Source organism: Alteromonas sp. 4NH20-0104, from assembly GCF_057547795.1.
In genome coordinates this window covers 57,672-115,342 of the sequence record NZ_BAAJLP010000002.1, presented here as the reverse complement: position 1 = coordinate 115,342, position 57,671 = coordinate 57,672, and the positions used below count along the sequence as shown (strand labels likewise).

The 57,671-nt window shown below is 49.1% G+C and carries 55 protein-coding genes (2 of these 55 cut by a window edge); 25 read left to right on the top strand and 30 right to left on the bottom strand.

Translation table 11 applies throughout. From position 1 onward, the window contains the following. From AC27IB_RS02095 to trmJ, 9 genes are all read right to left on the bottom strand, one after another. Positions 1 to 284, bottom strand: the 5' portion of a protein-coding gene (locus AC27IB_RS02095) for a HesB/IscA family protein (RefSeq protein ID WP_296046218.1). Its footprint begins 73 nt before the window's first position; the window shows 284 of its 357 coding nt (coding positions 1–284); the start codon lies at positions 282 to 284; its stop codon lies beyond the left edge, outside the window. An 11-nt stretch (positions 285 to 295) separates the two neighbouring features. Beyond that, the gene (locus AC27IB_RS02090) at positions 296 to 1,513 is read right to left on the bottom strand and encodes an aminotransferase class V-fold PLP-dependent enzyme (RefSeq protein WP_487118588.1); all 1,218 of its coding nucleotides are present in this window, start codon (positions 1,511 to 1,513) and stop codon (positions 296 to 298) included. Continuing rightward, the gene (gene sufD, locus AC27IB_RS02085; protein ID WP_296046215.1) at positions 1,510 to 2,772 is read right to left on the bottom strand and encodes a Fe-S cluster assembly protein SufD; all 1,263 of its coding nucleotides are present in this window, start codon (positions 2,770 to 2,772) and stop codon (positions 1,510 to 1,512) included. The genes AC27IB_RS02090 and sufD overlap by 4 nt, the downstream gene beginning before the upstream one ends. Then, on the bottom strand, positions 2,769 to 3,530 hold the full coding sequence (gene sufC / locus AC27IB_RS02080) for a Fe-S cluster assembly ATPase SufC (protein WP_296046212.1): 762 nt from the start codon (positions 3,528 to 3,530) through the stop codon (positions 2,769 to 2,771). Before sufC ends, sufD begins: the two co-directional genes overlap by 4 nt. A gap of 8 nt (positions 3,531 to 3,538) precedes the next feature. Further along, the gene (gene sufB, locus AC27IB_RS02075; RefSeq protein WP_296046209.1) at positions 3,539 to 4,975 is read right to left on the bottom strand and encodes a Fe-S cluster assembly protein SufB; all 1,437 of its coding nucleotides are present in this window, start codon (positions 4,973 to 4,975) and stop codon (positions 3,539 to 3,541) included. 299 nt (positions 4,976 to 5,274) lie between these two features. Beyond that, positions 5,275 to 6,441 (bottom strand): IscS subfamily cysteine desulfurase, encoded by a 1,167-nt coding sequence (locus tag AC27IB_RS02070; RefSeq protein WP_296046206.1) that lies wholly within the window; start codon positions 6,439 to 6,441, stop codon positions 5,275 to 5,277. A gap of 9 nt (positions 6,442 to 6,450) precedes the next feature. After that, the gene (gene iscR, locus AC27IB_RS02065; RefSeq protein WP_296046202.1) at positions 6,451 to 6,930 is read right to left on the bottom strand and encodes a Fe-S cluster assembly transcriptional regulator IscR; all 480 of its coding nucleotides are present in this window, start codon (positions 6,928 to 6,930) and stop codon (positions 6,451 to 6,453) included. A gap of 132 nt (positions 6,931 to 7,062) precedes the next feature. Then, a complete protein-coding gene (gene cysE / locus AC27IB_RS02060) occupies positions 7,063 to 7,881 on the bottom strand; it encodes a serine O-acetyltransferase (RefSeq protein WP_296046199.1) in 819 nt (272 codons plus the stop codon). Between the two features lie 2 nt (positions 7,882 to 7,883). Next, positions 7,884 to 8,600, bottom strand: coding sequence for a tRNA (cytosine(32)/uridine(32)-2'-O)-methyltransferase TrmJ (gene trmJ / locus AC27IB_RS02055; RefSeq protein ID WP_296046193.1), 717 nt, complete (start codon positions 8,598 to 8,600; stop codon positions 7,884 to 7,886). A gap of 164 nt (positions 8,601 to 8,764) precedes the next feature. Here trmJ and suhB point away from each other — a divergent pair, with 164 nt between their 5' ends. Continuing rightward, positions 8,765 to 9,541, top strand: a complete 777-nt coding sequence (gene suhB, locus AC27IB_RS02050) for an inositol-1-monophosphatase (RefSeq protein WP_296046189.1) — start codon at positions 8,765 to 8,767, stop codon at positions 9,539 to 9,541. Between the two features lie 71 nt (positions 9,542 to 9,612). On the opposite strand, the gene galU is transcribed toward suhB, so the two are convergent. The 5 genes from galU to wecA form a co-directional block, all read right to left on the bottom strand. Beyond that, positions 9,613 to 10,506 (bottom strand): UTP--glucose-1-phosphate uridylyltransferase GalU, encoded by an 894-nt coding sequence (gene galU, locus AC27IB_RS02045; protein WP_296046186.1) that lies wholly within the window; start codon positions 10,504 to 10,506, stop codon positions 9,613 to 9,615. After that, positions 10,503 to 11,849 carry a UDP-glucose dehydrogenase family protein gene (locus AC27IB_RS02040; RefSeq protein ID WP_296046181.1) on the bottom strand — a complete coding sequence of 449 codons (1,347 nt, stop codon included), beginning with the start codon at positions 11,847 to 11,849 and terminating at the stop codon, positions 10,503 to 10,505. The genes galU and AC27IB_RS02040 overlap by 4 nt, the downstream gene beginning before the upstream one ends. 105 nt (positions 11,850 to 11,954) lie before the next feature. Next, entirely contained in the window at positions 11,955 to 12,821 is an 867-nt protein-coding gene (locus tag AC27IB_RS02035) for a glycosyltransferase family 2 protein (RefSeq protein WP_487118583.1), read from the bottom strand. Further along, positions 12,818 to 13,705, bottom strand: a complete 888-nt coding sequence (locus AC27IB_RS02030; protein ID WP_487118581.1) for a glycosyltransferase — start codon at positions 13,703 to 13,705, stop codon at positions 12,818 to 12,820. The genes AC27IB_RS02035 and AC27IB_RS02030 overlap by 4 nt, the downstream gene beginning before the upstream one ends. 74 nt (positions 13,706 to 13,779) lie before the next feature. After that, on the bottom strand, positions 13,780 to 14,856 hold the full coding sequence (gene wecA, locus AC27IB_RS02025) for a UDP-N-acetylglucosamine--undecaprenyl-phosphate N-acetylglucosaminephosphotransferase (RefSeq protein WP_487118579.1): 1,077 nt from the start codon (positions 14,854 to 14,856) through the stop codon (positions 13,780 to 13,782). A gap of 348 nt (positions 14,857 to 15,204) precedes the next feature. Here wecA and AC27IB_RS02020 point away from each other — a divergent pair, with 348 nt between their 5' ends. From AC27IB_RS02020 to galE, 8 genes are all read left to right on the top strand, one after another. Continuing rightward, entirely contained in the window at positions 15,205 to 15,582 is a 378-nt protein-coding gene (locus AC27IB_RS02020; RefSeq protein WP_487118577.1) for a hypothetical protein, read from the top strand. Between the two features lie 14 nt (positions 15,583 to 15,596). Then, positions 15,597 to 17,402, top strand: coding sequence for a polysaccharide biosynthesis/export family protein (locus tag AC27IB_RS02015; protein ID WP_487118575.1), 1,806 nt, complete (start codon positions 15,597 to 15,599; stop codon positions 17,400 to 17,402). Further along, positions 17,402 to 18,196 carry an ABC transporter permease gene (locus AC27IB_RS02010; RefSeq protein WP_487118573.1) on the top strand — a complete coding sequence of 265 codons (795 nt, stop codon included), beginning with the start codon at positions 17,402 to 17,404 and terminating at the stop codon, positions 18,194 to 18,196. The genes AC27IB_RS02015 and AC27IB_RS02010 overlap by 1 nt, the downstream gene beginning before the upstream one ends. After that, positions 18,193 to 18,843: an ABC transporter ATP-binding protein gene (locus AC27IB_RS02005; protein ID WP_487118571.1), complete on the top strand. Its 651-nt coding sequence runs from the start codon at positions 18,193 to 18,195 to the stop codon at positions 18,841 to 18,843. The genes AC27IB_RS02010 and AC27IB_RS02005 overlap by 4 nt, the downstream gene beginning before the upstream one ends. 12 nt (positions 18,844 to 18,855) lie before the next feature. After that, a complete protein-coding gene (locus AC27IB_RS02000; protein ID WP_487118569.1) occupies positions 18,856 to 19,971 on the top strand; it encodes a KpsE/RkpR family capsule polysaccharide export protein in 1,116 nt (371 codons plus the stop codon). A 182-nt stretch (positions 19,972 to 20,153) separates the two neighbouring features. Then, entirely contained in the window at positions 20,154 to 21,683 is a 1,530-nt protein-coding gene (locus AC27IB_RS01995) for a peptide MFS transporter (RefSeq protein WP_487118567.1), read from the top strand. Between the two features lie 87 nt (positions 21,684 to 21,770). Next, positions 21,771 to 22,073, top strand: a complete 303-nt coding sequence (locus tag AC27IB_RS01990; RefSeq protein WP_296046150.1) for a DUF6170 family protein — start codon at positions 21,771 to 21,773, stop codon at positions 22,071 to 22,073. Further along, positions 22,070 to 23,083: a UDP-glucose 4-epimerase GalE gene (gene galE / locus AC27IB_RS01985; protein ID WP_487118565.1), complete on the top strand. Its 1,014-nt coding sequence runs from the start codon at positions 22,070 to 22,072 to the stop codon at positions 23,081 to 23,083. The genes AC27IB_RS01990 and galE overlap by 4 nt, the downstream gene beginning before the upstream one ends. Positions 23,084 to 23,127: 44 nt before the next feature. Here the strand turns inward: galE and AC27IB_RS01980 are convergent, their stop codons facing one another. From AC27IB_RS01980 to ccmA, 10 genes are read right to left on the bottom strand one after another with little or no spacing between them, the layout of a single operon-like run. Then, on the bottom strand, positions 23,128 to 23,985 hold the full coding sequence (locus tag AC27IB_RS01980) for an MlaA family lipoprotein (protein WP_296046146.1): 858 nt from the start codon (positions 23,983 to 23,985) through the stop codon (positions 23,128 to 23,130). Continuing rightward, on the bottom strand, positions 23,982 to 25,208 hold the full coding sequence (gene ccmI, locus AC27IB_RS01975; RefSeq protein ID WP_487118562.1) for a c-type cytochrome biogenesis protein CcmI: 1,227 nt from the start codon (positions 25,206 to 25,208) through the stop codon (positions 23,982 to 23,984). Before ccmI ends, AC27IB_RS01980 begins: the two co-directional genes overlap by 4 nt. Beyond that, a complete protein-coding gene (locus tag AC27IB_RS01970; RefSeq protein WP_487118560.1) occupies positions 25,208 to 25,651 on the bottom strand; it encodes a cytochrome c-type biogenesis protein in 444 nt (147 codons plus the stop codon). The genes ccmI and AC27IB_RS01970 overlap by 1 nt, the downstream gene beginning before the upstream one ends. Continuing rightward, on the bottom strand, positions 25,648 to 26,247 hold the full coding sequence (locus tag AC27IB_RS01965; RefSeq protein WP_487118558.1) for a redoxin family protein: 600 nt from the start codon (positions 26,245 to 26,247) through the stop codon (positions 25,648 to 25,650). The genes AC27IB_RS01970 and AC27IB_RS01965 overlap by 4 nt, the downstream gene beginning before the upstream one ends. After that, positions 26,244 to 28,241 (bottom strand): heme lyase CcmF/NrfE family subunit, encoded by a 1,998-nt coding sequence (locus AC27IB_RS01960; protein WP_487118556.1) that lies wholly within the window; start codon positions 28,239 to 28,241, stop codon positions 26,244 to 26,246. The genes AC27IB_RS01965 and AC27IB_RS01960 overlap by 4 nt, the downstream gene beginning before the upstream one ends. Further along, on the bottom strand, positions 28,238 to 28,708 hold the full coding sequence (gene ccmE / locus AC27IB_RS01955; RefSeq protein WP_296046132.1) for a cytochrome c maturation protein CcmE: 471 nt from the start codon (positions 28,706 to 28,708) through the stop codon (positions 28,238 to 28,240). The genes AC27IB_RS01960 and ccmE overlap by 4 nt, the downstream gene beginning before the upstream one ends. A 5-nt stretch (positions 28,709 to 28,713) precedes the next feature. Further along, positions 28,714 to 28,944 carry a heme exporter protein CcmD gene (gene ccmD / locus AC27IB_RS01950; RefSeq protein ID WP_296046129.1) on the bottom strand — a complete coding sequence of 77 codons (231 nt, stop codon included), beginning with the start codon at positions 28,942 to 28,944 and terminating at the stop codon, positions 28,714 to 28,716. Beyond that, positions 28,934 to 29,692, bottom strand: a complete 759-nt coding sequence (locus AC27IB_RS01945) for a heme ABC transporter permease (RefSeq protein ID WP_296046126.1) — start codon at positions 29,690 to 29,692, stop codon at positions 28,934 to 28,936. Before AC27IB_RS01945 ends, ccmD begins: the two co-directional genes overlap by 11 nt. Beyond that, positions 29,692 to 30,360: a heme exporter protein CcmB gene (gene ccmB / locus AC27IB_RS01940; protein ID WP_296046123.1), complete on the bottom strand. Its 669-nt coding sequence runs from the start codon at positions 30,358 to 30,360 to the stop codon at positions 29,692 to 29,694. Before ccmB ends, AC27IB_RS01945 begins: the two co-directional genes overlap by 1 nt. Then, positions 30,357 to 31,031: a cytochrome c biogenesis heme-transporting ATPase CcmA gene (gene ccmA / locus AC27IB_RS01935; RefSeq protein ID WP_487118553.1), complete on the bottom strand. Its 675-nt coding sequence runs from the start codon at positions 31,029 to 31,031 to the stop codon at positions 30,357 to 30,359. The genes ccmB and ccmA overlap by 4 nt, the downstream gene beginning before the upstream one ends. Before the next feature lie 117 nt (positions 31,032 to 31,148). Here ccmA and AC27IB_RS01930 point away from each other — a divergent pair, with 117 nt between their 5' ends. Both AC27IB_RS01930 and AC27IB_RS01925 read left to right on the top strand, forming a co-directional pair. Continuing rightward, positions 31,149 to 33,515 carry a hypothetical protein gene (locus AC27IB_RS01930; protein ID WP_487118551.1) on the top strand — a complete coding sequence of 789 codons (2,367 nt, stop codon included), beginning with the start codon at positions 31,149 to 31,151 and terminating at the stop codon, positions 33,513 to 33,515. Continuing rightward, positions 33,512 to 33,823, top strand: a complete 312-nt coding sequence (locus tag AC27IB_RS01925) for an EscU/YscU/HrcU family type III secretion system export apparatus switch protein (protein ID WP_296046116.1) — start codon at positions 33,512 to 33,514, stop codon at positions 33,821 to 33,823. Before AC27IB_RS01930 ends, AC27IB_RS01925 begins: the two co-directional genes overlap by 4 nt. On the opposite strand, the gene AC27IB_RS01920 is transcribed toward AC27IB_RS01925, so the two are convergent. The 3 genes from AC27IB_RS01920 to AC27IB_RS01910 form a co-directional block, all read right to left on the bottom strand. Next, positions 33,820 to 34,338 carry a type II secretion system protein gene (locus AC27IB_RS01920; RefSeq protein ID WP_296046114.1) on the bottom strand — a complete coding sequence of 173 codons (519 nt, stop codon included), beginning with the start codon at positions 34,336 to 34,338 and terminating at the stop codon, positions 33,820 to 33,822. The genes AC27IB_RS01925 and AC27IB_RS01920 overlap by 4 nt on opposite strands. Positions 34,339 to 34,528: 190 nt before the next feature. Then, positions 34,529 to 35,560 carry a recombinase RecA gene (recA, locus tag AC27IB_RS01915; RefSeq protein ID WP_296046111.1) on the bottom strand — a complete coding sequence of 344 codons (1,032 nt, stop codon included), beginning with the start codon at positions 35,558 to 35,560 and terminating at the stop codon, positions 34,529 to 34,531. A gap of 161 nt (positions 35,561 to 35,721) precedes the next feature. Then, positions 35,722 to 36,249, bottom strand: coding sequence for a CinA family protein (locus AC27IB_RS01910; RefSeq protein WP_487118548.1), 528 nt, complete (start codon positions 36,247 to 36,249; stop codon positions 35,722 to 35,724). Between the two features lie 98 nt (positions 36,250 to 36,347). On the opposite strand from AC27IB_RS01910, the gene mutS reads away from it, so the two are divergent. The 4 genes from mutS (at position 36,348) to AC27IB_RS01890 (ending at position 43,128) form a co-directional block, all read left to right on the top strand. Further along, a complete protein-coding gene (mutS, locus tag AC27IB_RS01905; RefSeq protein ID WP_487118727.1) occupies positions 36,348 to 38,900 on the top strand; it encodes a DNA mismatch repair protein MutS in 2,553 nt (850 codons plus the stop codon). A gap of 490 nt (positions 38,901 to 39,390) precedes the next feature. Beyond that, positions 39,391 to 41,022, top strand: coding sequence for a CTP synthase (gene pyrG, locus AC27IB_RS01900; RefSeq protein ID WP_296046106.1), 1,632 nt, complete (start codon positions 39,391 to 39,393; stop codon positions 41,020 to 41,022). Between the two features lie 59 nt (positions 41,023 to 41,081). Beyond that, complete coding sequence (gene eno / locus AC27IB_RS01895) at positions 41,082 to 42,374, top strand: phosphopyruvate hydratase (RefSeq protein ID WP_487118546.1); 1,293 nt, start codon at positions 41,082 to 41,084, stop codon at positions 42,372 to 42,374. Positions 42,375 to 42,435: 61 nt separating this feature from the next. After that, complete coding sequence (locus tag AC27IB_RS01890) at positions 42,436 to 43,128, top strand: hypothetical protein (protein WP_487118544.1); 693 nt, start codon at positions 42,436 to 42,438, stop codon at positions 43,126 to 43,128. Between the two features lie 9 nt (positions 43,129 to 43,137). Here the strand turns inward: AC27IB_RS01890 and AC27IB_RS01885 are convergent, their stop codons facing one another. Beyond that, complete coding sequence (locus AC27IB_RS01885; protein ID WP_487118542.1) at positions 43,138 to 44,274, bottom strand: DUF748 domain-containing protein; 1,137 nt, start codon at positions 44,272 to 44,274, stop codon at positions 43,138 to 43,140. Between the two features lie 585 nt (positions 44,275 to 44,859). Between AC27IB_RS01885 and leuA the strand changes: the two genes are divergently transcribed. From leuA to AC27IB_RS01860, 5 genes are all read left to right on the top strand, one after another. After that, complete coding sequence (gene leuA / locus AC27IB_RS01880; RefSeq protein WP_487118540.1) at positions 44,860 to 46,419, top strand: 2-isopropylmalate synthase; 1,560 nt, start codon at positions 44,860 to 44,862, stop codon at positions 46,417 to 46,419. Continuing rightward, positions 46,420 to 47,517 carry a 3-isopropylmalate dehydrogenase gene (leuB, locus tag AC27IB_RS01875; protein WP_296046572.1) on the top strand — a complete coding sequence of 366 codons (1,098 nt, stop codon included), beginning with the start codon at positions 46,420 to 46,422 and terminating at the stop codon, positions 47,515 to 47,517. It begins immediately after the preceding gene. Positions 47,518 to 47,523: 6 nt separating this feature from the next. Continuing rightward, positions 47,524 to 48,924 (top strand): 3-isopropylmalate dehydratase large subunit, encoded by a 1,401-nt coding sequence (leuC, locus tag AC27IB_RS01870; RefSeq protein ID WP_296046570.1) that lies wholly within the window; start codon positions 47,524 to 47,526, stop codon positions 48,922 to 48,924. Positions 48,925 to 48,927: 3 nt separating this feature from the next. Continuing rightward, complete coding sequence (gene leuD, locus AC27IB_RS01865; RefSeq protein WP_296046568.1) at positions 48,928 to 49,539, top strand: 3-isopropylmalate dehydratase small subunit; 612 nt, start codon at positions 48,928 to 48,930, stop codon at positions 49,537 to 49,539. 127 nt (positions 49,540 to 49,666) lie between these two features. Further along, positions 49,667 to 50,887, top strand: coding sequence for a cyclic di-GMP phosphodiesterase (locus AC27IB_RS01860; RefSeq protein WP_487118537.1), 1,221 nt, complete (start codon positions 49,667 to 49,669; stop codon positions 50,885 to 50,887). Positions 50,888 to 50,907: 20 nt separating this feature from the next. Here AC27IB_RS01860 and AC27IB_RS01855 read toward each other — a convergent pair whose 3' ends face one another. Together AC27IB_RS01855 and AC27IB_RS01850 are read right to left on the bottom strand one after the other, a co-directional pair. Then, the gene (locus AC27IB_RS01855) at positions 50,908 to 51,990 is read right to left on the bottom strand and encodes a general secretion pathway protein GspB (protein WP_487118535.1); all 1,083 of its coding nucleotides are present in this window, start codon (positions 51,988 to 51,990) and stop codon (positions 50,908 to 50,910) included. Continuing rightward, the gene (locus AC27IB_RS01850; protein WP_487118533.1) at positions 51,987 to 52,892 is read right to left on the bottom strand and encodes an ExeA family protein; all 906 of its coding nucleotides are present in this window, start codon (positions 52,890 to 52,892) and stop codon (positions 51,987 to 51,989) included. The genes AC27IB_RS01855 and AC27IB_RS01850 overlap by 4 nt, the downstream gene beginning before the upstream one ends. A 126-nt stretch (positions 52,893 to 53,018) precedes the next feature. On the opposite strand from AC27IB_RS01850, the gene AC27IB_RS01845 reads away from it, so the two are divergent. The 5 genes from AC27IB_RS01845 to AC27IB_RS01825 all read left to right on the top strand — a co-directional run. Then, positions 53,019 to 54,140: a tRNA nucleotidyltransferase/poly(A) polymerase-related protein gene (locus AC27IB_RS01845; RefSeq protein WP_487118531.1), complete on the top strand. Its 1,122-nt coding sequence runs from the start codon at positions 53,019 to 53,021 to the stop codon at positions 54,138 to 54,140. Positions 54,141 to 54,178: 38 nt separating this feature from the next. Beyond that, positions 54,179 to 55,387: an ATP-dependent RNA helicase SrmB gene (gene srmB, locus AC27IB_RS01840; RefSeq protein WP_487118529.1), complete on the top strand. Its 1,209-nt coding sequence runs from the start codon at positions 54,179 to 54,181 to the stop codon at positions 55,385 to 55,387. A 5-nt stretch (positions 55,388 to 55,392) separates the two neighbouring features. Continuing rightward, entirely contained in the window at positions 55,393 to 55,992 is a 600-nt protein-coding gene (locus AC27IB_RS01835; RefSeq protein ID WP_487118527.1) for an XTP/dITP diphosphatase, read from the top strand. Beyond that, positions 55,992 to 57,131: a radical SAM family heme chaperone HemW gene (gene hemW / locus AC27IB_RS01830; protein ID WP_487118525.1), complete on the top strand. Its 1,140-nt coding sequence runs from the start codon at positions 55,992 to 55,994 to the stop codon at positions 57,129 to 57,131. The genes AC27IB_RS01835 and hemW overlap by 1 nt, the downstream gene beginning before the upstream one ends. 153 nt (positions 57,132 to 57,284) lie before the next feature. Next, positions 57,285 to 57,671: the beginning of a methyl-accepting chemotaxis protein gene (locus tag AC27IB_RS01825; protein ID WP_487118523.1), read on the top strand. 1,536 nt of this gene lie beyond the right edge of the window; the window shows 387 of its 1,923 coding nt (coding positions 1–387); its start codon is at positions 57,285 to 57,287; its stop codon lies beyond the right edge, outside the window.

Sequence of the window (57,671 nt, the reverse complement as noted above, 5' to 3'; positions counted from 1 at the left end):
TTAACACCTTCCATTACATAGTCAATTTCGGTGTTCTGCAGTAGCGAAACCGCCTCTTTGGCGATAGCGACAGTCAGCTTATCGGACACACTGAGTACTTCGTCACCGTCTACCGATGCATCGGCAAAATCCAGCACATAAGCGTACCCTGTACAGCCACTTACCTTGGTTGATAAGCGAATGATTTTACCTGGCTGGCTTTTCAGTTTACCTTCAAAGTGCTTAATAGCACCGGGGGTGAATGTGACAACGTCTTTACTGGGTACAAAAGTTTCTACTGACATGGTTTTCTCTCCTAGCCCAACATAGTTTGAGCTTTACGTAAGCCCGCAAAGAATGCCGAGACTTCTTCCAGGGTGTTATACAACGAGAAAGAAGCACGGGCAGTACCATTAATACCAAGGCGATGCATCAGTGGTTGTGCACAGTTATCACCGGTACGTATAGCGATGCCCTGGCGATCCAGAATAAAGCCAATATCGGCCGGGTGCGCATTGTCCATCACGAAGCTTAAAATACCAATCTTATTTGGCGCCGTGCCGATTAAGCGCATGCCCTGAATATCCGCGGCCTGCGCCATTGCAGCATCGATTAATGCTTTTTCATGGGCCTGAACGGCGGCAATATCAAGATTGCTAAACCAGTCCAGCGCTGTGCCTAAGCCAATGGCGCCGGCAATGTTGGGGGTTCCGGCTTCAAGCCGGTTGGGTAACGCTCCCCAGGTGGCACTCTGATAAGTCACATCGGCAATCATTTCACCACCGGTTAACCACACCGGCCAGTCTTCCAGTACCGATTGTTTGCCCCACAGCACGCCAATGCCGGTTGGACCAAACACCTTATGCCCTGAGAATGCATAAAAATCGCAGCCCAGCGCTTGCACGTCCACGTCGCCATGAGCGATACCCTGAGCGCCGTCTACCAGCACCAAAGCGCCATAGGCCTTGGCCATAGCAGTCAGTTCTTTTACCGGATTAACAGTACCTAACGCATTGGATACGTGAGGAAAAGCCACCATGCGGGTGTTCGGCCCAAGTGAAGCTTTAAAGGTGTCGAGATCGAGTTCACCATTATCAAAAATCGGGGCGACACGCAGCGTAGCGCCACTCTGTAAACAGGCTTGTTGCCAGGTAACCAGGTTAGCGTGGTGTTCCATTTCGGTCACCACTACCTCGTCACCCGCTTCCAGTTGCTGGGCCAGGCCTTTCGCCACCAGGTTAATACCTTCGGTGGTGCCGCTGGTCCAAATCACTTCGTTGCGATGAGCCGCATTGATAAAGGTAGCCACCTGATCGCGGGCTTTTTCGTAACGGCGCGTCGCTTCGTCTGACAACTGGTGGGCGCCGCGGTGTACATTGGCATTACACTGGGTATAAAAATTGACCAGAGAATCAATCACCACCTGAGGCTTTTGCGTGGTGGCACCATTATCCAGATACACTAACGGCTTGCCATCTACCGTTTGCGATAGAATAGGAAACTCTTTGCGGATTGCCGCTACGTCAAAACTCATTTAACCTCCATGCCCACAAAACGGTCATGTAACTGGTTAAGTAACCAGCCGGCTATGTCTTCGTTCGGGATCTGATTGATGAGTTCCTGAATAAAACCAAAGTTAAGCATGATCAACGCCTGACTGCGACTAATGCCGCGGGTTAGCAGATAATACAACGCGGTATCATCTATTTCTGCCACGGTAGCACCATGTGCGCACTTGACGTCGTCGGCGTAGATTTCAAGCTCAGGCTTGGTATTTATCACCGCCCGACGGGACAGTAACAAATTGCGGTTGTTTAATTCCGCCAGCGTTTTCTGAGCGTCGCGATGTATATGAATACGGCCGTTAAATACCGCTTTGGCGCGATCACCCACGATACCCCGGGCATTTTCCTCGGTGGTACAGTTAGGAACAGCGTGCTCAATAGTTGTATGCAGATCAAACAGCTCGCCTTCGGCCAGTAAATAGATGGCATTGATATTCGCGTTGGCAAATTCGCCGGTATAGATCACATCTACATCGAGGCGTGATAACTGGCTTCCATAGCCGATCAGCGTGCTGTTTAACTGCGCCTTCTCGGCGACCTTAAAATGGCAACCGCCAACATGCATCGCTTGCTGAGTGAACATGGCAAACCGGTAATGCTCAAGATGCGCTTCGCTCTCCAGTACATATTCACTGAATGCGGTATTAACACTGCTGGCATCACCGTAACCGTCTTCAAGCACAGTAGCTCGCGCGCCGGCTTCGACCTGCATCAATACACGCAGGTGCTGATCGCCTTCATTACTGGCAAGCTGGGAAATACGAATGGGTGTATCAATGGTTTTACCCGCTGCAACACGGATATATAAACCATCCGCCAGCAAGGCGTCGTTAACCTGTCCAAACAGGTGCTTAGCAGGTTTTACGTCTGATAACAGGCTTTCAATAGCGGTTTGCTGTTGCGCAGTAGCGGTGGAGAAACGCACTATCTCCAACCCTTCAGGCAGCGCCAGCGCACTGACATCGGTGAGTAGCTCATTGCCACTGAAGACTAATTCGATAGCGCTTAACTCGCCAATTTTGGGCGCGCTGAATGTGCTATTTTCAGGCTTAGCCAATAACACACTGCGCTTTTCTACCGGGATAAGCGGCGTAAAACGCCAGTCTTCCACTTTGCGTAACGGCCAGCGAACTTTTTCCAGTTCCGCCAGAGCCGCCTGACGATGAGGTGCCAGCCAGTCCTGATGTGTTTGCGCCGTGGCGATTACTTCAGACAGCCATTGGCTCATGCATCAGCCTCCTCATAGGCTTTGCCTAAAAAGGCATAACCAGATTTTTCAACTTCCAGCGCCAGTGACGCATCACCGCTTTTGACAATCTTGCCGTCTGCCAGAATATGCACAAAGTCTGGTTTGATGTAGTCGAGCAGGCGTTGATAGTGAGTCACCACAATAAAACTGCGCTGACCGTCACGCTGACTGTTTACGCCATCTGCAACCACTTGCAGGGCGTCTACGTCGAGGCCTGAGTCTGATTCGTCCAGGATACACAGTGATGGTTCTAGCAGAATCATTTGCATGATTTCGTTACGCTTTTTCTCACCACCTGAGAAGCCTTCGTTAACTCCACGCTTTAAGAAATCCAGCGGCAGGTTTACCTGCTTACAGGCGGCTTTGGCTTTCTTTAAAAACTCAGCAGCAGTAAGCGGCTCTTCACCACGGTGTTCGCGCAGCGCATTTACGGATTCTTTTAAGAATTCCATATTGCTGACGCCGGGAATTTCTACCGGATACTGGAACGCCAGAAACAGGCCTTCACGGGCGCGCTCTTCAACTTCCAACTCAAGCAGGTCTTTACCGTTCAGCTTGACGGCACCTTCATTCACTTCATAGCCTTCCCGGCCTGACAGGACATAGCCAAGCGTACTTTTTCCGGCGCCGTTGGGCCCCATGATGGCATGAACTTCACCAGGCTTAACTTCCAGATTCAGCCCTTTGATAATGGTTTTATCTTCAACACTGGCGTGTAAATTATCGATAGATAACATTAAATTCTTTACCCCACAGAACCTTCTAAACTAATTTCGAGTAACTTGCCGGCTTCTACCGCAAATTCCATTGGTAATTCTTTGAAGACTTCTTTACAGAAGCCATTAACGATCATGGACACCGCTTTCTCAGCGTCCAGGCCACGTTGTTGAGCCAGGAATAATTGTTCGTCACTCACCTTGGAGGTAGTGGCTTCATGTTCAACAATGGCTGACGGATTGCGACTTTCGATATATGGGAAAGTATGCGCACCACACTGATCGCCAATTAGCAGCGAATCACACTGCGTAAAATTACGGGCGCCATCTGACTTTGGCCCCATCTGTACCAGACCGCGGTAGGCATTATTACTCTTACCTGCCGAGATCCCTTTTGAAATAATGGTCGAGCGGGTATTTTTACCCAAATGAATCATTTTGGTGCCGGTGTCGGCCTGCTGACGGCCCCGGGTAAGCGCTACAGAGTAAAACTCACCAACACTGTTATCCCCTTTCAGCACACAGCTTGGATATTTCCAGGTGACTGCCGAGCCAGTCTCTACCTGAGTCCAGCTGATTTTGGCATCATTGTGGCAAATACCGCGCTTGGTCACAAAGTTGTAAATGCCGCCTTTGCCGTTCTCGTCACCGGGGTACCAGTTCTGAACGGTAGAGTACTTGATATTGGCTTTGTCCATGGCAACCAGTTCAACCACTGCTGCATGCAACTGATTTTCATCACGTTGTGGGGCAGTACAGCCCTCCAGATAACTGACGTGACTGCCTTCATCGGCAATAATCAGGGTACGTTCAAACTGACCGGTGTTTTGCTCGTTAATCCGGAAGTAGGTCGACAGTTCCATCGGGCATCGCACGCCCTTCGGAATGTACACAAAAGAGCCATCCGTAAAGACGGCACTGTTTAATGCCGCAAAGTAGTTATCAGAACGGGGCACCACGGAACCAATGTATTTCTTTACCAGCTCCGGGTATTTTTGAATGGCTTCAGAAATAGGGCAGAAAATAACCCCCGCTTCATGCAGTTTTTCGCGGAAAGTGGTCACCACCGAGACAGAGTCAAATACCGCATCGACTGCAACACCGGCGAGCATTTCCTGCTCGTGCAGCGGAATGCCCAGCTTGTTGTAGACATCGAGTAGTTCCGGATCAACTTCATCCAGTGACTTAGGCTTGTCCTTCATACTCTTGGGTGACGAATAATAAGAAATGGCCTGATAATCAACCTTTGGATAATCCACGTGAGCCCAGTCCGGCTCTTCCATCTCCAGCCAAGAATGATAGGCTTTTAACCGCCATTCGAGCATCCATTTCGGCTCATTTTTCATGGCAGATATACGGCGGATAATGGATTCGTCCAGACCATTTTCGAAGGTATCAGACTCGATTTCTGAATAGAAACCCGCCTCGTATTGTTTCGATAGCGCCTGTTCGATTTGCTCGCTCATTGACTCATCTCACTGTTATTAAACATTTCGTCGCGATGTCGGCAGGTAATTACTGCCACTAACTCTGGTTAGTACTTTCGCTTTATCACGACATGGGTGCCACATTATATAATACCCGAGTATTTCACTCAACTATTCAGCCGGGACGTTACAACCTTGTGCCAGCCTCCGGCACAGCTAACGTGGCGCTTTGTGTGCACTGAAATCTGGGGGCCGCAATCTTGCCTGAATATTGGCTTAACTGCAATCTTAGCGGCTCCGACTTAGGTCTGAATTACACGCTTTGACAGGCGGTAGTGCTAACCAGCCTGTCTGACCTGACGCAATGTTTCTACGGTTTGTATTACCCGTTTTGCGGCAAAACGGATGTCTTCTTCAGTAGTAAAACGTCCGACCGAGAAACGCAGACCCGCATGCGCCAGTTCTGCACTTCGACCAAGCGCCGTTAAGACGTAAGAAGGCTCCATGCTGGCCGAGGTACAGGCTGAACCGGTAGAGATTGCAATATCATGCAGTCCCATCACCAGACTTTCGCCATCAACACCACCAAAACTGATGTTGATAATGCCAGGCACGCGATGGGTGAGGTGACCGTTAAGGTGCACATCATCGAGGCGACTGACCTCTTCCCATAATAATTCAGTATACCCGCGTAATCTGGCAGCTTCTTCATTCAGGGATTGGCCGGCAAGCTCACAGGCCTCACCAAAACCCACTATCTGATGGGTTGGCAGCGTTCCCGAGCGCATACCCCGCTCATGACCTCCGCCGTGTATTTGCGCGGCGATATGCACTTTGGGACGGCGCCGAACATATAGCGCGCCGATGCCCTTTGGTCCGTAACACTTGTGCGCAGAGAAAGACATTAAATCCACGGCCAGTTCGGCCAGGTTGATTGGTAACTTGCCAAGACTCTGTGCCGCATCAACATGAAAATACACCTGATGCTCGCGACATAACTCACCGATAGCGGCGATATCCTGGATAACGCCCGTTTCATTATTCACATGCATTACAGATACCAACACAGTGTGGTCGGTGATCGCTTCAGCCACCTGCTCAACTGAGACTAACCCAGCAGTATCCGGCTGAAGCAGCGTAACGCTAACCCCCTGCTGTGCCAAAAACGCTACGGTATCGAGTACGGCTTTGTGCTCGGTCGCCACTGTAATGACATGTTTATGCTGTTTGTCTGAGGCCTCTACCACGCCTTTAATGGCAAGGTTGTCAGACTCGGTGGCACCCGACGTAAAGACAATTTCACGGGGATCGCTATTAACCAGCTCGGCAATTTGATTGCGCGCCACATCAACGGCTTCTTCTGCCACCCAGCCAAAACGGTGTGAGCGTGAGGCCGGATTACCAAAATTCCCCTCCAGTGTCAGACAGGCAGCCATTTGCTTTGCCACGTGCGGATCCACCGGTGTAGTTGAGGCATAATCTAAATAAACGGGAGTACGGTTCATGGTATATCTTTAAAGCTGTATGCTGACCTGGATTTTACCGTCGACCGGCATTTTATGCTTATCCTGACGGCCAGCCACTGCCTGCACGTCGCCCTTCGCCATCAGTTCTCCGAGGCTGATCCCATCGAGAAAATGACTAATGCGATCGCTAAGGTCCTGCCACAGACTGTGAGTGAGGCATCTTTCACCGGCCTGACAATCGCCCTGTCCCTGACAGCGCGTAGCATCTACCGATTCATCCACAGCGCGGATCACTTCACCTATGGCAATAAGTTCAGCTTCACGGCCCAACTGATAGCCACCACCTGGCCCGCGAACACTGAGCACCAGGCTTTCTCTGCGTAATCGAGAAAAAAGCTGCTCTAAATAAGACAGGGATATTTCTTGTCTGGCAGAAATATCGGCCAGTGATACCGGCCCCTGCTTGGAATGGAGTGCTACATCTAACATTGCCGTTACTGCGTAGCGGCCTTTTGAAGTCAGTTTCATAACCAGATACGGATGGTGAACAATGGTAAAATTGTTCCATACCTGAGTAAATTGGTCAAGTATAAAACCCTACTCATTACTCAGGTATTCTCTTGTTCCTGCTAGGCGGATAATCTTCAGCAACAACGTCGTTTAGATTTGCGGGTCAAATTCTTCATGATTCGTCTGTTTCGGGTTCGGCACAACCGGCGAGATACCAGTACTGGCAAAGTCCTCTGCGGTCATCGCGCTCAGACGCTCTTTTGATACCTCTCCTCCCATACCCTGAATGACCTGGCACAGCTCTTCGATCCGCCCATCCATAGCATGAATATGCTCTACCATAATCCCCATGGCGTTCGCCACCGGGTCAGGATTATCTGAAGCCACTGCATAAGCGTCGAAACCATATTTCTTTGCAATAGCGTTACGCTTTTCTTTACCGGTGTCGGTGTCTTTAGCCGGCTGCAATATGTGACCGGGAATACCAAGTACCGTGGTACCCGGCGGGGCGTCTTTCACGACCACAGAATTGCTCCCGATCTTTGCCCCTTCGCCGATAATAATTGGCCCCAAAACCTTAGCGCCAGCGCCAACAACCACGTTATTTTCCAGCGTCGGATGACGTTTGCCTGAATTCCAGGTGGTACCACCCAGAGTAACGCCATGGTAAAGGGTGACATCATCTCCAATCTCTGCCGTTTCGCCAATCACCACGCCCATACCGTGATCGATAAAAAAGCGTCGGCCAATGGTGGCTCCAGGATGGATTTCTATACCCGTCAGCCAGCGGCTGAACGTAGACAACGAACGTGCCAGCCATTTAAATTCAAGCCGCCAGAGTTTATTGCTGACCCGATGAAGCCACACCGCGTGTAAACCCGGATAGTTTGTCAGCACTTCAAAGGCGTTACGCGCCGCCGGGTCACGATGGAAAACCGCTCTGACATCTTCTTTAATTCGGCTGAACATGGCTATTTCTCGGCTGATTTATCCACTGAAGCCAGAATACCGCGCAGGATATTCAGTTCCTGAGACTCAGGACGGGCTCGATTAAACAGGCGGCGCAGGCGGGTCATTACAATACCTGGGTGATTTTCATTGATAAAACTGACATTTTTTAACGTCGATTCCAGGTGCACGTAAAAACGCTCAAGGTCATCGTTTAACGGGTACTCGGTTTGTTCTGTCGGGATCGCGTCTTTATTCAGGTACGCCATGCGAATTTCATAACACAGCGTTTGTACTGCAGCAGCCAGATTTAACGAACTGTAATCAGGATTTGCAGGTATGCATACATGAAAATGGCATTGCTGTAACTCTTCGTTAGTAAGGCCATTATTTTCACGACCGAAGACCAGTGCAACCGGGTAATTTTCCACTTCTTTTATCAGCTTTTCGCCGCAACTGCGAGGTTCCAGCATGGGCCAGCTTAATGTTCTTGAACGAGCCGAGGTTCCGACGACCAGACCGCACCCCGCCACCGCTTCTTCGAGTTTACTCACCGTTTTGGCATTGGCTAATACATCGCCGGCACCCGCAGCCAGCGCGCTGGATTTACCATCGGGCGGGCTGATGGGATCTACAAGGTACAGGTTACTTAAACCCATGGTTTTCATCGCCCGGGCCGCAGAGCCTATGTTACCGGTATGTGAGGTATTAACTAATACGATTCTGATTTTATCTAGCATGTTTTGAATGAGTACGGCTGTAAATGGCGCTGAGTGTAGCATACCGCTTACACATTCTCACCGCTTAGCTGCGTATTTCGTCGGGCGTGGCATTGCATTGTGAAGCGGAACTGGTACACTGCGCCGCGTTTATTTTTTGATCTTTTACAATTGGTGGTTTTGTTATGCATCCGATGCTGAACATTGCGGTGCGCGCTGCGCGCGTGGCTGGCTCTATTATTGTCCGTGGTTTCGAGAATCGTGACGACCTGGTTAAGCAGGTTAAGGGCGCGAATGATTATGTTACTCAAATCGACAAAGAAGCCGAGATGGCAATTATTCACAAAATTAAGCAGTCGTATCCCGAACATAGCTTTTTAGGTGAAGAGAGTGGCGAAACCGCAGGCGAAAGCACTGAATTTCAGTGGATTATTGATCCGCTTGATGGCACCACCAATTTTATTAAAGGCATTCCTCATTTTGCCGTGTCTATTGCCTTACTTCATAAAGGCCGTATCGACCAGGGCGTTGTTTTTGATCCCATCCGGGGTGAATTATTTACCGCTTCCCGTGGTCAGGGGGCTCAGTTAAACGGCTACCGAATCCGAGCCAGTAAAGCCCGTGATTTGTCGGAAACCGTTCTGGCAACCGGTTTGCCTTTCAAAAACAAAGCCCAATATGCCGACTACGCCATCCGCTTAAACAAAATTTTTCACGATTGCGGCGACATTCGTCGTGCAGGCAGTGCTGCGCTGGACTTAGCCTATGTGGCCGCCGGCCGGCATGATGGTTACTGGGAGCGTGGTATCAAACCCTGGGATATTGCTGCGGGCGAGCTGTTAGTGCGAGAGTCCGGAGGACTGGTTACAGACTTCAGCGGGAATAACGATCCCTTGTATAAAGGTGAAATTGTTGCAGGTAGCGTGAAAGTGGTACAAGGGCTGGTTAAGCACCTTAAATAAAGCCGCGAAGATCGTTTACAAATAACAAAAAGGCCACTTCAATGAAGTGGCCTTTTTGTTAAAGAAACCGTTTAGCCGTTTAGTGAAGCCAGGTATTCTTTGAATTCCTCGCCCAGGCCTGGATGGCGCAGAGCATATTCCACGTTCGCTTTCATGTAACCCAGCTTACTGCCACAATCGTGGCTCTTGCCTTTCATGTAGTAAGCATCGACCTGCTCTACTTTCATTAATGAAGTAATCGCATCGGTTAACTGGATCTCACCACCGGCGCCCGGTGGAGTGTACTCCAGTAACGGCCAGATTTCATGTGACAACACATAACGACCTACCACAGCCAGATCGGACGGCGCTTCTTCAAGCGGCGGCTTCTCAACCATGTCATGAATCTTCGCAGACTCACCCGGCTTAATACTCGCGCCTTCCAAATCAACGATACCAAACTTAGAGATGTTCTCTTGCGGTACCTGCTCTACCATCACCTGACTTACGCGACTGGTGTTAAAACGTGCCACCATATCCGCCAGATTGTCCTTTTTGAGGTTACTGGCGTAGTCGTCAATAATAACGTCTGGCAAAACCACGGCAAACGGTGCATCACCGACCATGGGATGAGCACACATAATGGCATGTCCAAGACCTTTAGCAGCACCCTGACGAACATGCATAATCGTTACGTCTTTAGGGCAGATAGCCTGTACTTCTTCCAGTAACTGACGTTTAACCCGCTGTTCCAGCGTCGTCTCCAGTTCGAAAGAGGTATCAAAATGGTTCTCGATACTGTTTTTACTGGCGTGAGTCACCAGAATTATTTCTTTCAGACCCGCCTGAACACACTCGTTAACCACGTACTGTATTAGGGGTTTATCGACAACCGGCAGCATTTCCTTGGGAATTGCCTTGGTTGCTGGCAGCATACGCGTACCTAGGCCGGCTACAGGAATAACCGCTTTTTTTACCTGACTCATAGTTTATGTCCTTTTATAGATAGTCCTCGACCAATGGCATAGTAATGCAATCCGTATTCCGACATGGTTTTCGGGTCATACAGATTTCGGCCATCAAAAATTAATGGAATGCTGAGTTTTTCTTTGATGAGGTCAAAATCCGGCGCGCGGAATGACTGCCACTCCGTACAAATAACCAGGAAATCAGCATTATCCAGGGCCGCTTCTTTGGTTCCGGTTAATTTTAGATCGGAACGACTGCCAAAAATACGCTGCGTTTCTTCCATTGCTTCAGGGTCGTAAGCCTGAACAGTTACGCCCTGCTCCCACAACAGTTGCATTAATACGCGACTGGAGGCTTCACGCATATCATCGGTGTTGGGTTTGAAGGATAACCCCCACAATGCAATGGTTTTACCTTTCAGGTCACCGTTGAAGTGGCCGGAAATGTATTCAAATAACTTTTCTTTTTGGGTGTAGTTAACCGCTTCCACGGATTCAAGTACTTTAGCCTGATAACCTACCTGATTTGCACTACGAATGAGCGCTTGCACATCTTTGGGGAAACATGAACCACCGTAGCCACATCCCGGATAGATAAACTGGTAACCAATGCGTGGGTCTGAACCAATTCCTCGACGAACATTCTCGATATCCGCACCAAAACGCTCTGCCAGATTTGCCATTTCATTCATAAAGCTGATCTTCGTCGCCAGCATACAGTTTGCAGCGTATTTGGTCAGTTCAGCAGAGCGAATATCCATCACGATTACTTTGTCGTGATTACGATTAAAGGGCGCGTAAAGCTCACGCAGTTTCTTCTCGGCTTTCTCGCTTTGCGTGCCGATAATAATGCGATCAGGACGCATGCAATCGTTAACCGCGGCCCCTTCTTTTAAAAATTCCGGGTTTGACACCACATCAAATGTGACTGATTTGCCCAACGATGCCAGGGTTTCGTTAACTTTGGCGGAAACTCTGTCCGCTGTACCGACTGGCACAGTTGACTTATTGATGATGATTTTATGATTTTGCATATGCGTGGCAACCGTCTCTGCCACTGCCAGTACATATTTCAGATCGGCGGAGCCATCTTCATCCGGCGGTGTGCCCACGGCAATAAAAATCAGCTCTCCATGCTCGATACCCAACTGAGCATCCGTAGTAAAGTCAACCCGACCGCCTTCGTAATTACTTGTCACTAACGGGGTTAAGCCCGGTTCATAGATGGGGATCATGCCTTTTTTGAGGTTTTCAACCTTGGCCTGATCCACATCCACACAAACAACGTCGTGGCCCACTTCAGCTAAAACAGCAGCCTGTACCAGACCCACATAGCCAATTCCAAAGACTGTTACCTTCACTTGTTTCCTTCCTTCTTAAACTCAGCGTTGCCCGTGTTGACAGGCATTTCTAATAATAAAGCTAAAACATTAAAGCATCATGACGTTACCGGCTCAACAGAAAACTTATTGGTCAGCCTTGTAACGGCCAGCACGCTTGTGCAGACCATCTAAAAAACCACGCCACATGTAGTGTCGGCGTTGCTTTGAGTGCTCCAGACACCAGCCGTTGATCCACCACCGAATCGGCAGCGCTACACAATTTCTGATTTTCCAGTAGATAGGTACGTAAGGTCTGCGCAGTAAAATCAGAATATTGCGATATTGATAATAAAGCCTGACCGGACTGCCCACCTTAAAAGTCACGCCCAGAATGTGCTTGCGTGACTCACCCTGGCGGTGTCTTAGAGTGGCTTGTGTATCGCAAACGATCCGATATCCTTTTTGGCTCGCCCGCCAACACCATTCATGATCCACGCCATCTATAAATAACTCATCTTCCATCATGCCAATGTCCCTGAGCACTGAAAGCGGGATCACTTTTCCGGAAGCAATAATCTGCCTGCAATGCAGGAACCCCTGATTATCTGGCACCGCTCGCTGGACCTTCGCCCTGACGACCTGATTGTCGAACTCACTGACAATGGAAGGGCCGTAGGCTGCAAGCTTCGGATACAGCGCCCGCGCATCAACGACTCTTTTTTTTACTGTGTTCAGGAGCTGCCGGGAAAGGTGGCTATCCTGGTCCAGGAGCATGGCATAATCACAGGTCTTTTCCTGCGCCAACCGTAAACCAATATTTTGCGCATGAGCAATGCCTGCGTTTTCAGGGCAATGCCTGTATTCAACGGAAGCATCCAACCATTGCTGGTGGCTCTGGGGCGAATTATCAACAACAATAATCTGCCAGCCGTTAGCCGTCAGCAGACTGATATTGTTGAGCAATATGGTACGCTCCGGGTAGAAAAGAATGATAATGGCCGAAAATTTCAATGCTTCACTATTTTTTCAAGGATGTGCCGATCGAGCTTGTAAGCCATTTTGACAACACCTGACGGCATCATTCTCAGGCCTAATACAAGACAGGCGTACAGCAGGTTGTAGGGAGTCAGGCGCTTCAGCCAGCGCATTGCCCTGAATCGGGCGCGGAACTCATTGAGCGACTTCATTAGCCCGCGACGCTTGTAAAAATCATTCACCCGTCGAAATCGCAGTAACTTATCTTTTAAATTACAAAAAATATAGCCCGCCGCGGCGAGCTCAATCCAGAGGAAATAATCCTGTGTATTTTGCAGCGCGTCATCATAACGATAGCCGTCGCTGAACACTTTGTAGCGAATACATACGGTAGGATGATTAATCGTGCAGCGGCGCGGCAGCAGACGGGTTATCTGGCGGTTTGTTTGTGGCATCACCCGTGCCCCAACCTGTATATTCTGTTCGTTAATTTCAATCAGGCCGGTGCCGAGAATCGCAACATGGGAGTGCTTGGCCAGGTAGGTTATTTGCTTTTCCAGACGATTAAGTTCTGAAATATCGTCGGCATCCATACGGAAGAAGTACTGGGGTTTTAAGGATAACGACCAGTCGATAGCAAAGTTCATGCAGGTCGCTAACCCTCTGTTAGCGCTACCTTCTATAATTACCAGGCGTTCGTCGTCATCAGCATGTTGCATAATTACGGCCAGCAATTCAGGTGAAATATGGCCGTCAATCACAATAACATACAGAAAATCGCTGTAGGTTTGCTGACGAATACTGATAATTGCCTGGTCGACCCAGTCCGAGCAATCCTTTTCGTACACAGCCATAGCAACTATAGCGGGTATTTCATGCACCCGGTAGTTGCTGTGTTTAATTGAAAAGTTGGGGGTCAAGGTAAAATCCGGCTATCGACAATAACGCGAAGTGTACCGGATTTTTTGAAAAATATGCACCATCGTGATGCAATTTATGCAGGCAGCAAGCGGCGTTTTACCGCACGAAAAACCCGAATGAGTTTCCAGATATTCATAATCGCTGCGCTGTAAATCACCAGAAGTGCCATGAATCCCCAGAACATAATGAAAGCCGGCACCTCATACACCTCTCCGAGAATACCAATCAGACAATAGCCGGCGCCCATCAGCAGGATAGCAACTAACGAGCGGCGTGGACTAAACCCGGCGCGCATAAAGATGTTGTGGAGGTGTTTACGATCGGGTTTCAGTACAGACTGACCTTTTCTTGCACGTCTGAACATAATGGCCGCCATGTCCATCAGGGGCAGGCCTATTAACCAAACACCGGTAATCGGGCGTAAAGACGCGCCGGGTCCCTGAGTATGATCAACCAACAACCATACGATGGTAAGACCAACAAACATACTCCCCGCATCGCCCATGAATATTTTGTTGCCTTTGAAGCCTTTGAGACTCAGGTTAAAGGCCAGAAACGGTACGATGGCAGCTATAATCACCAGAGGTTCCATGATGGCCGCACCGTTATCCGACAACAGTAACAAACTGACAACACTCAGCAGCACAACCAGACTCATCCCGCCGGCAAGGCCATCGATACCGTCGATCATATTAATGGCGTTTATCACACCCACCACACAAATCAGAGTAAAGAAATAACCGGCCAAACCCAGATAAACGGAACCAAAACCAAAAATATCGCCCAGGGATGTGATGTAGTTCTGTGCACTCCACGCCATAATAGACGCCACACCGAACTGACAAACCAATCGCCCTTTGGCACTCAGGTCAAAACGGTCATCAAGCATACCCAGCAATACTATAAATGCCGAAGCTGTGAAAAACAGAGGATTGTTCTTCATCCACACATCAGTCATTACACTGGCCACCAGCACGGCAACAAAAATAGCCACGCCGCCGGTTAGCGGCACAATACCATTGTGGCGCTTTCTGTATGACGGTTGATCAACAAGACCAAACTGATGCGCCAGAGGCGTCATCACCACCAACAAAATCAATGCGACAAAAAATGCTGTAAATAACGGAATAAACTGCAGATAGTCCATCATGCCTTACTTTTCTCCACAGAATCCTTACCCACCTGTGTTCTCACGCCCACACTACAACCAGGACAATCCATTTAATCACTAACTCCGTTGAGAATATCGCCGAACCTGTTCATGGCTACACCAGCCATCTGAGGCTTCGTGGAGAGGTCACTATAATCACCCGACATAATAATAAACATTAGTATAACTGACTACCCCCCGGATTAAATTTAAATTTAAACGAACATTTTTTACTCAGTTGCGTTCGGTTCTGCTCAGAGTTTACTCAGCCGAATAATCAGTGCATGCCTTTTCGCCTGATTATGGTATGCTACGACCACTTTTAAATGGACGTATTACAGTCAGGCAATGAGAAGACAAGTTATATTATCCGTTCTACTTTTCAGCACTATGACAATGCTGGGATGTGTGTCACAACCTCAGAGTGTCAAAGCAAACCTGCCGCTGGTTAATCCAAGCTTTACGCACCACCTTAGCGATACAAACGCTGGTATACCTGAAGGTAAAGCAAAAGCTATTCCAGAGTTAAACATAAGCGCCAATAAAGCCATTGTGATCGAAGGAAATAGCTATGTAGTTTCCAATAGTTATATCTCAGCTCTGGGCAATCAGTGTTATCGGCTAAAACGTCAAGGCCGTTCAGGTTCAACTGAAGTTCGCCCCGTCTGCAACAATCAAACGTACTGGTTGCTTTATCCAGCGTTGGTTTTTAGTAACACCCTATAAAGGCTAATTCGCTTATGCGTATATCTACGTGGTTAACGGTCGCTGTTTTATCGCTATCGTATTTCAGTAACACACAAGCACAAACAGCAGAGCAAATTCAACAAGTTCAGCAGCAACTGAGCCAACGCGGTGCCAGTAACACTGCTGCGGCTAACGCTGGCACTACAGGGGTTAGCCCTGTTCAGTTGTCTACGTCTCCCACACTGCAAGGCAACAGTCAAACGGGTACCCGGCCAAGTTCAGGGCAGTATAGTACCCAGCCCAGAAGCGGGTTGGTGTTGCCAGGCGAGCCGACGATGGATATGGTTTTTCCTCTCCAGGAAGCCATGGAGAACCCGCCCTTTGCTGCCAACTTATTTGTTGGGGGGTTTGAGTCAGAGCGCACCAATGCAGTCAACCCCAATTATCTGGTGGCGCCTGGCGATCAGATTTCCATTTGGTTATGGGGAGCGGTAGATTACTCTGATGTTGCAACCGTCGACAGTCAGGGCAATATTTTCATCCCTAATATTGGTCCGGTTAATCTGCTGAATGTACCTTCCAGCCAGGTAAATTCTACAGTGACAAGAAGCATTAAGCAGGTCTATACCAATGATGTTAACGTATATGTCAACTTATTAACCGCTACGCCTGTATCTGTTTATGTTTCGGGACCGGTCCTAAGACCAGGGCAATATGCCGGCCAGGCAACTGACAGCCCGTTATACTTTCTTAAGCGCGCCGGTGGAGTGGATTTTCTGCGTGGCAGCTTTCGTAAAATAGATATTTTACGTGCTGGCGAAGTCGTCCACACAATTGATTTATATAACTTTGTTACCGATGGCGAGTTGCCGGCTATTTCATTTCAGGACAAAGACGTAATTTTGGTTCGCCCTATTGGCCCAACGATAACCGTGAGCGAAGGTGCCAGAAACAGTTTCACTTTTGAGTTGAAACCATCAGATTTAACCGGTGAAGCTTTAGTTGATTATGCAAAGCCAGGGGATTTTATCAGCCACGTTTCGGTAAGCGGGCTTCGTGATGGTGGCCAGTTTGCACGCTATGCCACACTGGCTAATTTCGAACAGTTCAGCCTGCGTCCCGGCGATCATGTTGAGTTTAAGAACGACCATGAAGTACAAGTTTACCCGATTAATGTAGCAGGAAGTTTCCGCGGGGCATCAAGAGTCATGGTTTCCAAAGGTGCCCGATTACATCAGGTGCTCAGCAATATTGAAATCGACCCGAACCTGGCTGATTTTAAAAACGTCTATTTATTGCGCGAAAGTGTAGCCGATCAGCAACAATTAATTATCAATCAGGCCTTGGATCGTCTTGAACGAAGTATCTATACTGCGCCGGTCCGCTCTACCGGAGAAGGCTCTATTCGCGTACAGGAAGCTGAGCTTGTCACCGACTTTATTGCCAGGGCCAGACAGGTGAAGCCGTTGGGTAAAGTGATTATTGCTGAAAACGATAATGTGGCAGATATCCTGCTGGAAGAAAACGATACTATCGTTATCCCTACCAGAACAGATTTGGTTCACGTGGGTGGTGAAGTACTTATGCCTCAATCGGTGGTATTTAATCCGGATGCTGAACTTTCTGATTATGTAGCCTGGGCAGGCGGCTTTAGTGAACGCGCTAATGATGCCCGTATTCTGGTCATTCGCGCCAATGGCATGGTGGATTTCTTTGACGTTGATGATAGCTCTGAAGTTTCAGCTGGCGACCAGGTTATTGTATTACCACGTGTAGACGCTAAGACTTTACAGGCTGTAAAAGATATCACTCAGGTCATCTACCAGATTGCTGTGGCGGCAAACGTAGCAGTGAACTAATGTCAGATATTGTAAGCGTCTCATTTCGCTCTCAACTTAAAGTATGGAAAAGCGTATGCTTTGCGCTTTTCCTACGTGAGTTACGCTCTCAGTTTAGTGACAGACTTGGTTTAGCCTGGGGATTTCTTGAGCCGTTCGCGTTTATATTTGGCCTGTCTTATTTACGGAGTTTAATTCGAGAAGGTGACGCTCACGGGATACCGATTGTGATTTTTATGCTAATAGGAATGGTGGCAATTCAATCTTTTTTGCAACCGTTTCAAAAAGTTGCTAGTTCGTTCAGTAAAAACAAACCTCTGTATGCATTTCGGCAGGTCCAGCCTATATCCTCGTTAGTGGTTGCAGGTTTCGTTGAATATACAATTAAATCTATTGTCATCTTACTGGCACTTCTAGCTATATATTTGATGGAGCTAACTTTTAGCGTTCATGATCCAATTCTGTTGATTTTTCTTTTTCATTTGTTGTGGCTAATGACCTTAAGTATGAGTTGTATATTAGGGATTGCCACTTCTTACGTTCCTGAAATAAAAAAAATAATAGGAATTTTGGCTAGACCGTTATTTTTTATCTCCTGCGTATTTTTTAGCTTACAGGATATCCCAACAGAATACTGGCACTGGTTTACCTGGAACCCATTGGTTCATTTTATAGAATTGGGGCGATATGCCTGTTTTGAGGGATACGGTGATCGTGGAGTAAGTTTAGGGTATATAATTCAAGTAACTGTGATCGTATTTTTCTTTGCCGTTTCATTGTATCACCTGACCTGGAAAGGGTTGTTATCCCGATGACTATCCGTTTAATCAATCTGACCAAGTCTTACCCAAGCCAATTAGGGCCCCAGTATATATTCCGAAACCTCAATTTCGACTTTCCAACTGAAAACAATGTGGCCATTTTGGGGCAAAATGGAGCCGGTAAATCGACACTTTTTCGTATGCTGGCCAAAAGTGAATACCCGGATAAAGGCCAGATTTATACCAATAAGTCTATGTCCTGGCCAGTTGCATTGTCTACCGGGGTTCACCCCAAAATGACCGGGCGGGAAAACGCTAGGTTTATTGCCAGAATCAATGACGTAAAAAACTTGGCAGCGTACGAAGAAGCTGTGCAAGACTTCGCAGAGATCGGCAGGCGTTTTGACTTACCAGTACAAACCTATTCTTCCGGTATGCGTGCCCGACTAGTCTTTGCCTGCTGCATCAATATACATTTCGATATTTATCTTTTAGATGAAGCAACCTCAGTGGGCGACCCTAAATTTCGTCGTAAAGCCAGGGAAGCTTTGGAAATTAAAGCCAAAGAAGCCGGCCTGATTATGGTCAGTCACGAGATGGATCAGGTACGGGAATTTTGTACCTCAGCGATCATCATTGAAGATGGTAAACTCTATTACTACAGTGACCTTGAAGAAGGTATCGCAGCCTACATGGAATAAACGAGCAATAAAATGAAACAAGTGCTAGACAATATAACCGCTCAAACAAAAAAGCGCCCTATTCTTTTAGTCGCCATCCCTTGGCTATTGTACGCGATGTACCTGTCTTTGATTGCGGCCCCAAAATATGAAAGTACCAGTCAGTTAGTAGTTAAATCTGCTGATGGCGCAAACAGTTTCGACCCTTCTTCAATGCTAATGACCAGCGTAACCGGGGTAGCCGGTGCAAACGACAGCCAATTGGTTGTCGCTTTCGTCAAATCCGCAGACATGCTCCATTATCTGGACCAGACCATTAGTCTTCGCGAACATTACTCCTCCTCACAGGGGGATTTTATCAGCCGACTCGGCACTAATCATAGCGAAGAGGACTTTCTGGAATATTACCAGGCCAATACAGAAGTAATAATCGACTCAAATACCAGTGTGATTGAACTCTCGGCAAGAGCCTACGATCCAGCCTATGCAAAGCTAATCAGTCAAACAATAGTAAAACGTGCAGAGTTGTTCATTAACGAGATCAGTAATAACCTCGCCAAATCGCGCCTGGCTTTTGCTCAAAGTGAGCACGATATTGTTGAGGAAAAGCTGCAGAATGCCAAACTGGCACTGATTGACTTTCAAACAAAATACAATATGTTGGACCCAAATGCCGAAGGTCTTGCTATTCAAAATATTGCTTTTTCTTTAGAAGCCACAATGGCCCAAAAGGAAGCAGAATTAAACACTTTAAAAAGAATTATGTCTGACTCTGCGCCGGAAATCATCTCACTCAAACGTCAAATCAGAGCACTGGAAGAACAGATTAACAGTCAGAAAACCAAGATCAGCGATGCACAAAACGGTGAGTCGAAGTTATCCATTAATCAGCTAATGGCGCAATATTCAAACCTGCAGGTTCAGGCCGAACTTGCCATGCAGGCTTATGGTTCATCTTTGATGACCCTCGAGAATGCTCGGGTCGACACGTATCAACAAATACAACACCTGGTGACTATTGAATCACCAACCCTGCCCGATGAGGCAGCTTACCCCAAAAAAGTATATAACCTTGTTTTAGTGGGTGTATTGTTAATTATGGCCTTCATAGCTGGCCGCATTATCATTGCAACTATTAAAGAGTTGTAAGACAAACACTACAATTGAGTGGTTTCTGATTCTCTGCCGCAGGCTACCCGTTAACCCAGGTAGCTTGTTTCAGGATTCATCCTCTAGTATAAGAGAGATAACCAGTGTACGAGCAGCTCCTGCCCGTTGTGAGTACGCGCGGACGATAATAATTTTAAATAAAAACTATATGGAACTCTGTTGTGACAACAAAAACTTCTAACGACACCAGTTTCTTTGGCCATCCAAATGGCTTGAGAACGTTATTTTTTACTGAAATGTGGGAGCGCATGAGCTACTACGGCATGCGTGCTCTGCTCGTGCTGTTTATGACAGCCAGCTTGCAAACGCAAGGGCTTGGCTTCACTGTAGCGTCAGCCGGTGCCATTTATGGCCTGTACACCGGGGCCGTTTATTTTCTTGGTTTACCCGGAGGTTGGCTTGCTGACCGACTGATTGGCGGTAAAAAAGCCGTTTGGTATGGCGGTTTAATTATCTTCGCCGGGCACATTGTGCTGGCTGTAGACCTCCAAAACCTGTTCTTTGTCGGTCTTATTCTGGTTGCAACCGGTACAGGGTTACTTAAGCCAAACATCTCGGCCATGGTTGGCCAGCAATATGGTGACGATGATAGTCGCCGGGACAGTGGCTATGCACTCTATTACATGGGTATAAACATCGGTTCCTTGATTGCGTATCTGGTCACCGGTTACCTGCAGGAGAACTGGGGCTGGCACTATGCATTTGGCGCTGCTGCTGTCGGGATGGCCGTTGGACTGATTCAGTATTACTTTAGTAACCGCTCTTTGGCTGCGGAATCAGTGGCACCTGCAAATCCATATGTCGGTGCCGCGAAGCAGCGTGCCTGGCTATGTGTACTGGGAGTGTTAGCAGCAGCCATCGTGGTCATTATTCTGGCACACCTGGGCACCATTGTTATCGAACCTGTTGCCCTTGCTGAAAAAGTCGCTGTTATTTTCACCGCCATTTTCTTTATTTATTTTGGCTTCATCTACTTTAAAGGTGAATTAAGCGACAATGAAAAACAGCGCATGTGGGCCCTGTTTTTAGTCTGTGTGGCCTCTGCATGTTTCTGGTCAGGCTTCGAACAAGCCGGTTCTTCACTTAATTTATTTGCACAAAACTATACCGATCGCGCTCTGGAAAGTGGCTCATGGCTAACTTCATGGTTCGGAATGGATGCTATTCCTACCGTATGGTTCCAGCTCTCTAACTCACTTTTTATTATTATACTGTCGCCGTTCTTTGCCGCACTTTGGATTAACCTCGCCAAACGCATGATTGATCCTTCGTATACCATTAAGTGTGCAATCGGTATTGTTATTATGGCTTCAGGTTTTCTGGTCATGTTTATGGCATCCCAATATGCGGCGCAGGGACTTAAAGTCGCCCCCATGTGGCTTGTAACGACTTACTTCCTGCACACCGTGGGCGAACTTTGCCTTAGTCCCGTAGCACTAAGTGCAGTAAGCAAATTGTCGCCTAAGCGTTTTGCGGGTCAAATGATGGGCGTATTCGTACTCACCTACTCTATTGGCAATATTATTGCTGGTCTGCTTTCAGGTAACTTTGACCCTGATAACGTACAAGAAATGCCAAACCTATATCTTCAAATCGCCCTGTTTAGCATTGCTATTGCTATTATGATTGGTTTGATGAGCTTTAAATCCCGATACTGGGAGAAAGCCGGTATCAAGGAAACGGCGCAATAAGGGCTCGTGTGTTTTAAACACTAGCAGATTGCCCTACAATAACCGCCGTAACATTACGTTCCGGCGGTTTTTTATTAAGAGCACTTTATGCATTTCTATTTTTCGACGCGCAATATTCCGGGTCTAGCTGGCCTGCCTCTGGCAGAACGTATGCGCAGACTGGAGCGGGCGGCAAAAAAACTCACGGTTCCGGAAAAGACAGTACTAAACATCCTTAAACTACTGGTGATTGTGCCGGCCTTTGCGCTGTTGCTCAGAGTCGCAGCAGACTGGACCTCATTATTGTGGGCGTTGTTAGTTTTCCTTCTCTATCCCATCGTGGTGAAACCTGTACAATACTCCTTAAGCGCTAAATATTTAGAATCGTTGTCAAACAAGGATAAGCAATGAAAACAATACTTGTCACCGGTGGAGCTGGCTATATCGGCAGTCATACCGTACTACAATTACTGGAAGCGGATTATCAGGTAGTGGTATTTGATAACCTCAGTAATGCCTCAGAGGAGTCTCTCAAGCGTGTATCAGCTTTAACTGGTAAAGCAGTGACATTCGTGCAGGGTGATATCCGTAATACTGAGCAGCTCGATGATGTATTCTCACACCATGACATCGATGCCGTCATTCACTTTGCAGGCTTAAAAGCCGTTGGCGAGTCTGTACAGAAGCCCCTTGCCTACTACGAAAACAACGTCTATGGCTCTGTGGCACTATGCGATGTTATGCGTAAGCACAATGTAAAGAACATTGTCTTTAGCTCTTCCGCTACCGTATATGGCGATCCGGTTTCATTGCCGCTCAGAGAAGATATGGCTACCGGCCAGCCCACTAATCCTTATGGTATGTCTAAACTCATGGTGGAGACCATACTGACTGATTTATACCAGTCAGACGAAGCGTGGAACATTGTATTGCTTCGTTACTTTAACCCGGTTGGTGCCCACCCCTCGGGTCAGATTGGCGAAGATCCTAACGGTATTCCGAATAATCTGATGCCCTATATCTCGCAGGTTGCCTCGGGCAAACTCGAACAGTTAGCCGTGTTTGGCGATGACTACGACACCGTGGATGGTACCGGTGTTCGTGATTATATCCATGTAGAAGACCTCGCGAATGGTCATTTAAAGGCCATTGAGCGTCTTGGCTTAAATATGGGACTCGATATCTATAACCTGGGTACCGGACAAGGATACTCCGTACTGGAGATGATTAAGGCCTTCGAAAAAGCCTGTGGTAAGCCTATTAGTTACAAGATTGCGCCTCGCCGGTCCGGAGACGTGGCAGCCTGTTATGCCGACCCGACCAAAGCCGCTACTGAGTTAAACTGGAATGCGCAAAAAACCCTGGAAGATATGTGTGAAAATGCCTGGCACTGGCAATCTCAAAATCCTCAGGGCTACTGACACTAACAACAACAAAGGCGCTTTAAGCGCCATTGTTTTACCACCTAGTTATCACTTTCTTCGTCGGTTGGCGTACTTTCCAAATCCACATCGTCAAACAGTGCTTCGAATTCGTCAAACTCTTCAGCCTCTTGTTCATCTGGCTGCGCATCGAGGTTTTTGCCATCCGTTACTCGAAATTCAAGATTTTGAAAATAGATGTTTTTAACTTGCTCATAAGGGTCTCGAGCATTCTCAATCTGGCCTTCCTGACCGAGTAACTGCGCCCGCGCCTCCAATGCACCAACCGTAAATCGCAACACGTTAAGATTTCCGGTCATCAGTGTCATGGGGAAATATAGGTTGTCCACTATATCGCCCGTAAAACTGCGCGGATCGCTTGGCCCCCGGGCCGGTAACATTAAAAACGGTCCGCTTCCAACTCCCCATTTGCCCAGCGTCTCACCAAATTCTTCTTCCTGACGTTGCAGTCCCATGGCCCCGGCAACATCAAAAAAGCCCGCTACACCAACAGTAGAGTTAATGACGAAGCGAGTAAAACTATCAAACGACGGTCCAACTTTGCCCTGCAACAGGTTGTTTAACATGTTGGCTGGCTCAGCAAGGTTTTCTACTGCGTTGGAAAGCCCAGTGCGAGCAAAGCCTGGCATTACAGTGACATAGGTGGTTGCCGCCGGGCGTAACAGATATTTATCCAGAATATCCCAGTTAAAATCCCACACCACGCGGTTAACGCTTTCCAGCGGATCCCGCGGATCAGAATAATCCGACTTAATTGCCACGGCATTTGCCTCGGCATCTGCCTGAGTTTGCTGTTCAGCACTATTACTGGCACAACCAGAGAGAAACAATGCGCCGAGCATCAAAAAAGATAACGAAAAGCGACGAATGGATAATGTCACATCAATTCCTTGTTTATTACGATAGTTTGGTCAATCACTTTACCGTTTTCCACTAAGGCTTCCAGAGAGCCCTCTAAATCGCCCGGCTGGGGCGGGGCTTCCTGATCAGCCGAAATCCGGGCGATCAGGCGGGCTGTGGATAACTGATCGAGCGAATAGTTCGGTGCCATGGCATTTTCACTGGTTAACTTAATCGTTAGCGGTAAATTGTCTAACGGTAATCGGAGTACGGCCGCTGGCATCCGGTTTTCACTGTTGGCATCCTGAGCAAACACGAATAAAAACGCATTGTCAGGCAATTGAGTCGCCATCTCTTCCGTAATCTCAACCGTAAGATTGAAACCGGTAAGTGCTTTTTTAACCGGTGGCTCGCCATTCAAACTGGCAAGACGCTCAGTTAATTGCCTGGCAATAGGGCTATCTGCTGGCAGTTTGCCCTCCAGCCTTGTCAGGGTATCAGCCAACAGCGTTTTATCTCCGAGTCTGCCTGCAACCACAGCTTGCATCAGCACTAAATTATCATTCTGCTGGTTTGTATCAATTAGCGAAGCTAACAATCGACGGGCATTTTCTAACTGTGCCTTATCATCGCTCATCATTAATGCCCGCGCATAAGTCATCCGAACATTCTCGTCATCAGGGGAATAATGCAGGGCTTTTTCCAACGCCGCATAGGCTTCCTCGGTCTGATTCAGTGCCATCCAGATTCGGCCCAGGTACATCCAGCCCTGTCCATCTTCCGGGTTCTCCTGCAAACGCTTGCGGATAGCCAGGGTCAATTGCTGAAAATCCTCAGGAGTAAAGTTCTCTCCCTGCCCCTCTGCCAGTTTCGCGCTGAGATTGGGTAACGCATCTATAGCCGCCTGCGCATCATTTAAGTGCTTTATATTACTGGCCTTGTAATAGGCCGTAGCGCCTACTGCAATAGCCAGTAATGCACCACACGCTAATGCGAAGGAAGCGTTCGCCGAGCCTTTTGACTCTGCATACTGTTCTTCCACTAACGAAATTTTAATCTCGTCACTGGCCTGACGCATGTCCTGCTCACTAAGCAGTCCTTCATCGACTTCCCGCTGCAGTTCTTGCAGCCGCTCTTTGACCACGGCAATGTTAGCCTGAGTCAGATTCTCCTGTTCCGGACGGCGTCTCAGCCAGGGTAAAACAACCATCAGGATTAATACGGCTACCAGTGCAACAACCGCCCCAATAAACATCCAAGACATCACTTATCACCCTGTTTTAACATCGCCTCGGCTTTAGCCAGCTTGGCTGCCATATCTTCCGGCGGTGTCGACTTTCGCCTAACCACTACAACCACGAACGCCACTAAGGCAAATAACACAGGTGCCAGCCACAACCACAGGGTAACCGGCGTTACAGGCGGCTTATAGCTAATAAAATCACCGTAGCGGGTTTTCATGTAGTCAATCACTTCATCGCCGGTTTTCCCTTGCTTCACCAGGTTATACACTTTACGACGCATATCATGAGCAATCATCGCATCAGAATCGGCGATATTCTGATTCTGACACATCGGGCATCTCAGCTCCTCGGTCAGTGACAGAAATAACTGGCGTTGCTGTGGTGTATCAAATTCATAACTGTCCTCAGTCGCCAGTACGGCAGAGGAGATAAGCAATAAGACCGTCAGTATCAGCGTTTTCATTCAGTTGCGTGCTCCTGCGCCAGTGCCTGTTTTAACTGAGCATATAGCGGACCGACTTTGTTGTTCCAGACACGTTCGTTGATATCACCGATGTGATGCATGCGGATCACACCGTTGTGGTCAATAAGGAAATGTTCAGGAGCGCCGGTCACGCCAAGATCCAACGCGGTGTCACGATAGACATCGAAAATATGAAATTGGTAAGGATTGCCAAATCGGTTGGTGATCTCTTCGACTTCCTGTTGTACCCGGTTTAATGTTTTGGTGCCAAACTCCGGATCCAGATCCTGGTCAAAATAAAGGCCAACAATACTGATCCCTTCCTGCTCCGAAAGTTCAGTGAGGTATGGCAATTCTACCGCGCAGGTGACACACCACACGCCCCAAACGTTGAGCAAGGTTACCTTCCCTTTAAATACCTGCGGCGTGTAAGTTTTATCCGGGTTCATCAGGTCTGGCAACGAAAAGGCTGGCATGGGCTTACCTTTCACCTGGGAGTCAAGCTCCCTGGGATCGGAAAACAAACCACTGAACAAGAACACCACCAGCACCACAAATGCCAGTAGCGGCACGCCAAAAAGCATTATCTTTTTCATGCCTGAGCCTCCCCGCTAGCGGCTATGCCTGCCACCGCTGAACGCACTTTAGCAACCCTCGCCATGCGGTAACGCTTGTCACTTATCGAGCAAATGCCACCAATGGCCATAATTACCGCGCCGGCCCAAATCCAGGTTACAAACGGTTTTATATACACCCGAATTGCCCAGGCTCCGTCATCAAGAGGTTCACCCATAGCAATAAACAAATCCCTGAAAATGGTCGAGTAGATACCGGCTTCGGTCATAGGCATGCGTTGGACCAGGTACAAGCGCTTCTCCGGTTCAAGATGCACCAGTTTCTCACCCGACTCATACACATCAAATATGCCTACATCAGCGGTATAATTCGGCCCGCTTCGTTGCTCTACTTTACGAAAGGCAAACTCATAACCAGACAGTGTTACCGATTCACCCGGCATCATCCGCACATCCCTTTCCACTTCAAAATTACTCACCAGCGTAATGCCAATCAGGGTCACAGCAAAGCCCAGATGTCCAAGAATCATCCCCCAGTGACTGGGCGTAAGTTTGCGCAAACGTTCCACGGCACTCAGACTGGTGTTCAATGAAGAGACTCTTTGCATCACTTCAAGGGTGGTGGTAATCAGTATCCAGGCACTCAGCACCAGTCCTAAAGCCGCCATGTAAGTAGGCGTATCGTAGGTAAAGTTAATTAACACCCCGGCGCTTACACTCAGGCCGAAGGCAATCAGTAATGTTTTTTGTACCTGTGATACCGGTTGATGTTTCCAACGGGTAAGCGGACCCAGTCCCAAGCATAAAACAAAGGGTACAATAAGCAGGGTGAACATCTGATTGAAGAACGGTGCCCCAATGGAAATGGAGCCTAACCCGAGCTCTTTATGTACCAGAGGCAGCAAGGTGCCCAGCAACACCACCAGTGTAGCGGCACATAAGAACACGTTGTTGCCCATCAGCAGTACTTCCCGCGAAAACAGCTGAAAGCGCCCCGGGCTTTTCAGCTGTTGAGCCCGCAGGGTATACAGAACCAGGCTTAAACCGGTCAAAATAACCAGAATGCCCAAAATAAACAATCCACGGGCGGGATCACTGGCAAAGGAATGGACCGACACAATCACTCCTGAGCGCACCAGGAAGGTGCCCAGCAAGCTCAATGAGAATGCCGCTATAGCCAACAGCACTGTCCAGGACTTAAACGCTTTACGTTTCTCCGTTACGGCCAGCGAGTGCATGAGTGCGGTCCCCACCAGCCATGGCATAAACGATGCGTTTTCAACCGGATCCCAGAACCACCAGCCGCCCCAGCCAAGCTCGTAATAAGCCCACCAGCTCCCCAGTGCAATCCCTACCGACAGAAAACTCCACGCCGCAATCACCCAGGGCCGTGACCATCTCGCCCAGGTTGAGTCTAGCTGCCCGGACAACAGCGCTGAAACGGCAAAAGCAAAAGCCACTGAAAAGCCCACATACCCCATGTACAGCATTGGCGGATGAATGATCATGCCAAAATCCTGTAACAGCGGATTCAGATCCCGTCCATCTACCGGGAAATAAGGCAACATACTGTCGAAAGGATTAGATGTCAGCAGGATGAAAAGGTAAAAACCAATCGACACCATCCCCAGCACCGATAATACCCGGGCGATCATCACTTGCGGAATACCACGACTGAACACCGCCACCGCCACCGTCCACAGTGACAACATCAGTACCCAGAGTAAAAATGACCCTTCGTGACCACCCCAGACTGCGGTGACTTTATAGTAAACCGGCAAGCGACTGTTAGAATGCTGAGCCACATAGGTCAGTGAAAAATCATCGGTGACAAATGCATAGACAAGGCAACCAAAAGCCAATGCCGTAAACGCAAATAACGAGATAGCCAGAGGTTTAGCGGTGCCTATCATTGCGGTATGGCCACGATACGCCCCCCACAGAGGATACACCGCCAGCAGGATCGATGTGACCAGTGCCAGCGCAACAGCGATATTACCAATTTCGGGGATCACGAGCTTGTATTTCCTTGATTCGGGTTAACATGCTTTATGCCTTTCATCTTTTCGGCGAGCTCAGGCGGCATGTACTCTTCATCGTGTTTCGCCAGCACTTCTTCGGCTTCAATCACACCAGACTCAAGCAACACACCGGTGGCGACAATGCCCTGACCTTCCCGAAACAAATCAGGCAGGATACCGGCGTAGCGAACCGTTACCTGAGGACCGGTATCAATAAGATTAAAGCTAACGGCTAATGACTCAGAATCACGACTCACCGTACCAGGCACGACCATACCGCCTATTCTAAGGCGCTGTCCGACAGTAGGTTTTACGCCTTCCTTGCCCTCGACGATTTCTGAGGGAGTGTAAAATAAATCAATGTTGTCGGTTAGTGCGAATAGCATTAGCGTGATCGCACCAACGATCAGTAAACCTATGCCGCCTACCGCAGCGAGTCGTTTTTGTCGTCTTGGATTCATACTGCTTAACTACCTGTCTGTTCTGATTCAGATTGCACTGTTTGTGCTTTTCGGGCCGCCGCAATGCGCGACTGTCTGGCTTGTTCTTCACGGGCATTGCGCAACAGTTTTTTGTGCGCACTGGCACTGTCGGCAACTACCCAAACCAATGCCAGCAACGACACCCCGAAAGATAACCATACATAGAGGGCATAGCCCCCCATGGCAAAAAAGGCCTGTAAACTGTCAAACTGCATGGTCGTCTCCGAGCGCTCTCGCCGCAAGGTCTTTAACCCACGGACGATGATATTCTCGCCGAATGATTTCATTTTTCATACGCATTACGGTCACTGCTGCAATAAATAAGGCCAAACCCAGCAAAGCGATCAATAATGGCCACAGCATTTCAGGGGCGATGGAAGGTTTATCAAACTTGCTGATAGTGGCCCCCTGGTGCAAGGTGTTCCACCATTCTACGGAATAATGGATAATCGGTACATTCACCACCCCGACCAGCGCCATCACGCCGGCAGCCTTACCCGCCTGTTGTTTATCCTCAAAGGCGCCATACAAAGCAATCACACCAAGATACAGAAACAGCAGTATTAATTCAGAGGTCAGTCTTGCATCCCAGACCCACCAGGTGCCCCACATAGGCTTACCCCAGGCAGCTCCGGTAAACAAAGCAATAAAAGTAATGACCGCACCAACCGGTGCCATAGCGATCATCGCCATAAATGCGGTGCGCCATTGCCACACAATACCCACTAAAGCCGCAACCGCCATCGCTACGTAAGTACTCATCGATAAAATGGCGCTGGGTACATGGATATAAATAATCCGGAACGAGTCACCCTGCTGGTAGTCCTGGGGAGCAAAGGCAAGGCCCCATAGGCTCCCCACCAGCAGGCATAAGATACCCGGCCAAAGAAAATAGGGCTGTAACGTTACGCACAGTTGATACGCTCGTTCAGGTTTTGCATACGGATGTAACCACTTCCACATCAGTTTTGACTCACTTTTAGTGCATAAGCAATTGCAAAGGGGGCTGTTGCCATTGCCAGCATCAGCATGGCGCCAATAATAGCAAGTTGAGCCCGGTATGGTAATTGGAGCGCGGCAGAATCTACCGCCGAGGTGGCAAAAATCAATAACGGAATGAAAACCGGTATTAACAACAGGGCCAGCAACACGCCGCCCCGCTGTAAACCAACTGTTAATCCCACCGCTATCGCGCCCACCAAAGACAATAGCGGTGTGCCGAGGACCAGTGTCAGCATTAAAGCAACATACATATCGACCGTGAGATTTAAAAAAAGTGCTAACAATGGCGAAAACAGCACCAGGGGCAAAAAGCTCACCAGCCAGTGGACCAGCACTTTAATCGCAGCGATGGCAGCCACTGACTGACCGCTCAGCATATATTGTTCCAGCGAGCCATCCCAGAAATCATCGCGAAACAAACGCTCCATGGCCAGCAGTGAAGACAGAATAGCGGCAATCCAAATCACGCCCGGCCCTATTTTTTGTAACGTCACCGGCCCCGGCCCTATGCCCAGAGGGAAAAGTGTGATGACCATCAACAGGAACATCAGCGGTTGCGCTAACTCAGAACGCTGGCGAAAAGCCAGTGCCATATCTCGTTTGAAAATACCATTAATCAGCGTATTCATAACCGGTACTCCAGCACCAGTTCTGTGAATGGGCCGGCGTGTTCACTCAAAGGTTGATGTGAGGTAGTGATAATCGCCCCCTGACTGGCAACATGTTGCTGCATGTGCTGTTCAAGTAATTCAATACCATCGGTATCCAGTGCCGTAAAAGGCTCGTCGAGGATCCAATAGGTCGCGGGTTTTAACCATAACCGCGACAGCGCGACACGGCGTTGTTGTCCGGCAGATAACATTCTCACCGGCACATCTTCCAACCCTACCAGCCCCAGTCGGGCAAGTACTTCATAAGCGTGACTGGCAACAAAAGCAGTTCCGTGCTGGGCACACCAGAAGCGTAAATTTTCCATGGCGGTAAGTGCGCCATTGATGCCCGCCTTGTGACCTATATAAATCAGTTGCTGATTGAACACATCACGAGTGGCTTCCAACGACTCGCCATTGAGGTACAAGCGACCGGATTCCGGCGATGATAAACCGGTTAAAATCCTTAACAGGCTGGTTTTACCTGCACCGTTTGGACCCCGCAGGTATATAAGCTCTCCTGGCGATAACGTAAACGACAGGTCGGTGAACAACACTCTGTCACGTTTTATACAGGTTAAATTGTCTGCAGCGAGTCCTGCCAAGATGCATCCCGTTCTGTTAGCAAAAAATCCGCCGCATTCTATCATAAACCAGCCACTTCGCATCTTACCCAATAGGCGGATCGGCAAATTTCTGATCTATTTCAATCTTTGGCATGATTGACATTATACTTAACTGTTGAAACCGGCTGCCGATAACACCTTATGCATTCTTCCAATCTGCCCCCACAAACCGCCACCGATAGCAGTCGTGTTAACGTTACTGAATCGGCCACTGCCGACGCCAAACAGCAGGCAATCGCCAGGATTGGCCAGGTGTTGCAACCCGTGTCACCGTCCGCAATACCAGTATCAACAACGCCTGCTGGTCAGGGTAATGCTGGCAAAACAGCCCCCGCCGTTGGCGCAAACGTGTATAGCACGGCAAATCAGCAACTGGTTCAGATCACTCCTGCGGTGCGCATTACCGGTGCAGAAAGCCTGTTATTGGTTCGCCTTCCCACAGAGACTCCGATTCAGCCGCCCCAGGGAGGCCCAGTATCGCTTAAATCAATGTTGCCGCCCGAATCCGGACCAGCTGACTTACCCGCTTTACTAAAACTTTCGCCGCAGACCATTCGTCAGCAAGTTACCCAGGCGCAATTTCAAACGCTGATGACAGTGTTATCTCAAACTTTATCTACGCCAGTGACACTGCCTGCTACCGTTATACAACAAGACAGTACTTTGATAAGAGTTAACGCAGGGACTGAGCGACCGTTAATAATTGATATCCCTCTAAATAAAAATACCCGGCAGCCTGAGAGCGCATTATCCAGCGACGTTAGGGGCAAACCGCCTCTGCCGCCAACCGTTTCGATTACTGTCTCGCTTCGTCATAACCAACTTCAGGTACAGATAACGCCGCGTCCTCAATCAGCGCCAACGTTACCAACCACCGAGCCGAATCAGGGCATCAATAATGTGGCGAATCCTTTACGTATCGTATCTGTACCGGTGAGCTCACCTGTGGCCAATAAACTCACTCAGGCCGTTACCCAGCAACTGCCGCTGATGACAGAGCCGATGAAGCTCGCCAACTGGGCAAAACAGGCCCTTCCTCCGCTCGTAACAAAAACCATTGAACAACTGAGTCCGCTGTCACCTGCGATAGTAAATATTAAAGGTAATGAAGTCACCATAACCGGTAGTAAAACCCAGCTTTTGGCAGTAAATACCCCATCCAATACAACATCAACAGCCGCCTTGAATCAAATGGCGCCAAGGGTAACCACGCAGCAAATCAGTCAGCTTAATATGCAAAGTGTCACAGCTAAGAGCGTTCCGCAGGTCACAATTACGCCATTGCAATCTCAGTCTGACACAGCCTCTTCTTCGCCATCTCAGGCGCTGCAGCAGTCTGGAGACAAGCCTGCTAGTGCAAAAGCTGATGTCGCCCAGCCTCTACTGTCACCTTTTCATGCCCTGAGGGCTGAAAATGCGGTCGGTAAGTCCACGATACCGACCGAGATTGAAAGTATCGCAAAGTTCAAGGTGGAGCAGTTACCCGTTGAGGTCAAAACGGCCCTGGAGCAATTTATTCGTTCAGCCAAGCGGATAAATCTAAGCAACACGGAGCCTCTGCAATCGAGTCTTTCCGTGCTCACCAGCGCACTGCAGAAATTCGCCAGCGCCAACCCTTCGTTGCTCAAAAACATTCACTCAGTCATTGAGCAATTGCAGCTTCATATGCCAACAGCAAGCAGGACGACAACGGCCGAGATGCCACTTGCTAAAACTGAATCAGGCCAACAGCCAGACACTATAAGCACCAAACCCGCAGCCGACACCGCACAAGCTGGTCGGGCACTACAGCAATTAATGACCTCTCCGGCCTGGTTACAGTCGCCGCTTATGCTGTCATCTCCCCCGGCCGGGCAGAGTTTTTTAAGTGGTCTTATCCAGCTATTGCAAGTGTCTTTACTCGGCAGGCACTTTAAAAATGTGGAAGATATCGACCAAGCCCTTCACCGACAAAGAGCCTCTTCTTCTAAAGGCAGCGCCCCTGCCGGGCTCCTAGGAGCAATTACCGGGCGGCAGGTCCGGGAGTTTGCACAACTCGACAGCCAGCAAAATCTCCTAAAACAACTGAAGGGATTACTTGCAGGTCACCAGGGCGCTAAACTAGGCAATATGGAACAAGCACTGCAAGGTCAGGACAGCTTTTACTATGTGCTGCCTGGGTTAATGCCACAACAAAAACCGGCAGAACTGCTAATCCGACGAGAGCGGGAACGTCAGCCGGAACAGGAAAAACAAAGCACGCAAACGCAGTGGCACCTGACTATGAAGCTGGATATTGGCGAACAGGGTGAATTACTCACCAAGGCCAGGATCAAGGATGAGCAGCTTTATCTTGATATATACTCTTCCAATCAGTCCTTGCTGGAAAAAGTGGGGGTAACACTGCCCTTTTTACTCAAGCGGTTTAAGCAACTCGGCTTAACGGTTGAAGAACATAAGCTACAATTAGGCAAGATACCTGAAACGCTGGCGACCCGCCCTTACCAAATACTGGAGACCCAGGCATGACACGTAAAAGTAAACGCGCGGTAGGTATTAAATATAATGAAGCAGAGCCGTCGCAGGCCCCAACGATTGTCGCTAAAGGCTATGATGACCTGGCTGAAGCAATTATAGCCAGCGCCAAAGCCAATGGAGTGTTAATTCACGAAGACCCTTATTTGAGTGAATTCCTCGCTACGCTTGACCTGGGTCAGGCTATTCCGGAATCGTTGTATTATGTCATTGCCGAGTTACTGGCATATTCCTACGTACTGCAGGGTAAAATACCCGAAAGCTGGCAACAGGCCTTTCCTGGCATAGAAGAAAAAATCTAAAGGGTCAGGTCGACAGTCACATCGCCAGTATTGGAGTTATAAAAAATGGAATATGCCGGTTGCGCAACCAAATAAAAAGTACAGGTGTTGGCGGTGTAAGTAGCCTGATAATCTGCCGAGGTATCCTCAGCAACCGTTGGTGAACCATCAAGTAACACCGCTCCCCACACCGAAGTACAGTCCCAGGCATTATCCAGCATTGGACTCGCCTCATAAGGCAGGTAGCTTTGGGCAGGCCAGCCATTAACATTGATGTCCATGAGGTTTTCACCATTACCGTACAAATCGAGGTTATCCACGGGTCCAGAGCCACCACTAACCGCCCATTTGAGGTGAGCCAGTTTGATAGCAGAGTCAAATGCCGTGCCGGTCCCTTGTACCGATGCTGCATAGGCATCGTCCTGAAAATCAACGAAACGCGGCAGTGCCGTAACAGAAAGAACACCCACTAAAATAATCACAGTGATCAGCTCAATTAGCGTAAAGCCCTGTTGTCGGTGAAGTGGTGTTGTCATTTAATAAAGCTAATGTCCGGATTACATCATTGTCGTTACTTTATCTTGCTCAAAATTTTATGCCAAGCTTTTGTTTACGCGAAATATTTAATTTACCCAATAAAAAAGCCCATCCAAATGGATGGGCCAAACTATAAGTTAGGCTTATAGGGGGAAGTTTCCAACGGTTGTTGAAAAAGGGTCTGCTTATTTAAAGCGCATCTTCCGGCTCAACATCGTCGGCTTTAATGTCTTTCGATAGCAGTAATTCAGCACGGATTTTGGTTTCAATATCGTTCGCGATGTCCGGGTTTTGCTTAAGGAATTTCACCACATTAGCTTTACCCTGACCAATTCTGTCGCCATTATAGCTGTACCAGGCGCCGGCTTTATCAACCAGTTTTTGCTTCACACCCAAGTCAATCAGTTCCGCTTCTTTACAGATACCGGCTCCATACATTATCTGGAATTCAGCCTGTTTAAATGGTGGCGCTACTTTATTCTTCACCACTTTTACGCGAGTTTCGTTACCCACGACTTCATCACCTTCTTTCACTGCACCAATGCGACGAATGTCCAGGCGAACTGAAGAATAGAATTTGAGTGCATTACCACCGGTAGTGGTTTCCGGGTTACCGAACATGACACCAATCTTCATTCGGATCTGGTTAATGAAGATACATAGTGTATTGGAACGCTTAATATTACCGGTCAGCTTACGTAGCGCCTGCGACATCAGACGTGCCTGCAGACCCACGTGAGAATCACCCATATCGCCTTCGATTTCTGCTTTAGGGGTTAATGCAGCAACCGAGTCAACAATCACTACATCCACGGCACCTGAGCGAACCAGCATGTCACAAATTTCCAGTGCCTGTTCTCCCGTATCCGGCTGTGATACCAGCAGATCGTCAATGTTCACGCCTAGTTTTTCGGCGTAGACAGGATCCAGTGCGTGCTCAGCATCTACGAACGCACAGGTTTTTCCCTTTTTCTGAGCTTCGGCGATCACTTGTAGAGTCAATGTGGTTTTACCCGATGATTCAGGACCGTAGATTTCCACAACGCGACCACACGGCAGACCGCCAATACCTAACGCAATATCAATACTCAGCGAACCGGTAGAAATGGATTCAATATCCATTGCCTGATTGTCGCCCAGACGCATAATCGCGCCTTTACCAAATTGCTTTTCAATCTGACCGACCGCAGCCGATAGTGCTTTAGATTTATTGTCGTCCACCGAAAACCCCTCGTTATTCTTTACTGTGTGCGTTATCCGCAATGGCTTTTACTGCTATCGCCGGTAAGCTGATCAGCTGTAAACTAATGACTGCATAATATACTGTATGATTATACAGTGCAATATGCATTTTACCTTTTCTTTATTTCATCATGCCTGTGTTATTCTGCAACTAGTCTGTGGTGCAGTGTTGCAATAACAAACTCAATAGCCTGGGTACGAACTGCTTCCCGATCGCCATCAAACTGGCGGCGAATTGTATCGGTAACCCCGTCGAAGTGAAACCCAAACCATACCGTGCCCACCGGTTTTTCATCACTGCCGCCCCCCGGGCCAGCAATACCACTGATTGCAGCGGTGCACTGGGCGCCGGTTTGCTGAGCGGTCCCGACAGCCATTTCATGGACGGTTTCAGCGGAAACAGCCCCAAATTGCTCAAGAGTTTCAGCACTCACACCAACCAAAGCTTGTTTTGCCTGATTAGAATAGGTGACATAGCTTTGATTAAACCAATCCGAGCTGCCGGCCACCGAGGTTAACGCATAGGCCACTCCGCCGCCGGTACAGGATTCAGCACAGGAAACGGACCAGTCTTTTTGCCGTAGCGCCTCACCAACGGCCAAAATCTGCTCAGCTAACTCATTTATATCCAGTTGCTGTCGTGAAAAAGTTGAAAATGACTGGCTCATAGGAATAATACACTCATAATATTGAGACCCTATTATTGGTCAAAACAACAATCGCAAGCAACCAGCAAGCCGAGGCATTCTTGGAATCACACACGCCAATGATGCGCCAATATCTGAATATAAAGGCGCAGCACCCCAACATTTTACTGTTTTACCGTATGGGCGATTTTTACGAATTGTTCTATGACGATGCCAAACGGGCTGCCGAGTTACTGGATATCTCGCTGACCGCACGGGGCAAATCCGGCGGCGAACCCATTCCCATGGCTGGCGTGCCCTATCATGCCGTCGAAAGCTATTTGGCGAGACTGGTGAAAATGGGCGAATCGGTGGCTATTTGCGAACAGGTTGGCGATCCGGCCACCAGCAAAGGCCCGGTGGAGCGCCAGGTGCAACGCATTGTAACGCCCGGTACAGTAACCGATGAAGCCTTACTTGATGAGCGCCAGGATAATGTTCTGGCCGCCGTTTACAGTGTTAAAGAGCAATTTGGTCTCGCCTGGCTGGATATTACCAGTGGCCGGTTTCTGGTCAGTGAGCTTACCGGTACCGATATGTTAAGTGCCGAACTGCAACGCTTAAATCCGGCTGAATTGCTCTACCCTGAAGGGTTTGAATGGCTGTCGAAAGTGGAACACATTAAAGGCCTGCGGCGCCGGCCAGAGTGGGAATTCGATCAGCAAACAGCAGAGCAGCAATTAAATAATCAGTTTGGCACCCGTGAGCTTAGTGGCTTTGGGCTAAGTGGTATTTCACTCGCCATCAGTGCTGCCGGTTGTATCTTGCAGTATGTAAAAGACACACAGCGTACCGCATTACCGCATATCCGGGCAATTACTCTGGAACAGCAGTCCACCAGGGTCCAGCTGGATGCCGCCACCCGCAAAAATCTGGAACTGACCCGCAATTTATCCGGTGGTACTGAGCACACCTTATTCGCTGTTTTAGACAAGACAGCCACTGCCATGGGTAGCCGCTTACTGCAGCGTTTTTTACACGCGCCGATTACCGACCGCCATGAGCTTAACGCCCGTCAGCAAGCTATTGGGGATTTTCTTAACGGTGATTACCCGGCACTGACAACTCAATTAAAACAGATTGGCGATATTGAACGGATAATGGCCCGCCTGGCGCTTCGTTCCGCTCGTCCACGGGACTTTGCCCGCCTACGCAATGCCCTTAACAGTTTGCCACAGCTGCAGCAGGGACTCAGTCTGTTCGGTGCGCCACTGATAAAAGAGCTCGGCGACGAAGTGAGTGAATTTCCGGAATTGGCGGAATTGCTCAACCGCGCGATTATCGATAATCCGCCGGTGGTCTTACGTGATGGTGGGGTCATTGCACCAGGCTACAATGCCGAGCTCGACGAACTACGGGATTTGTCTGACGGCGCAACAGAACTGTTACGCCAGATAGAAACCCGTGAGCGTGAACAAACTGGTATCAGTACCCTTAAAGTGGGCTACAACAAGGTACACGGCTTCTTTATCGAAGTATCACGGGCCAACAGTCATCTGGTCCCGGCCAGTTACATCCGCCGCCAAACCTTAAAGAACAATGAGCGCTACATTACCCCTGAACTCAAAGAGCATGAAGATAAAGTGCTCACCTCACAAAGCCGGGCACTGGCGCTGGAGAAGCGCCTCTACGAAGAACTCTTCGAGCTGATTAATCCCCGCCTTGACGCGTTAATCACCTGTGCGGCAGCACTCGCTAAGCTCGATGTACTGATCACTCTGGCCGAGCGCGCTGAAACACTGGAATACCATTGTCCCACGTTATCTGATGTGCCCGGCGTTACCTATCAACAAGGCCGTCACCCGGTGGTTGAGTACGTCATGGATTCACCGTTTATTCCTAATCCACTTAACATGGATAAAGACTCGCGGATTAAAATCATTACCGGTCCCAATATGGGCGGTAAATCTACCTTTATGCGGCAAACGGCACTGATAGTTTTGCTGGCTTATATGGGTAGTTATGTCCCGGCTCAGGCAGCCGAAATTGGTCCGGTAGATAAAATATTTACTCGCATCGGCGCTTCTGACGATCTGGCATCCGGCCGTTCTACTTTTATGGTAGAGATGACTGAGACCGCCAATATTCTGCATAATGCAACGCCCTATTCACTGGTGTTAATGGATGAAATCGGCCGTGGCACCAGTACTTACGACGGCCTTTCCTTGGCCTGGGCCTGCGCTGAATACCTCGCCAGTCAGCTCCAGGCATTTACCCTGTTTGCCACCCATTACTTTGAGCTCACGGAGCTCACCCACACTTTAAACGGCGTGCAAAATTTACATCTCGATGCCGTCGAACACGACGACACCATTCGCTTTATGCATTCGGTGGAAATTGGTGCGGCAAGTAAAAGCTACGGGTTACAGGTAGCGCAACTGGCAGGCGTGCCGAAAGCGGTTATCAGTGCGGCAAAAAACCGGCTGAAAACTCTCGAAAGCCAGCACACTGTATCGGCCAGCGAGCAAACACTTGTCACAGTCCCTGCCCAGCAGAGCCTGTTACCCGAAGAGCCCGCTGAATTACCGGCCAGAATAAGCGCCCTTGAGCAGGCTTTTGAAGAGGTGGATCCCGACGAACTTACGCCAAAACAGGCCTTAGCGCTGATTTATGAACTAAAACAGCTAAAATAGTAAAATTACCAGAAAGCCCTTCTTTTCAAACCCGGTTAAACGGCTTCCCGAAAACGGAAGTCGTCAATACCCGTGCTACCTCAAGTTACCTGTTTCAACGCTATCACAGCAATTTTACTACAAGGCATGTTGATGCAGGAATGTAGACATCTTTCAAACCAATAGAAAGGGGAAATGAAAGTGCTGTGAAACGCCCAAAGGGCCGGGCTAAAAATGCCTGATGCTGCGCCAAATGGTTTTACTGTAGAATAACTACACCTGCAACAATTTGACTTGCCTCAGACATTTTTTTCTCCGGCTGAAATCAGGCAACTTGAGGTAGCACGGGTATAAAATCAGTCCCCTTGTATAAAACACCAGGAAACAGTATCTTTTAGAGCTGTTATAATTGTGTGAAAGCGCCAGATTGGGTATACTGTTGCGCCGTCTACAGTGTTGTTTAAAAACAACGTTTTACCCAAAAAATATAACCCAACGTCTTAGGTTTCGCATGACAAACTATATTTTCGTCACCGGTGGTGTTGTTTCATCGCTTGGTAAAGGCATTGCTGCTGCATCCCTTGCCGCTATCCTTGAAGCACGCGGTCTCACCGTGACCATGCTTAAGCTGGATCCGTATATTAACGTCGATCCTGGCACAATGAGCCCCATTCAGCATGGCGAGGTTTTTGTTACTGATGATGGAGCAGAAACAGATCTCGACTTAGGTCATTACGAGCGGTTTATTCGCACCCGTATGACCAAACGCAACAACTTTACCACCGGACGGGTTTACGAAGAGGTATTGCGTCGTGAGCGTCGCGGTGATTATCTGGGCGCAACCATTCAGGTTATTCCGCACATTACCAACGAAATTAAACGCCGCGTTATCGAAGGCGCACAAGGCCATGACGTGGCTATCGTGGAAGTAGGCGGTACAGTAGGTGATATCGAGTCACAACCGTTTATTGAAGCGATTCGCCAGTTGGGTACCGAAGTGGGCCGCGACCATGCTATGTTTATGCACTTAACACTAGTGCCTTACATGCCAGCCTCTGGAGAGCTGAAAACCAAGCCAACGCAGCACAGTGTAAAAGAATTACGATCAATTGGTATTCAGCCGGATATTCTGGTGTGTCGCTCTGTGGGGGCCATGCCAGCTTCAGAACGTTCAAAGATTGCGCTGTTTACCAACGTTGCTGAAAAAGCGGTTATTTCATTAAAAGACGTTGATAGTATCTATCGCATTCCGGCTGCATTAAAAGCGCAAAGCCTGGATCAACTGGTAGTCGATCGCTTCCGTCTGGACTGCCCGGAAGCTGACCTGACCGAATGGGAACAGGTGCTGTATGCAGAGTCTAACCCGGTGGGCGAAGTAAACATCGGTATGGTAGGTAAATATGTTGAACTGCCAGATGCCTACAAGTCTGTTAACGAGGCACTTAAACATGCCGGCCTTAAAAACCGCCTGACAGTTAATATCCATTATGTGGACTCGCAGGACATAGAAACCAAGGGCACACAAATTCTGGAAAATCTGGATGCTATTCTGGTGCCGGGTGGGTTTGGTGAGCGTGGTATCGAAGGCAAGATTGCCGCCGCTCGCTATGCGCGCGAGAACAAAGTGCCTTATCTGGGTATTTGTTTGGGTATGCAGGTCGCACTGATTGAATTTGCCCGTAACGTGGTGGGCATGGAAAAAGCCAATAGCACCGAGTTTGACCCCAGCTCACCGTATCCGGTGGTGGGATTGATCACCGAATGGCTGGACTCAGACGGCAGCACTGAAACCCGCGACGAATCCTCGGATTTGGGTGGTACCATGCGCCTGGGCAGTCAGCTTTGTCACCTGATCCCTGGCAGTAAGGTTTATGCCGCCTACGGTAACGAAGAAATTTACGAACGTCACCGTCACCGCTACGAAGTGAATAACAACCTGCGCGATCAAATTGAAGCGGCTGGCCTGAAGGTCAGTGGTTTGTCCACCGACAAACGTCTTGTCGAGGTCATCGAAATCCCTGATCATCCATGGTTCGTTGCTGGCCAGTTCCACCCGGAGTTCACGTCAACTCCCCGTGACGGCCATCCATTGTTCACCGGTTTCGTAGCCGCGGCGCAATCGTATCAAAAAGAAAATCATTAATTTATAAAACCCGGCACTGTTACTCCCGCAGTGCCACCATTATTGTTGAGGAAGAAAAAATGGCGAAGATCTCGCGTATCATTGGACGTGAAATTCTGGACTCTCGTGGTAACCCCACTGTAGAAGCAGACGTATATTTAGACTCAGGTGTTATGGGTCGCGCCTGTGCACCATCTGGTGCCTCTACTGGTTCACGCGAAGCACTGGAATTACGCGACGGCGATAAAGGCCGCTACCTGGGTAAAGGTGTCGAAAAAGCCGTAGCAGCAGTAAACGAGAGCATCGCACCAGCCTTATTAGGTATGGATCCTGTAGCACAGGCTGATATCGATAAAACCATGATCGATTTAGATGGCACTGAAAACAAAGAAACCTTAGGTGCAAATGCTATTCTGGCTGTGTCTCTGGCCGTAGCAAAAGCCGCCGCGACTGAAAAAGGCGTTGCATTATACGAGCACATAGCCGACTTGAACGGTACGTCTGGCCAGTACTCTATGCCAGTACCTATGATGAACATCATCAACGGTGGTGAGCACGCTGACAACAACGTTGATATTCAGGAATTCATGGTCCAGCCTGTTGGCGCAAAAAGCTTTAAAGAAGCCCTGCGCATGGGTGCTGAAATCTTCCACAATCTGAAAAAAGTTTTAGGCGCGAAAGGCCTGAACACGGCAGTTGGCGACGAAGGTGGTTTTGCACCAGACTTAAGCTCTAACGCTGAAGCCCTGGCGGTTATCGTTGAAGCGGTAGAAAAAGCCGGTTACAAAATGAATGAAGACATCACTTTAGCACTTGATTGTGCAGCGTCTGAATTCTATAAAGAAGGCAAATATGTACTGTCTGGTGAAGACAAGTCATTTGATTCTGAAGCCTTTGGTGACTACCTGGCAGAGCTGTGTGAACAGTACCCAATCGTGTCTATCGAAGATGGTCTTGACGAAAGCGACTGGGATGGTTGGGCCAGCCTGACCAAGAAAATTGGTGACAAAGTGCAATTGGTTGGTGACGACCTGTTTGTAACCAATACCAAAATCCTTAAGCGCGGCACTGAAAACGGTATCGGTAACTCTATCCTGATCAAATTTAACCAAATCGGTTCACTTACCGAAACGTTAGAAGCAATCAAGATGGCGAAAGACGCCGGCTTCACTGCGGTTATCTCTCACCGTTCAGGTGAAACCGAAGATGCCACTATTGCCGATTTAGCAGTAGGTACCGCAGCGGGCCAAATCAAAACCGGTTCACTGTGTCGTTCAGACCGTGTAGCTAAGTACAACCAGTTACTGCGCATCGAAGAAGCGCTGGCTGGTAAAGTAGCTTACAACGGCCGTAGCGAAATTAAAGGTCAGTAATCAAAGCTGGCGGGCAGCTGCCCGCCACCTTTTTGATGCTGTCCTCACAACCTGAACGCTAATGACGCCTCCGTCGAATCCAGCGTCACCTCAATCCGACTTCTTTAACGCAGTCGAGTCAGACACATCCCAACGAACCATCGCTGAGTTGTGTAATGCACTCTATGAACGTGAACTGACACTTATCGCCCAGCAAGGCCCCAACCAAACCAGTGTATTGCGTCGTCGTATTGCCGGCCTGAGTCATCATGTCAGACGCACTGCCCGTTTTCTGGCAGCCAGAGCCGTGCCATTGGAACTCGATGAACATAACGCCAGCTGGCAGGCCAGACAAGCAGCCAAAAATCCGGCTCGCAACCATGACGGCGAAAAAAATCAGCAGTGGTTCAGCGAACATGCCAAGTTGGGTTTAGTGGTTCCCATATGGGTACAAGAGTTTGACAATGAGCACATTGAGCTTGATTCTATCGATCGTGTCCAGACGGAAAACCAAACACTCCACGTCAACAAGTTTGGCTGGTTTGATTTTAGCGGCACGCCGGTTGAAAGCCCTGCGCGCTATGAATCCAAAGACCATATTACCCTGTCGCTGGTAAAACCATCAAAAGCAATTATGACTGCAGGCTGCTGCGGACACACCTGGAATCACAAAGGCCGAACCTCGCCCCGCACACTCACCTTACGTGAGATCTTACTGGTCAGTACGCTTAACTGGCGTAAGTTCAGCGAACCCCAACGCTTCGATAATCAATAACACGCAGCGCTATAGGTCCTCTTCAGCAATTAATTGTTTCTCTGCAGCATCATCTTCGGACTCATCCATTGTCACGTCCTGCCATTCCACACTGTTTTCCAGATTACCGTTGAAGGCCTGAATAAACGCATTTTCCAAGATCCCCGCCAGGGTGGTGAGAACAGGTGTATCAACATCATTAAGTGAACCGCTGATAGGAATTCGGGTAGCAATCTGATCCTTACCCTGATTTTCAAATATCTCGGCGATGAAACCGGAAAACGCTTCGGCAAGGGCTCTGAAAAAGCCGTCATCATCGCGTTTTACATCGCCTTTCCAGCTAAATACTTCTACATTATGCAGTACTGGCTTAGCATAGCCTTTCACCTCGCCCTGCTCGCTGGCCAGTTCAAAGGCGAGATCAAGTTTTCCGGCTTCTAAATCAAAGGGCGCATAGGTATCCAGCAAGTTCCTGAAGTTAACTAAGGCAATGTCATTGGCCTGCAGATTGAGATCGAAAGTGGGTCGTTTGGTAGCCGGATTAAGCGAGCCTGACAACGTGATAGTGCCCTGATTTTCAGTGCTCGCTGAAGCATTCACAGTGGCAATCAGGTTTCGCGATAACGCTCGACTATTGACGAGATTATTAACTACCGCATTAACATGATGAAGACGAACGTTGATTGGCGGGCGGGTGTTTGGATTTTGGAAACGGATAACGCCCTGTTCTATTTCCAACCGATCCACTTTCAATGGCACCAGTTGATCGGCCAGATAAAGCCACTTTTCATCCTCACCAGACTGGCTCGATGCATCAGTGCTGCCATCTACGAAGTTTAATTGCGGTTGCTGCAAAAAGACCTCTGCAACCAATGCGCCATCAAAAACTGCCGACCAGAGTAAGCTGAAATCAACCTGGCTGGCCTCAAAAAAGGGCTCATTCACTTTACCGTTGCGTTTCATGATCACCACATCATTGAGCGCATAAGCGCCCCGCCACAGCATAATATCCACATCCCCCACTAACCCGGTGAATGTCTCGCCTTCATCAAGGGTGTCGTTGATGTACCACTGCACCGTAAAAGGCAGACTCAAACGAACAACCACCAGCAGCCCCAGGCCTATAGCCAGATACTTCACTCTTTTTGCCATCTTGTTGCTGTTCACCTTGTTTTCCCTCTGCCGTAGTGATTACTGAGAAGGTACAAGTATGATGCCAGCTCTTACCGTCTGTTACGGAACGCTTAATTACAGTGCAATTTATTGAAATATAATAAGAATATACTTACCAATACTAATCGCGAAGAAACACACCTTATGCCTGCAAGCCGCGAACAGGCAATATTTACACAGCGCTGTATAAGACAGGCCCTGAAACAACAACGGTTTATCTGCTCAGACCAACCTCTTTTTTGACTTCTTGCCTGGCGAGAGAAATAAAAAATCTAATTTTTTCGTTGAAGAGAAATCTCATCCTAATTTTTTTGTTATGCAGTAATTTATAACTAAAATTTATACCGAAAATCAGAATCAGTGGTTGACCTGCTGCGGTTCAGGCTGTAAATTGTCGGGCATCGGAAAGGTCGCACATGCAGCAAACAACAGGTTTTACCAATGCCGCGTACGTTTAGTCTATCTCTTCTACTCCTTATGGCAGCCAGATTGCACGGGTAGATTGCGACCATCGAATCAATACATAAAACCCGTGCACAGCACGGGTTTTTTTTTAACTAAAATCAACGAGAGACAGCCATGACGAATCAGGTAAAAATATTTGATACGACCTTGCGTGACGGCGAACAAGCCTTGCCAGCCAGTTTAAGTGTAAAAGAAAAACTGCAGATCGCACTGGCCCTCGAACGTCTCGGCGTTGATATTATTGAAGCCGGTTTCCCCGTGTCGTCACCGGGTGATTTCAAATCTGTGCAAATGATTGCCAAAGAAATCAAAAACTCAACGGTTGCAGGTTTATCGCGCGCCGTACCAGCAGACATTGATGCCTGTGGCGAAGCCCTGAAAGTAGCAGACCAGTTCCGCATTCATACTTTCATCGCGACATCCGAAATTCACGTGAATAATAAATTACGTAAATCTCAGGATGATGTGGTTGAGATGGCCGTTGCGGCGGTTAAACGCGCCCGCAACTACACCGACGACGTTGAGTTTTCCTGTGAGGATGCCGGTCGTACCGAAATAGGCTATCTGGCCAGAATGGTAGAAGCTGTTATCGCTGCCGGCGCCACCACCGTTAATATTCCGGATACCGTGGGTTACACTACCCCAACCGAGTTCGGCGGTATTATTCGACAGTTGTTTGAACGTGTACCGAATATCGATAACGCGATCATTTCAGTGCACTGTCATAATGACCTGGGGCTGGCCGTTGCCAACTCACTGGCCGCCATTGAAAATGGTGCCCGTCAGGTAGAAGGTACCATTAACGGTATTGGCGAACGCGCAGGTAACAGCTCATTGGAAGAAATAGCCATGATCCTGCAGACCCGACATGCCTTGTATGGCCTCGATACCAATATCAACAGCAAAGAAATCAGCCGGACATCCAAGCTGGTCAGCCAGCTGTGTAATATGCCCGTTCAGGCAAATAAGGCTATCGTCGGCGCTAATGCCTTTAGTCATTCTTCGGGTATCCACCAGGACGGTGTCTTAAAAGCGCAAAATACCTATGAGATCATGACCCCGGAAAGTGTGGGGATTAATAAAAACAACCTGAATATGACCTCACGCTCAGGCCGCCATGTGATAAAACATCGCCTGCAGGAGCTGGGTTACAAAGATACCGATTACGATTTAGAAGCAATCTATACCGCTTTTTTAAATCTGGCGGACAAAAAAGGTCAGGTTTACGACTATGATTTAGAAGCGCTGCTGTTTTTCGATCAGCAGAAACACGATCAGGCGCACTATCAGTTAACCTATTTGCATGCCACGTCGGGCAAAGAAATTATCCCCAGTGCCACGGTGCAGTTGAAAATTGGTGACGAACTGGTAACCCGCTGTGAAACCGGCAATGGCCCGGTAGATGCTTCATACAAAGCCATCATGTCGATGTTAGGTCATAACGACCTGGAAGTCGTCGACTTTAAGTTAGATTCCAAGGGCGAAGGTGCCGATGCGTTGGCTTCTGTCAGCGTTATTACTGAATACAAAGGCCGCCGTTTCCACGGTTTAGGCCTGGCAACAGATATCGTTGAAGCCGGTGTGAAAGCACTGATTTTCGTCTTAAACAACACCTATCTTGCTGACCAGATTGATCAGCAAAAGAACCAACAAGAACGCGTAGCAGGAGTATAAATGAGCCAGTTTAACATTGCCGTGCTTGCCGGTGACGGCATCGGCCCGGAAGTGATGCAGGAAGCCAATAAAGTATTGGATGCCATCGAACAGAAGTTTGCCATCACCTTTAACCGTACTGCTTATCCTGTTGGCGGTTATGCCATTGATACTGAAGGCGAAGCGCTGCCATCTAAAACGCTGCTCGGCTGCGAGCAGGCCGATGCCATTCTGTTTGGCTCTATTGGCGGCCCTAAGTGGGATACCCTGCCGCTGGAACAACGCCCGGAGCGTGCGGCATTGTTAACCCTGCGCAGCCATTTTGATTTATTCAGTAATCTGCGCCCGGCAAAAATTTATGCGGGCCTGGAAGACTTATCACCGCTGCGTAAAGACATCGCAGCCAGCGGCGTGGACGTGCTGGTGATTCGCGAACTTACCAGTGGTATTTATTTTGGTCAGCCCAAGGGCCGCGACGGAGAAGGCGAAGAAGAATACGCTTTTGATACCATGCGCTATTCCAAACGCGAAATTCGCCGTATTGCCATAAGCGCCTTCGAAGCCGCCATGAAGCGTGATAAGCGAGTTACTTCCGTCGATAAAGCCAATGTGCTGGTATGCAGCCGTCTGTGGCGTGAAGTCACAGAAGAAGTGGCAAAAGATTATCCCGAAGTAGCGCTCGACCACATCTATATCGATAACGCCACCATGCAATTGGTAAAAAATCCGGCCCAGTTTGACGTGATGCTGTGTTCTAATCTGTTTGGTGACATCATTTCTGATGAATGCGCGATGATCACCGGCTCCATGGGACTGCTCCCTTCTGCCAGCCTCAACGAAGAAGGTTTCGGTATGTATGAGCCAGCCGGTGGTTCCGCTCCGGATATCGCCGGTCAGGGGATTGCTAACCCGATTGCACAGGTTTTATCTGCTTCGATGATGCTGCGTTTCAGCCTTAATCAGGCTGCCGCCGCGGATGCTATCGATAAAGCCGTGGTAGACGTGCTGGAAGCCGGTATTCTGACCGGTGAATTATTACCAGCCGACAAACGCGACCAGGCCGCCTCTACCTCTCAGGTAGGCGATGCCATTGTGAAATCCATTTTAGGTCAGGAGTAATTATTCATGGCTAAAACCTTATACGACAAGGTGTGGCAGGCTCACATTATCAGCCAGTTAGGTGATGACAGCCTGATCTATATCGACCGTCACCTGATCCACGAAGTCACCAGTCCGCAGGCTTTTGCCGGGCTGAACGAAAAAGGCCGTAAGGTGCGCCGTCCGGACCGTACATTCGCCACCATGGATCACTCTATCTCTACCCGCAGCCTGGCGCTTGATGCCTGTGGCCCGCAAAACAAATTGCAATTGCAAACGCTGGCCGAGAACTGCGAAGAGCACGGCGTGAAACTGTTCCCGGTGGGCCACCAGAAACAAGGTATCGTCCACGTAATGGGTCCTGAGCTGGGCTTAATCCTGCCCGGTATGACCGTTGTGTGCGGTGATTCGCATACCGCCACCCATGGCGCATTTGGAGCCCTGGCATTTGGTATTGGTACCTCTCAGGTAGAACACGTACTGGCTACGCAAACGCTTAAGCAAAGCCGTGGCAAGACCATGCAGATTAAGGTTAACGGTAAGCTGGCAGTCGGCATTACCGCCAAAGACATCATTCTGGCCATCATTGGTAAGATTGGTCACGCTGGTGCCACCGCCCACGTTATTGAATATTGTGGTGAAGCCATCGAAGCCTTATCGATGGAAGAGCGCATGACCATCTGTAATATGAGTATCGAAGCCGGTGCCAAAGCCGGAATGATCGCCCCGGACCAGACAACGTTTGATTACCTGGAAGGCCGCGAATTTGCGCCTCAGGGGGCAGACTGGGATGCCGCCGTTGAATACTGGAAAACCCTGTACTCCGACGACGACGCCGTGTTTGATGCGGTGGTTGAACTGGAAGCTAAAGACATTACTCCGCAAGTAACATGGGGCACCAATCCTGGTCAGGTTATCGGGGTTAATCAACCGGTGCCCGGGCCTGAAGACTTTAGCGACAGTGTTGAGCAGGAGTCTGCTCGCAAAGCACTAAAATACATGGGCTTAACGGCCGGTGAGAAATTAGCTGATGTTGCGGTCTCTCACGTGTTTATCGGCTCATGTACCAACAGTCGTATTGAAGATTTACGCGCAGCCGCGCAGATAGCCAAACAAGGTAAAGTTGCTGATACCGTTACCGCCATGGTGGTTCCCGGTTCAGCTGCGGTTAAACGTCAGGCTGAAGAAGAAAAGCTGGACGTTATTTTTAAACAAGCCGGTTTTGAATGGCGTTTACCGGGTTGCTCTATGTGCTTAGGAATGAACGATGACCTGCTTACCGCTGGCGATCGTTGCGCTTCAACCAGTAACCGTAACTTTGAAGGCCGACAAGGTCGCGGCGCGCGCACCCATCTGGTGAGCCCTGCCATGGCAGCTGCGGCCGCCTTGCGCGGAAAATTTGCCGACGTCAGAGATTTTCAGGAGTAATTTATGAGCGAAACCACTACCGGCATCACCACCCTGAGCGGCACTGCCTGCCCACTGGACCAGGCGAACGTGGATACCGACCAGATTATTCCCAAGCAATTCCTCACCAGTGTCAGCCGCGCTGGCTTTGGCAAGCACCTGTTTCACGACTGGCGCTACCTGGATCTGGAAGAAAAAGAGCCAAACCCGGAGTTTGTGTTGAACAAAACCGAGCATCAGGGCGCGTCTGTTTTACTCGCCCGGGAAAACTTTGGCTGTGGCTCGAGTCGCGAACACGCTCCGTGGGCGTTAACCGACTTCGGTTTTAAAGCGGTCATCGCAACCAGCTTCGCTGATATCTTCTACGGTAACTGCATGAACAATCAGTTACTGCCGATTGCGTTGAACAGCAGCGAAATGGACCTATTGTTTGCCGCCGTAGCGAACGATGCCCAGGCTGAAATCAATATCGATCTGCCAGCACAAACCGTATCAGTGGGTGACACAACGGTCTCTTTCGACATTGCCGAGCACCATAAAAACAATCTGGTTAAAGGCCTTGATGCCATAGGTCAGACCCTGGAACTGACCGGCGATATCGAATCCTTCGAAGCCAAACAACCTGCCTGGCTTTAAATCCTGCAAAACGCCGCTTATTTGATCCAGATAAGCGGCGAATGATTAATTTTCATTTCATCTGTCTACAGTTAAGCTATAGTTAGCAAATCACACGCTTACATTATTAAGCCGGCCTGGAGAGGACATGCTACAACGAATTGCCATCGACGAATTGACTCCTGGCATGTATGTAAATCGGGTCGTCGATGATACTGGCAAGGTAAAAATACGCTCAAAAGGGGTTGTCCGCTCTGATGCGGTGATAACCCAGTTGAAAAACAAAGGGGTCGAAGTTGTCGAAATTGATACCGAAAAAGGTGTCCCGCCGACTCTCCCCCCTGCTCCTGCGTCCGACACAGCTCCCCCTGTTGCCGAGACTTCCCCGGTAAGCAATACCGGTGTTGAGGCAAATAATGAGCCGCTCACCAGTGACAGTTTGAAAGCCGCCGAGCAACTATTCCAAAAAGCCATGGCAATACAACAAACTTTTTTGTCTCAGTTACGCTCGGGCAAGGGCGCCGATGTCAATAAGCTATCCACGCTCACCCAGGATATTCTGGAATGCGTGTTTGAAAATCAGGCCGCCATGATTTGCTTATCCATGGTTCAACGTGGTAACGATAGTTTACTGGAACACTCCCTGAACTGCAGTATTCATATGGCTATTCTGGCCGACGCTGCCGGCTTTGATAGACAGTCGGTTGAGCATGCCAGTCTTGCCGGCCTGTTAATGGATACCGGCATGGTGAAATTGCCACCAGAGCTCTGCGTACCTGAAGAACAGTTAAGCGGCACCGATTTAATGATGTATCAGACTCATGTCGATGAGTCCCTGGAAGCCATCGAACATAGTGATGACCTGCCAGAAGTGGTAAAGGACATCATCAGCCAGCACCACGAACGAATTGATGGCTCAGGTTACCCGAAAGGGCTGACCGGTGATGATATTGAGCCATTGGCCCAGTTGGCGGCAGTGGTCGATGAATTATCCCGGTTAGGCATGCCCGCACCATTTGGCTGCGCCTTTGCGACCAGCAAAGTGCTGAAATCACTGGCTCGTAATAAAGGTCTGGAACAAACGCTGGTTAACCGGCTGATAGGCGTGCTGGGCATCTATCCCGTCGGCTCACTGGTGAAACTAAAAAGTGGCAAGCTCGGTATCGTTAGTCGACGTAACCCGTCTAACCTGCTACAACCGCAGGTGATGACATTTTACAGTGTTAACAGCGGCCATTTTCAGGAAGTGAAACGAATAGATTTGGCTAAGGGTAAGGATGAGATAGAAAGCAGCATTGGCCCCGATGAATTTGCCATTAATCTGCCAAAATTCTTCACCGATGTGTTTATTCCACAGGCGAGTGAATAAATCACTCGCCTGTACGCGTATCACCAGTCGGTGAGTGCCGTCATACTAAACACTTCATCTTCAAAGCGTAGTATCACCCGTTGCGCCTCAATATTAACAATCTGGACGCGGTCGGCGATCCAGTCACCCTCACCTTTGTCACTGCCATTTACCCTGACCCAGCGGTCGGCCGGGGCGGAAGCATACATATGAGCACTGAAGTCCATAGCGGGTAATCGCGTAAGTAGTCGCGCAGGCAATTGATCGACCCTTTGTATATCGTCATATACGTTGACTACCGTCTCTGACGCCGTTGGCTCTATTCCCTGTTCTTCCTCTTTTTCCAAATCGGTAAGTACTTTGTTAAAGCGGGCCATCAACTCTGGTGATACCGCTACTTTTTCCGTTGCATTGTCAGTGCCTGAAGCGGCTTGCGCCAAAGGAGTTCCGGCTGCTTCAGGTATAGCGGGTTCACTTTCGGTGCCTGTCACTGATGTCACATTGGATTGAACCGGCTGGCCAGACGCTTGTGCTATATTCTGCTCTGCCGCGGGGAGTTGTTCTACCCTTTCTGCTTCAGGCGTGCTCACAGCTTCAGACGTGTTTTGCGGTGTTGGCGCAGCATTGTTGAGGATGGTCTGACTTTCCACCCGTTGATGACCTGTGTCAGGGGCCGTTAGCAGTTGTTCAAGCATTGTTGGCCCGACGGCCAGAAAATACCCCGTAGCCCCGCCTCCAACCGCTAGCAGTAACCCGGTCAGTAAAGGCTTAACTAAGCGTTGCCACTGTCCCGGCATGCCATTGACTGTGGGTAAAAATAAGCTGCGATTAAACTGATCACTGATAGCGCTGTCGGTCTTTTGTGCACGGGTATCATACTGCCCCCGCAATAACGCCTGGGTAGGCGTTTGTTCGGTGGTAACCAGCGTATCCTCAACGCAGATTTCAACCGTCTGCTGCGGATCATATTCAATTTCCTGCACGCCCATTTCAATTAAGCCCTGGATCATGGCATCACTGGTGATCAGGCCGGACTTTTTAATTCTTACCGGCCCGTTTTGCGCCGTCACCTGCACAATCGTCATCCCCGGCAGGGCTTGTTCAATAGGGATAATGTTACTCATACCATGCCCCACAAATAGCCGCCCACCAGAGCACTACAGAAGATCCCGGCATAAATCAGGGTTTGCTGTCCGCGCAAGCGTTGCTGTATCACATCTTCACCCAAAATTTGTTCAGCTGCAGTCAGAAACAGGTGCTTCTTCACAACCGGCTTTTGCTGTGTAAAGGCCAGTGTCATCGCCCTGTCGCAAAGCAGATTAATAACCCTGGGAATACCCGCGGTTACCCGATACATGGTGCGCACAGTCGCCGGGCTAAACACCGATATATCACCATTAGCCACACTCAGCCGGTGATTAACATAGGCTTTCACCTCATCGGCATTAAGCGGTAGTAAATGATAACGTGCGGTGATCCGTTGAGATAGCTGACGTAATTCATTACGCTTTAACAACTGCTGTAATTCAGGCTGACCAATCAGTACCACCTTAAGCAGTTTTTCCCGGTTAGTTTCCAGGTTGGTTAGTAAGCGCAGCTGCTCCAGTACTTCCGGTAACAAATGCTGAGCTTCATCAATCATCAGCACGGTATTCTTACCCGCATTATGATTGTCAGCCAGCTTCTGTAAAATCTTGTCCGTAAAGTATTTCAGACTGGCCTGGTTACCATCGGTTTCAATATTGAGCTCATCACACACTGTGGCCAATAGTTCAATAGCCGACAACGTAGGGTTAAGGATCATTGCCACCTGGGTTGAGTCAGGCAACTGCTGCAATAACTTGCGCGAGACGGTCGTTTTACCAGTGCCGACCTCGCCGGTTAGCATGACAAAGCCACCACTTTCCCTTAAACCAAACGTCAGATGCGCCAACGCTTCTTTGTGGCGAGGGCTCATATACAGGTAATCAGGATTGGGCGCGATAGAAAACGGATTATCCGTTAACCCGAAATATTGTAGAAACATGTGATATCAGTTGGACTGTCCATATGTTCGGTAAACTATCAGACTATCCGTTGAAGTCAACAACACCGTGTTTTCAGGCGCTTACTCAGGCATAATAGCCGCATCATACAGCGACTCATTTTCAGCATGCAGGTTTTTCTGGTTGGCGGCGCAGTCCGAGACAAATTACTTAATCGCCCGGTCACTGAGCGGGACTGGGTAGTTGTTGGCGCTACGCAGGAACAATTATTAGCAAAGGGCTATACCCAGGTGGGTAAAGACTTTCCGGTATTCTTACACCCCAAAAATCAGGAAGAGTATGCCCTCGCCCGCACTGAACGTAAAACTGGCGGCGGTTACACCGGCTTTAGCTGCCATGCCACGCCCGATGTCACCCTGGAAGAAGACCTGCTGCGCCGGGACCTCACCATCAATGCCATGGCACAAACTGCCGGCGGCGAAATAATCGATCCGTACCATGGCCAGGCAGACTTGCAGAAGCGCCTGTTACGCCATGTCTCGGCAGCCTTTAGCGAAGATCCGTTGCGGATTTTCAGAGTTGCCCGGTTCGCCGCACGCTATGCTTATCTCGGCTTTACTGTGGCAGACGACACCATGGCACTCATGCAATCCATGGCAGCGTCAGACGATATCAGGCAGTTAAGTGCTGAACGGGTATGGCAGGAGACACGTCGGGCGCTGATGGAACGCTCTCCTGAAGTTTACCTTAGTGTGTTGCACCAATCCGGCGCACTGCGGGCCTGGATGCCAGAATTAGACGCTGTTGATATAAGCAAACAAACCGCAGACTGCCTGCTAAGAGCGGCTGCTTCCGAACAGCCCTTAACTGTTCGCTGGTCTGCGTTGTGCTGGACGTTACCCCTGCCAGCCTTAGAAGCACTGCAGCGCAGGCTAAAGGTGCCAAACCTTGAAGCCGACAGTGCCCGGCTGGCGGTAAAAACCCTGCCATCTCTGACTGACACTATTGTCCATAGCGAAGGGCTGCTGGGCATCCTCAATATCTGCGACGCCTGGCGCAGACCCGAGCGGCTGGAGCGTTTAACCTTGCTGCTGGGCGTTGTGTATCCTGAGCAGGGACCGCTTTTTCAGAAATTACTCACGGATTCGCTGGCAGTCGCCAATGAGGTCGATGTTAAAGCCATTATCGCTGCCGGTTTTACCGGCCCGGACATCAAACAGCAACTCAATCAGCTACGCCTGATGCGAATCCAACAGACCATCACAAAGCACGGCGTTTCGTCGATTTAATGCTACAATAGCGCCATTCACGTGACAGACGTATTTTTATGACATTCGAACAATTAGAATTAGACGATGACCTGTGCCGGGCTCTCGCCGATATGGGGCTGACCCGCCCTACTACCATTCAGTCAATGGTGGTACCGGTTGCCATGGAAGGGAAGGATGTTCTGGCTTCAGCGCCTACCGGAACAGGAAAAACCCTGGGCTTTTTATTGCCTGCCTGCCAGTTTTTACTGGATTTTCCGCGCAAGCAGCCAGGCGCAACCCGCATTCTGGTGCTAACCCCGACCCGGGAACTGGCACTGCAGGTTTACGAGCAAGCCGTTGCGGTAACCCGCCACACAGACCTGATTTGCGGAGTGATCACCGGCGGCATCAATTACGGCACCGACAGAGAAACTCTGGCTCAGAACCTGGATATTCTGGTGGCCACACCAGGACGCCTGTTTGAACATATCGAACAGGAGTCGGCAGACTGTCGCGATATTGAGTGTTTAATTCTTGATGAAGCAGACCGTATGCTCGACATGGGCTTTTCAGGTATCGTTAACCAAATAGCCTCAGAAGCCCGCTGGCGTAAACAAAACATGTTGTTCTCTGCCACACTGGAAGGTGCGGGCGTGCGCCACTTTGCCAATGATTTGCTCAATGAACCCGCCATTATTGAAGCGGATCCGCCCCGTCGCGAAAAAGCCAAAATTCATCAGTGGTATCACCTGGCTGATAATTTAGAGCATAAACTGGCTTTGCTGGAAAAAATTCTCAAAGAACAGATTACCAGCGCCGTGGTGTTTGTAAAAACCCGCGAGCGTTTACAATGGCTGCGTGAAAACCTGCAACGGCTCGGCCTGCAGGTATGTTACCTGCAGGGCGAGATGCCCCAGGATAAGCGCAATGCCGCACTGGCCAGCTTTAAATCCGGTAGCCTGAACATTTTACTGGCAACCGACGTCGCCGCGCGCGGCATCGATGTGCCCAATGTAAGCCACGTTATTAATTTTGACATGCCGCGTAAAGCCGATGTTTACGTCCACCGAATTGGCCGCACAGGGCGGGCAGGCGCCAAAGGCACGGCAATTGCTCTGATCGAAGCCCATGATTTTGAGATGATAGGGAAAGTATCGCGATACATGGACGAGCCGCTGAAGGCCCGCTATGTTGAAGGATTGCGCCCTAAACACAAAGCGCCGGAAAATAAGGCTAAGAAAAAGAAATCCAAAACGTCCAAAACCGCCAAAAAGAAGAAGAGATAATTAATATGTCACTGCCTGCTAAAGTGGTTCTGGCTACCGGTAACGCCGGGAAGGTAAAAGAATTTGCCAGTTTGTTTGCGCCACTCAATATTGAGGTACTGCCACAAAGTGAGTTCAACGTAAGTAGCGTGCCGGAAACTGGTACAACTTTCGTCGAGAATGCCATTATTAAAGCCCGTCACGCTGCTCAGGAGACCGGATTACCCGCGATCGCAGATGATTCAGGCCTGGTGGTCGATGCACTGCATGGCGCGCCGGGGATTTATTCAGCCCGATACGCCGGCGAAGACGCTACCGACAGTAAGAATATCGACCGGTTGCTTAACGAGCTGGGCGAAGAAAACGCCAATCGCGGCGCACACTTTCAATGTGTATTAGTCATGATGCGCCACGCTGACGACACCATCCCCTTTATCAGTGAAGGACAATGGCATGGCAGTATTACCCGCCAGCGCCATGGTGAGGGCGGATTCGGCTACGACCCGGTGTTTTACGTAGACAAATTTAAGTGCACGGCCGCGGAGCTCGACAAAGTGCAAAAAAATGCCGTCAGCCACCGAGGTCAGGCGATGCAGCAGTTACTGGCACGCATTAAAGGTTTGTGATGCAAAAGCCGCCTTTGGGCCTGTATATCCACATACCATGGTGTGTACAAAAATGTCCCTATTGTGACTTCAATTCTCATGCGCTGAAAAATGGCCTGCCTGAGCAGGAATATGTGGCGCACTTACTGGCCGACCTGGAACAGGATGCGCGCCTGACCGGCGAGCGCCCCATCGAAACGATTTTCATTGGCGGCGGCACACCGAGTTTGTTTAGTCCCCAAAGTATTGGCCATCTGCTGTCTGAGGCACAAAAACGCGTCCCCTTTGCCAAACATATCGAAATTACCCTGGAGGCTAACCCGGGCACCATTGAAGCGGCCAGGTTCGAGGGCTATGTGAATGCCGGAGTAAACCGATTTTCGATTGGTATTCAGAGTTTTCAGGCTCACCACCTTAAAGCCCTTGGCCGCATTCATGATCCGGCGCAGGCTTTGTTTGCCATCGGGCAGGCTAACCAGAGTGGAGTAAATAGCTTTAATGTGGATTTGATGCATGGTTTGCCCGGACAGACGTTGCCAAACGCCCTGGACGACTTAGGTCAGGCTATAGCGCAGCAACCCAGGCATTTATCCTGGTATCAGCTAACGATTGAACCTAACACCCCCTTTTATTCCAGGCCGCCGACATTACCAGACGATGATATCCTCTGGGATATCCAGGCAGAAGGCCACCAGTTATTGCAAGCCTCAGGGTATGAACAATACGAAATCTCCGGTTACAGCAAACCTGGCTATCAGTGTCGGCATAATTTAAATTACTGGCGTTTTGGCGATTATGTTGGGATAGGCTGCGGCGCTCACGGTAAACTCACTGACACCGAAAATCAACGCATCACTCGCACGGTAAAAGTAAAACATCCCCGTGGCTATATGACCCTCAACCGACCCTATCTGGATCAACAAACCCCGGTTGAAACGGAAGATTTGGCCTTTGAGTTTTTTATGAATCGCTTCAGATTAGTTGAATCCTGTCCAAAATCAGACTTTGAAAGCCTCACCGGTGCCTCTCTCACTGTAGAACAACATGACGCCATCGAACAGGCTACAAGCAAGGGTTTACTGGCTGACAGCCCGTCACACTGGCAGGTAACACCTCTTGGAAGACGGTACCTGAATACCCTATTAAGTGCCTTTGTGTAAGAACCGTCACCGCCTCTCAAAAACGCAGTAAAAAAATAGCCGAATTTAAAATTTACTCTATTATTAACTAGTAATAACAATAACAGCCGTCTAGTTACGGTACTTTTTGCTAAACAAGGACGACAGCAAAACCATATAGTTGCCGGAGTAAGTATGTCCATTCAGCGTAAATTTCTTGTTGCCATCACGGTTGTGATTGCTGCTTTTTCAGTTGTTATCGCCATAATCACTTCAATTTCAGCGTCTTCTGAAGCAGAGGACAAAATTATTCAGCAAAAAGAACAACTCGCCGCCAGACTCACCAACATTCTTACCGTCACCGATTCACTGATGCACGAACGTGTGGTCAGCAGCATGCGGTTGTTAAAAGAACGCGGTGACAAAATTGGCGTACCCTCCCAGGGCAGTGAAGTAATGGTTAAGCAAACCCCGGCGACCCAACTGTTCATAGGCGATGAAGCGCAAGCCAATAATTTCGCCCTGGTAGATGGGCTCACCGCCGTGATGGGCGGAACAGCGACACTGTTTAGCAGAACCAGC

Excerpts from the sequence above, each read along its gene's own strand:
- AC27IB_RS02090 (WP_487118588.1), bottom strand. The coding sequence starts at position 1,513 with ATGAGTTTTGACGTAGCGGCAATCCGCAAAGAGTTTCCTATTCTATCG.
- sufD (WP_296046215.1), bottom strand. The coding sequence starts at position 2,772 with ATGAGCCAATGGCTGTCTGAAGTAATCGCCACGGCGCAAACACATCAG.
- sufC (WP_296046212.1), bottom strand. The coding sequence starts at position 3,530 with ATGTTATCTATCGATAATTTACACGCCAGTGTTGAAGATAAAACCATT.
- sufB (WP_296046209.1), bottom strand. The coding sequence starts at position 4,975 with ATGAGCGAGCAAATCGAACAGGCGCTATCGAAACAATACGAGGCGGGT.
- AC27IB_RS02070 (WP_296046206.1), bottom strand. The coding sequence starts at position 6,441 with ATGAACCGTACTCCCGTTTATTTAGATTATGCCTCAACTACACCGGTG.
- iscR (WP_296046202.1), bottom strand. The coding sequence starts at position 6,930 with ATGAAACTGACTTCAAAAGGCCGCTACGCAGTAACGGCAATGTTAGAT.
- cysE (WP_296046199.1), bottom strand. The coding sequence starts at position 7,881 with ATGTTCAGCCGAATTAAAGAAGATGTCAGAGCGGTTTTCCATCGTGAC.
- trmJ (WP_296046193.1), bottom strand. The coding sequence starts at position 8,600 with ATGCTAGATAAAATCAGAATCGTATTAGTTAATACCTCACATACCGGT.
- suhB (WP_296046189.1), top strand. The coding sequence starts at position 8,765 with ATGCATCCGATGCTGAACATTGCGGTGCGCGCTGCGCGCGTGGCTGGC.
- galU (WP_296046186.1), bottom strand. The coding sequence starts at position 10,506 with ATGAGTCAGGTAAAAAAAGCGGTTATTCCTGTAGCCGGCCTAGGTACG.
- wecA (WP_487118579.1), bottom strand. The coding sequence starts at position 14,856 with ATGATGGACTATCTGCAGTTTATTCCGTTATTTACAGCATTTTTTGTC.
- AC27IB_RS02020 (WP_487118577.1), top strand. The coding sequence starts at position 15,205 with ATGAGAAGACAAGTTATATTATCCGTTCTACTTTTCAGCACTATGACA.
- AC27IB_RS02015 (WP_487118575.1), top strand. The coding sequence starts at position 15,597 with ATGCGTATATCTACGTGGTTAACGGTCGCTGTTTTATCGCTATCGTAT.
- AC27IB_RS02010 (WP_487118573.1), top strand. The coding sequence starts at position 17,402 with ATGTCAGATATTGTAAGCGTCTCATTTCGCTCTCAACTTAAAGTATGG.
- AC27IB_RS02005 (WP_487118571.1), top strand. The coding sequence starts at position 18,193 with ATGACTATCCGTTTAATCAATCTGACCAAGTCTTACCCAAGCCAATTA.
- AC27IB_RS02000 (WP_487118569.1), top strand. The coding sequence starts at position 18,856 with ATGAAACAAGTGCTAGACAATATAACCGCTCAAACAAAAAAGCGCCCT.
- AC27IB_RS01990 (WP_296046150.1), top strand. The coding sequence starts at position 21,771 with ATGCATTTCTATTTTTCGACGCGCAATATTCCGGGTCTAGCTGGCCTG.
- galE (WP_487118565.1), top strand. The coding sequence starts at position 22,070 with ATGAAAACAATACTTGTCACCGGTGGAGCTGGCTATATCGGCAGTCAT.
- ccmI (WP_487118562.1), bottom strand. The coding sequence starts at position 25,208 with ATGTCTTGGATGTTTATTGGGGCGGTTGTTGCACTGGTAGCCGTATTA.
- AC27IB_RS01970 (WP_487118560.1), bottom strand. The coding sequence starts at position 25,651 with ATGAAAACGCTGATACTGACGGTCTTATTGCTTATCTCCTCTGCCGTA.
- AC27IB_RS01965 (WP_487118558.1), bottom strand. The coding sequence starts at position 26,247 with ATGAAAAAGATAATGCTTTTTGGCGTGCCGCTACTGGCATTTGTGGTG.
- ccmE (WP_296046132.1), bottom strand. The coding sequence starts at position 28,708 with ATGAATCCAAGACGACAAAAACGACTCGCTGCGGTAGGCGGCATAGGT.
- ccmD (WP_296046129.1), bottom strand. The coding sequence starts at position 28,944 with ATGCAGTTTGACAGTTTACAGGCCTTTTTTGCCATGGGGGGCTATGCC.
- AC27IB_RS01945 (WP_296046126.1), bottom strand. The coding sequence starts at position 29,692 with ATGTGGAAGTGGTTACATCCGTATGCAAAACCTGAACGAGCGTATCAA.
- ccmB (WP_296046123.1), bottom strand. The coding sequence starts at position 30,360 with ATGAATACGCTGATTAATGGTATTTTCAAACGAGATATGGCACTGGCT.
- ccmA (WP_487118553.1), bottom strand. The coding sequence starts at position 31,031 with ATGATAGAATGCGGCGGATTTTTTGCTAACAGAACGGGATGCATCTTG.
- AC27IB_RS01930 (WP_487118551.1), top strand. The coding sequence starts at position 31,149 with ATGCATTCTTCCAATCTGCCCCCACAAACCGCCACCGATAGCAGTCGT.
- AC27IB_RS01925 (WP_296046116.1), top strand. The coding sequence starts at position 33,512 with ATGACACGTAAAAGTAAACGCGCGGTAGGTATTAAATATAATGAAGCA.
- AC27IB_RS01920 (WP_296046114.1), bottom strand. The coding sequence starts at position 34,338 with ATGACAACACCACTTCACCGACAACAGGGCTTTACGCTAATTGAGCTG.
- AC27IB_RS01910 (WP_487118548.1), bottom strand. The coding sequence starts at position 36,249 with ATGAGCCAGTCATTTTCAACTTTTTCACGACAGCAACTGGATATAAAT.
- mutS (WP_487118727.1), top strand. The coding sequence starts at position 36,348 with ATGATGCGCCAATATCTGAATATAAAGGCGCAGCACCCCAACATTTTA.
- pyrG (WP_296046106.1), top strand. The coding sequence starts at position 39,391 with ATGACAAACTATATTTTCGTCACCGGTGGTGTTGTTTCATCGCTTGGT.
- eno (WP_487118546.1), top strand. The coding sequence starts at position 41,082 with ATGGCGAAGATCTCGCGTATCATTGGACGTGAAATTCTGGACTCTCGT.
- AC27IB_RS01890 (WP_487118544.1), top strand. The coding sequence starts at position 42,436 with ATGACGCCTCCGTCGAATCCAGCGTCACCTCAATCCGACTTCTTTAAC.
- leuA (WP_487118540.1), top strand. The coding sequence starts at position 44,860 with ATGACGAATCAGGTAAAAATATTTGATACGACCTTGCGTGACGGCGAA.
- leuB (WP_296046572.1), top strand. The coding sequence starts at position 46,420 with ATGAGCCAGTTTAACATTGCCGTGCTTGCCGGTGACGGCATCGGCCCG.
- leuC (WP_296046570.1), top strand. The coding sequence starts at position 47,524 with ATGGCTAAAACCTTATACGACAAGGTGTGGCAGGCTCACATTATCAGC.
- leuD (WP_296046568.1), top strand. The coding sequence starts at position 48,928 with ATGAGCGAAACCACTACCGGCATCACCACCCTGAGCGGCACTGCCTGC.
- AC27IB_RS01860 (WP_487118537.1), top strand. The coding sequence starts at position 49,667 with ATGCTACAACGAATTGCCATCGACGAATTGACTCCTGGCATGTATGTA.
- AC27IB_RS01855 (WP_487118535.1), bottom strand. The coding sequence starts at position 51,990 with ATGAGTAACATTATCCCTATTGAACAAGCCCTGCCGGGGATGACGATT.
- AC27IB_RS01850 (WP_487118533.1), bottom strand. The coding sequence starts at position 52,892 with ATGTTTCTACAATATTTCGGGTTAACGGATAATCCGTTTTCTATCGCG.
- AC27IB_RS01845 (WP_487118531.1), top strand. The coding sequence starts at position 53,019 with ATGCAGGTTTTTCTGGTTGGCGGCGCAGTCCGAGACAAATTACTTAAT.
- srmB (WP_487118529.1), top strand. The coding sequence starts at position 54,179 with ATGACATTCGAACAATTAGAATTAGACGATGACCTGTGCCGGGCTCTC.
- AC27IB_RS01835 (WP_487118527.1), top strand. The coding sequence starts at position 55,393 with ATGTCACTGCCTGCTAAAGTGGTTCTGGCTACCGGTAACGCCGGGAAG.
- hemW (WP_487118525.1), top strand. The coding sequence starts at position 55,992 with ATGCAAAAGCCGCCTTTGGGCCTGTATATCCACATACCATGGTGTGTA.